The sequence below is a fragment of the Anaerococcus sp. AGMB09787 genome (genome assembly GCF_022808955.1).
Lineage (GTDB): Bacteria > Bacillota > Clostridia > Tissierellales > Peptoniphilaceae > Anaerococcus.
Map to the genome: position 1 here is coordinate 1 of NZ_JAKZEY010000006.1, position 46,564 is coordinate 46,564.

At 34.5% G+C, this 46,564-nt stretch carries 41 protein-coding genes, 2 pseudogenes and 1 other annotated feature; of the genes and pseudogenes, 41 read left to right on the plus strand and 2 right to left on the minus strand.

Annotation, left to right across the window (positions count from 1 at the left end):
• The first annotated feature begins 148 nt into the window (after positions 1 to 148).
• The 14 genes from MUN42_RS02270 to guaA are packed head-to-tail and all read left to right on the plus strand — an operon-like array spanning position 149 to position 13,918.
• On the plus strand, positions 149 to 1,609 hold the full coding sequence (locus tag MUN42_RS02270; RefSeq protein ID WP_243342667.1) for a hypothetical protein: 1,461 nt from the start codon (positions 149 to 151) through the stop codon (positions 1,607 to 1,609).
• 10 nt (positions 1,610 to 1,619) lie between these two features.
• Positions 1,620 to 2,099, plus strand: coding sequence for a hypothetical protein (locus tag MUN42_RS02275; protein WP_243342668.1), 480 nt, complete (start codon positions 1,620 to 1,622; stop codon positions 2,097 to 2,099).
• A 42-nt stretch (positions 2,100 to 2,141) separates the two neighbouring features.
• The gene (locus tag MUN42_RS02280; RefSeq protein WP_243342669.1) at positions 2,142 to 2,834 is read left to right on the plus strand and encodes an NfeD family protein; all 693 of its coding nucleotides are present in this window, start codon (positions 2,142 to 2,144) and stop codon (positions 2,832 to 2,834) included.
• Complete coding sequence (floA, locus tag MUN42_RS02285) at positions 2,835 to 3,782, plus strand: flotillin-like protein FloA (RefSeq protein WP_243342670.1); 948 nt, start codon at positions 2,835 to 2,837, stop codon at positions 3,780 to 3,782. It begins immediately after the preceding gene.
• The gene (locus MUN42_RS02290) at positions 3,775 to 4,215 is read left to right on the plus strand and encodes a hypothetical protein (protein WP_243342671.1); all 441 of its coding nucleotides are present in this window, start codon (positions 3,775 to 3,777) and stop codon (positions 4,213 to 4,215) included. Before floA ends, MUN42_RS02290 begins: the two co-directional genes overlap by 8 nt.
• 58 nt (positions 4,216 to 4,273) lie before the next feature.
• Positions 4,274 to 5,248, plus strand: coding sequence for a PhoH family protein (locus tag MUN42_RS02295; RefSeq protein WP_243342672.1), 975 nt, complete (start codon positions 4,274 to 4,276; stop codon positions 5,246 to 5,248).
• Entirely contained in the window at positions 5,199 to 6,593 is a 1,395-nt protein-coding gene (ybeY, locus tag MUN42_RS02300) for an rRNA maturation RNase YbeY (protein WP_243342673.1), read from the plus strand. Before MUN42_RS02295 ends, ybeY begins: the two co-directional genes overlap by 50 nt.
• Entirely contained in the window at positions 6,590 to 6,988 is a 399-nt protein-coding gene (cdd, locus tag MUN42_RS02305) for a cytidine deaminase (RefSeq protein ID WP_243342675.1), read from the plus strand. The genes ybeY and cdd overlap by 4 nt, the downstream gene beginning before the upstream one ends.
• Positions 6,981 to 7,862 (plus strand): GTPase Era, encoded by an 882-nt coding sequence (gene era, locus MUN42_RS02310; RefSeq protein WP_243342677.1) that lies wholly within the window; start codon positions 6,981 to 6,983, stop codon positions 7,860 to 7,862. Before cdd ends, era begins: the two co-directional genes overlap by 8 nt.
• Positions 7,849 to 8,622, plus strand: coding sequence for a DNA repair protein RecO (gene recO / locus MUN42_RS02315; RefSeq protein ID WP_243342678.1), 774 nt, complete (start codon positions 7,849 to 7,851; stop codon positions 8,620 to 8,622). Before era ends, recO begins: the two co-directional genes overlap by 14 nt.
• The gene (gene glyQ, locus MUN42_RS02320) at positions 8,612 to 9,493 is read left to right on the plus strand and encodes a glycine--tRNA ligase subunit alpha (RefSeq protein WP_243342679.1); all 882 of its coding nucleotides are present in this window, start codon (positions 8,612 to 8,614) and stop codon (positions 9,491 to 9,493) included. The genes recO and glyQ overlap by 11 nt, the downstream gene beginning before the upstream one ends.
• A complete protein-coding gene (glyS, locus tag MUN42_RS02325; RefSeq protein WP_243342680.1) occupies positions 9,486 to 11,543 on the plus strand; it encodes a glycine--tRNA ligase subunit beta in 2,058 nt (685 codons plus the stop codon). Before glyQ ends, glyS begins: the two co-directional genes overlap by 8 nt.
• 2 nt (positions 11,544 to 11,545) lie before the next feature.
• Entirely contained in the window at positions 11,546 to 12,376 is an 831-nt protein-coding gene (locus MUN42_RS02330) for a pyruvate, water dikinase regulatory protein (protein WP_243342681.1), read from the plus strand.
• A 9-nt stretch (positions 12,377 to 12,385) separates the two neighbouring features.
• Positions 12,386 to 13,918: a glutamine-hydrolyzing GMP synthase gene (gene guaA, locus MUN42_RS02335; RefSeq protein ID WP_243342682.1), complete on the plus strand. Its 1,533-nt coding sequence runs from the start codon at positions 12,386 to 12,388 to the stop codon at positions 13,916 to 13,918.
• A gap of 341 nt (positions 13,919 to 14,259) precedes the next feature.
• On the opposite strand, the gene MUN42_RS02340 is transcribed toward guaA, so the two are convergent.
• Entirely contained in the window at positions 14,260 to 14,667 is a 408-nt protein-coding gene (locus MUN42_RS02340; protein ID WP_347708751.1) for a DUF3800 domain-containing protein, read from the minus strand.
• A gap of 120 nt (positions 14,668 to 14,787) precedes the next feature.
• Between MUN42_RS02340 and MUN42_RS02345 the strand changes: the two are divergent.
• From MUN42_RS02345 to ilvN, 16 genes and pseudogenes are all read left to right on the plus strand, one after another.
• A pseudogene (locus MUN42_RS02345) lies at positions 14,788 to 15,709 on the plus strand (IS30 family transposase).
• Positions 15,710 to 15,907: 198 nt separating this feature from the next.
• Positions 15,908 to 16,327, plus strand: coding sequence for a dUTP diphosphatase (dut, locus tag MUN42_RS02350; RefSeq protein ID WP_347708750.1), 420 nt, complete (start codon positions 15,908 to 15,910; stop codon positions 16,325 to 16,327).
• 111 nt (positions 16,328 to 16,438) lie between these two features.
• Positions 16,439 to 17,542 (plus strand): SLC13 family permease, encoded by a 1,104-nt coding sequence (locus tag MUN42_RS02355; RefSeq protein ID WP_243342685.1) that lies wholly within the window; start codon positions 16,439 to 16,441, stop codon positions 17,540 to 17,542.
• A gap of 26 nt (positions 17,543 to 17,568) precedes the next feature.
• Positions 17,569 to 18,375 carry a glycoside hydrolase domain-containing protein gene (locus MUN42_RS02360; RefSeq protein WP_243342687.1) on the plus strand — a complete coding sequence of 269 codons (807 nt, stop codon included), beginning with the start codon at positions 17,569 to 17,571 and terminating at the stop codon, positions 18,373 to 18,375.
• Positions 18,376 to 18,832: 457 nt separating this feature from the next.
• Positions 18,833 to 19,096: a plasmid mobilization relaxosome protein MobC gene (gene mobC / locus MUN42_RS02365; protein WP_243342688.1), complete on the plus strand. Its 264-nt coding sequence runs from the start codon at positions 18,833 to 18,835 to the stop codon at positions 19,094 to 19,096.
• A 104-nt stretch (positions 19,097 to 19,200) separates the two neighbouring features.
• Complete coding sequence (locus tag MUN42_RS02370) at positions 19,201 to 19,416, plus strand: helix-turn-helix transcriptional regulator (protein WP_243342689.1); 216 nt, start codon at positions 19,201 to 19,203, stop codon at positions 19,414 to 19,416.
• 6 nt (positions 19,417 to 19,422) lie between these two features.
• Positions 19,423 to 20,466, plus strand: coding sequence for a DNA cytosine methyltransferase (locus tag MUN42_RS02375; protein ID WP_243342691.1), 1,044 nt, complete (start codon positions 19,423 to 19,425; stop codon positions 20,464 to 20,466).
• Between the two features lie 3 nt (positions 20,467 to 20,469).
• Positions 20,470 to 21,552, plus strand: a complete 1,083-nt coding sequence (locus MUN42_RS02380; protein ID WP_243342692.1) for an HpaII family restriction endonuclease — start codon at positions 20,470 to 20,472, stop codon at positions 21,550 to 21,552.
• 29 nt (positions 21,553 to 21,581) lie between these two features.
• A complete protein-coding gene (locus tag MUN42_RS02385) occupies positions 21,582 to 22,610 on the plus strand; it encodes an SIR2 family protein (RefSeq protein ID WP_243342693.1) in 1,029 nt (342 codons plus the stop codon).
• On the plus strand, positions 22,611 to 24,455 hold the full coding sequence (locus MUN42_RS02390; RefSeq protein WP_243342694.1) for an ATP-binding protein: 1,845 nt from the start codon (positions 22,611 to 22,613) through the stop codon (positions 24,453 to 24,455).
• A 503-nt stretch (positions 24,456 to 24,958) separates the two neighbouring features.
• A complete protein-coding gene (locus MUN42_RS02395) occupies positions 24,959 to 26,308 on the plus strand; it encodes an SIR2 family protein (protein WP_243342714.1) in 1,350 nt (449 codons plus the stop codon).
• A gap of 521 nt (positions 26,309 to 26,829) precedes the next feature.
• Positions 26,830 to 27,870, plus strand: coding sequence for a ketol-acid reductoisomerase (gene ilvC / locus MUN42_RS02400; protein ID WP_347708752.1), 1,041 nt, complete (start codon positions 26,830 to 26,832; stop codon positions 27,868 to 27,870).
• A gap of 10 nt (positions 27,871 to 27,880) precedes the next feature.
• Positions 27,881 to 29,536 carry a dihydroxy-acid dehydratase gene (gene ilvD, locus MUN42_RS02405; protein WP_243342696.1) on the plus strand — a complete coding sequence of 552 codons (1,656 nt, stop codon included), beginning with the start codon at positions 27,881 to 27,883 and terminating at the stop codon, positions 29,534 to 29,536.
• Between the two features lies 1 nt (position 29,537).
• Entirely contained in the window at positions 29,538 to 30,704 is a 1,167-nt protein-coding gene (locus MUN42_RS02410) for an ATP-binding protein (protein WP_243342697.1), read from the plus strand.
• A 96-nt stretch (positions 30,705 to 30,800) separates the two neighbouring features.
• Positions 30,801 to 31,023, plus strand: a binding site (T-box leader).
• Between the two features lie 101 nt (positions 31,024 to 31,124).
• A complete protein-coding gene (gene ilvB / locus MUN42_RS02415) occupies positions 31,125 to 32,786 on the plus strand; it encodes a biosynthetic-type acetolactate synthase large subunit (protein WP_243342698.1) in 1,662 nt (553 codons plus the stop codon).
• Positions 32,787 to 32,789: 3 nt separating this feature from the next.
• On the plus strand, positions 32,790 to 33,269 hold the full coding sequence (gene ilvN, locus MUN42_RS02420) for an acetolactate synthase small subunit (RefSeq protein WP_243342700.1): 480 nt from the start codon (positions 32,790 to 32,792) through the stop codon (positions 33,267 to 33,269).
• Between the two features lie 870 nt (positions 33,270 to 34,139).
• Here the strand turns inward: ilvN and msrB are convergent.
• Positions 34,140 to 34,532, minus strand: a pseudogene (gene msrB / locus MUN42_RS02425) (peptide-methionine (R)-S-oxide reductase MsrB); the annotation flags it as partial.
• 432 nt (positions 34,533 to 34,964) lie between these two features.
• Here msrB and aroF point away from each other — a divergent pair.
• The 11 genes from aroF to groL all read left to right on the plus strand — a co-directional run bounded on the left by aroF (position 34,965) and on the right by groL (position 46,330).
• Positions 34,965 to 35,975, plus strand: coding sequence for a 3-deoxy-7-phosphoheptulonate synthase (aroF, locus tag MUN42_RS02430; RefSeq protein ID WP_243342702.1), 1,011 nt, complete (start codon positions 34,965 to 34,967; stop codon positions 35,973 to 35,975).
• Positions 35,976 to 36,797 (plus strand): prephenate dehydrogenase/arogenate dehydrogenase family protein, encoded by an 822-nt coding sequence (locus MUN42_RS02435; protein ID WP_243342703.1) that lies wholly within the window; start codon positions 35,976 to 35,978, stop codon positions 36,795 to 36,797.
• Between the two features lies 1 nt (position 36,798).
• Positions 36,799 to 37,860: a 3-dehydroquinate synthase gene (gene aroB / locus MUN42_RS02440; RefSeq protein WP_243342704.1), complete on the plus strand. Its 1,062-nt coding sequence runs from the start codon at positions 36,799 to 36,801 to the stop codon at positions 37,858 to 37,860.
• Positions 37,853 to 39,100: a 3-phosphoshikimate 1-carboxyvinyltransferase gene (aroA, locus tag MUN42_RS02445; protein ID WP_243342705.1), complete on the plus strand. Its 1,248-nt coding sequence runs from the start codon at positions 37,853 to 37,855 to the stop codon at positions 39,098 to 39,100. The genes aroB and aroA overlap by 8 nt, the downstream gene beginning before the upstream one ends.
• Positions 39,090 to 40,181, plus strand: coding sequence for a chorismate synthase (gene aroC / locus MUN42_RS02450; protein WP_243342706.1), 1,092 nt, complete (start codon positions 39,090 to 39,092; stop codon positions 40,179 to 40,181). Before aroA ends, aroC begins: the two co-directional genes overlap by 11 nt.
• Positions 40,168 to 41,295 (plus strand): bifunctional chorismate mutase/prephenate dehydratase, encoded by a 1,128-nt coding sequence (locus tag MUN42_RS02455; protein WP_243342707.1) that lies wholly within the window; start codon positions 40,168 to 40,170, stop codon positions 41,293 to 41,295. Before aroC ends, MUN42_RS02455 begins: the two co-directional genes overlap by 14 nt.
• A complete protein-coding gene (locus MUN42_RS02460) occupies positions 41,296 to 42,513 on the plus strand; it encodes a shikimate kinase (RefSeq protein ID WP_243342708.1) in 1,218 nt (405 codons plus the stop codon).
• Complete coding sequence (gene aroQ, locus MUN42_RS02465; RefSeq protein WP_243342709.1) at positions 42,494 to 42,925, plus strand: type II 3-dehydroquinate dehydratase; 432 nt, start codon at positions 42,494 to 42,496, stop codon at positions 42,923 to 42,925. The genes MUN42_RS02460 and aroQ overlap by 20 nt, the downstream gene beginning before the upstream one ends.
• A gap of 68 nt (positions 42,926 to 42,993) precedes the next feature.
• Positions 42,994 to 44,217: an aminotransferase class I/II-fold pyridoxal phosphate-dependent enzyme gene (locus MUN42_RS02470; protein WP_243342711.1), complete on the plus strand. Its 1,224-nt coding sequence runs from the start codon at positions 42,994 to 42,996 to the stop codon at positions 44,215 to 44,217.
• Between the two features lie 204 nt (positions 44,218 to 44,421).
• Positions 44,422 to 44,703 carry a co-chaperone GroES gene (locus MUN42_RS02475; protein ID WP_243342712.1) on the plus strand — a complete coding sequence of 94 codons (282 nt, stop codon included), beginning with the start codon at positions 44,422 to 44,424 and terminating at the stop codon, positions 44,701 to 44,703.
• A 10-nt stretch (positions 44,704 to 44,713) separates the two neighbouring features.
• The gene (gene groL, locus MUN42_RS02480; RefSeq protein ID WP_243342713.1) at positions 44,714 to 46,330 is read left to right on the plus strand and encodes a chaperonin GroEL; all 1,617 of its coding nucleotides are present in this window, start codon (positions 44,714 to 44,716) and stop codon (positions 46,328 to 46,330) included.
• The last annotated feature ends 234 nt before the right edge of the window (positions 46,331 to 46,564 follow it).

The window sequence follows — 46,564 nt, forward strand, 5'->3', positions numbered from 1 at the left end:
TATTTTCCTATAAATATTTATATATTATTTAATTTATTTTGTAGGTGTCAATGTAAGGATTATTCATCTCTTTTTTGATTCAGGTAAATTTTTGACATATAATTTCCTATGCAATATAATTAAATTAAATATAAGTTAGGAGATTGTAATGAAAAAAAGTAAAAAATTAATATTTATTTTAGCCCTATTTATGACTATAACAGGTCCATTAGCTACAAGGGTTTTGGCTGAGGAGGAAGGCACAGATACTGGTGTAAATCAAGAATTAAATATAGACGAAGATAAGAAAGATACTAATGAAGAAGTTAAGAAGAGCGAGTTAACCCTTGAAGAGCTTGATAGTATGGATAAGAAGTTAAGGGAGAATAGGGTATATCTTATAGCTACAGATAGCGAGATAAAGACCTATGAGGATGCCTTGGCTGCCTTAAAATCAGCTCTAGACCAAGGGAGAGAAGCTAACACAGAAGAGCTAAGGGCAAATCTTGAGAAGGCTAAGGGAGATCTAGGCTATACTACCTACAAGGGTCTACACCTTAGAAGCAAGATAAGGGAAGATCTTGTTCATCTTTCTAAGATAGATACAAATGAAGACTATACTAGCTTAAAGGATGAAGCAGATAAGGCTGTGGCTAACCACAATACTAGTATAGATGTTTTAAGGAGTCTATCAGATAGGCTAGATGCTATACTCACAAATGAGGACCTAGGAGAGCTTACTGATGAAGATTTAAGAGATTTAGAAGTTAAGAGGGGCTATCCTGATGATTTGTTGAATTTTAATAATGGTAATATGGACAAGGAAGAATCCTTCCTCATAGCTAGGGTTTTCTTGGAGGAAGTGCCTAGTATAAAGGAATCTGAAAGATATGCTGCCTTGTCTGCTAAGGATAAGCAAGCCCTTGATCTAAAGATTGGTGAAGTTAAGGATGCCTATGATGCTAAGAGCGATTATGTGATGGATGTTTTAAATGAAGCATATAAATTAAGCGATAGTATTCTTAAGAAGAATAAAGCTAATGAAAAGGCAACCGCAGATCCATCAAAAGATGACCAAAAGGAAGATCCTAGTAAGGAAGAAGACCAAACCAAGGAAGACGAAGAATTTGACAAGGCATCTAAGGAGCTTGCTAAGAAGATAGATGAGGCTACAAGTGATAAGATATCTACGGATAGTCTTGATAAGTTGAAGCTAGACTACAAGGCTAAGTTAAGCGATCTTCTAGTAGCTGAAGGTGTGAAGCTTGAGGACTTAAAGAATTTAGAGAAGGAATTTGACTTAAAGCTTAATCCTAGGGTTAATGTAAATATGTCTCAAACAGAGGTGAGTGATTCCAAGGAAGATGGCAAAGACCAAGCTGAGAAAAAAGAAGATAAGCAACAAGAGTCTAATAAAGAAAATAAAAATAAGACTATTCAAAAGAAAAAACTAGTCAAAGTTGACAAGAAGAAGGATAATAATACAAAAGACACTAAATTAAAAAAGGGTAAGGGTCAATCTAAGGATGTCAAGACAGGTGTAAGAAGAATCCTACCTGTAGTAGGAACTGTAGCTGTAGTGGCTGTTGTAGTTTTGATTTTCTTATCTAGGAAGAATAAAAATAAGTAGGGGGATATAGATGAAGTTAAATAGAAAATTCGTGCCTGTACTTCTTATGGCATTAACACTTACAGCTTGTAATAATATGCCTGGCAATACTAACAATGAAGAGGCTGCTCCTAACTCTACAGAGGTCACAGAATCTGTAGAAAAAGAAGAAGGCAAGGATGCTAATAAAGCTTCAAGTGAAAAAGCTAAGGACCAAGCATCTACTGAATCATCAACAGAGGATCAAGCAGAAGAAGCTTCTAGTCAAGCAGACACTACATCAAGTGAAGAAGAAGCTACATCTGATGAGGATCTAGATAGTCAAAGTGACAAGGAAGCCTTAGAACAAGCTATCTTTGATAATAGGGTTCAAGCTAGGGCAGCAGAGATCTTGTTAGAAGAATCTCCATCTACTATAGAAGCTATAGCTAGTGACCTAGAGGAATTGGTTAGTGAATCTCAAACTTTAGTAGAAGAAGGAAGGGTTTTATTAGATTCACTAGAAAATTAGTTGAGGATTAGGACAGGCAGGGCTTATGGCTTTGCCTGTTTTATGATACAATCTTTTAGTCTTATTGATTTTTTAGAGATTTTATATGATAATTATAGTAAAGGAGAGATTATGATAGGCTATGAATTTTTGCTAAGTATAGTGTTTATCCTGGCACTTGTGTCTCTTATATCAGTCCTTTTTTCTGAAAAGAAGTTGATCTTTGGAATCCTTGCCATAGGTCTAATGGCTGGCTTTTATTTCTTAAGTCAAAGGTTTGATACGGTAGAGGCCATCCCTCTTTTAGCCTTTATTATGGGGATTACCCTAATAAGCCTCGAGGTCTATATACCATCCTTTGGTCTTATAGGGATTAGTGGATTTATTATAGGTGGCTATGGACTATTTAAGATACTTGATGCAGGTGGGGATACTATTAGCTTGATGGTGCTAGCTGGTATAACTATTGTGGCAACGGAAATTGTTTATGTAAGGAGTGGTTTTAGGATGAATATTTTTGATAAGCAAATTCTTAATGATCCTAATTCTTCTGAGAGAGGGTTTAATTCTAAGGAGGACTTTTCTTCCTTGGTAGGCAAGGTTGGGGTAGCGAATACTGCCCTCAGACCATCAGGTCGTGTCGAGATAGAGGAAGATTATTATGATGCCCTAAGCCGAAGTGAATTTATCAAGAAGGGCTCAAGTATCGAAGTTGTTGGAGTCAAGGATAGAAATATTATTGTAAAGGAGATATAAATGGGAAAATATTTTGTTGCTGGACTAGTTGTTGTTTTTTTGATAGTGTTTTTTACTATGGTGCCTATAGGCCTTTGGGTTACTGCAAAGTTTTCTGGGGTCAATATATCTATGGCATCCTTGGTTGCGATGAGGTTTAGGAGACTTTCTCCATCAAAGATTGTAAATGCCATGATTAAGTCCCACCAGGCTGGTCTTGATATTTCAAATAATAACCTAGAGTCTCACTACCTATCAGGTGGAGATATCAACCAAGTGGTAGATGCTCTTATAGCAGCTGAGAGGGCAAATATTGACTTATCTTTTGAACAAGCTGCAGCCATTGACCTTGCTGGTCGTAATGTATTTGAGGCTGTCCAAGTTTCTGTAACCCCTAAGGTTATCAATACCCCAGTTATAGCTGCCGTTGCCAAGAATGGTATCGAGGTCAAGGTAATAGCCAAGGTAACAGTAAGGGCCAACATCGAAAGACTTGTCGGTGGTGCAGGAGAAGAAACCATCATAGCTAGGGTCGGAGAGGGTATCGTAACTACTGTTGGTTCATCAGAATCTCATTCAGAAGTCTTGGAAAATCCAGATAATATCTCAGAAACTGTTCTTAGCAAGGGACTTGATTCTGGAACAGCCTTCGAGATCCTATCTATAGATATAGCTGATGTCGACGTAGGTAGAAATGTCGGGGCAGAACTACAAAGAGATCAAGCAGAAGCTGACAAGAACATAGCTCAAGCCAAGGCAGAAGAGAGGAGGGCTCAAGCCATAGCCTTAGAACAAGAAAATAGAGCAAAGGTAGTAGAGGCAGAATCAAGAATCCCTATAGCCATAGCCAAGGCCTTCGAAGAGGGCAATCTCGGTATTATGGACTACTATAATATGGAAAACATTAAGAGTGATACCAAGATGCGTGAGTCTATATCAGGAGATATAGGGGATGATATAGATGGCTAAGAAAAAGTATAAGGATAAGAAGGTTCCCAAATTTGACCAGTGGATCAAGACAGCCTATGAAAAGCTAGAAGAATTTGCAGCAGAATTAGAAGAAGAGGAAGAAGGTCAAAAGTCAAAGAAAGTAGAAGCCAAGTACCTAGAAAAACTTCCCAAATACGGCAAAAAGCTAAAGAAAGCCAAGGATATTGGCCAAGACAAGAAGGTAGAAGATAGAAAGAAAGTAGCTCAGGAGAGAGCCTTTGATTTTAACAAAAATGGAGATTTTGAGGGAGATCTCACTAGAAGTATCGAGCACAAGGTAAAGGATGAGGCTGAGCGTAATATAAGGAAACTTAACAAGCAGGGCAGGGCTTTGAAGAAAATTGGACTTAAACGTGCCTTTGTGTATGCAGAGATTTTGGATAAGCCCCTTGCTTTGAGGAAGAGAAAATAGAAGCCATAGGAGGGTTTGTATTAGAGATTTAATAGAGATAGAAAATCAAGACACCATCATGACCTTGTTTGGTAGTTTTGATAAGAATAGGAAGTATATAGAAGATAGGTTCGGGGTCAAGATTAACCTCCTAGATGAAAATATTGAGGTCAGGGGAGAAAAGGCCAACCAGACTCTAGCCACCAAGCTTATTAAGGAGCTTGTTATAGAGATTGAGAAGAATAAGGACCTAGATTTTCAGAAGATAAAATACTTTGCTGATATGCTAGAGAGGGAAAATAAGGAAGTGGTCAAGGCCATGATAGGTGAGAGCATAGTAACCAGGGCTGATGGTAAGCCAATCAAGGCCAAAACTCTGGGTCAAAGGGCCTACATTGACAAGATTCTTGCTAATGACATAGTCTTTGGTATAGGACCTGCCGGTACTGGTAAGACCTATCTAGCAGTAGCCATGGCAGTCAGGGCCTTCAAGAACAACGAAGTAGATAGGATTATCCTAACAAGACCTGCAGTAGAGGCTGGAGAGAGCCTGGGATTTTTGCCAGGAGACCTCCAAGACAAGGTAGATCCCTACCTAAGGCCCCTCTATGATGGACTTTTTGAAATCCTGGGAGTGGATACCTACCAAAACCTCCTAGAAAAGGGTCTAATTGAAGTAGCACCCCTTGCCTATATGAGGGGTAGGACACTCGACTCATCCTTTGTAATCCTAGATGAGGCTCAAAACACAACCCATGAGCAGATGAAGATGTTTTTGACCAGGATAGGCTTTGGCTCCAAGGCCATTATTACAGGAGATAAGACCCAAATCGACCTACCTAGGGGCAAGAATTCTGGTATCAAGTCTGCTGAATATATACTTAGAGATGTAGAGGGCATAGCATTCCAAGACTTCTCATCCATAGATGTAGTAAGACACCCCTTAGTCCAAAGGATTATCGATGCCTACGACAAGGAAGATGAGAAAAGGACTAAGCTAAGAGATGAAAAGTCCAAGAAGGAAAACGACCATGAATCTGTTGATAAGGAATGAAACAAGCGAAGAAATAAATTTTGATGAGGACTTAGAAGCCGTAGTGAGGGAAGTCCTCCTTAGCGAGGGGTTAGACCTTGACTATGAGATATCTATTAGCTTTGTAGGTAGGGATAAAATCCATGAACTAAATAGAAACTATAGGGGAGTAGATAGGCCAACTGATGTCCTATCTTTTCCTTTAGATGATGAATTTATTTTAGAAGGTCAAAATCCTATGCTAGGGGATATTGTAATCTGCATGGATGTGGCAAGAGACCAGGCGAAAGAATATGGCCATTCTCTAAGGAGAGAGGTCATGTATCTCACCTGCCATTCTACCCTCCACCTACTAGGCTATGACCACATAGAAGAAGATGAAAAGAAAGAAATGCGTGCCAGGGAAAAGGAAGTAATGAAGAGGCTTGGAGTTTTCAAAAATGACTCAGACTATGATGACTTCCCTAGTGGGTATGGCCATGATGTGGATAAGGATGAGCTAGGTATCGAGGATGAAACTTCCTTTGATGAAGAGAAGAAAAATTTTGATATAGAACAAATTAGGGCAGACCTTAAGGAAGAAATCAAGGAAGAGCTAAGGAAAGAGTACAAGAGGGAAGATAAGTCCTATGATAAGATTTACAACAAGGAGGAGCTTTCCAGTGGACAGAAATTCCTCAAGGGCTTTGACTATGCCTACGAGGGTCTAGTTTATGCTATAAACCACGAAAAGAATATGAAGTTTCACTTCTTGGCAGCAGCCCTAGTTATCCTCGCGAGTCTATTTTTTAATATATCTAGGCTAGAGATGATGTTTTTGGTCTTTTCCATATCGGCAGTTATTGCCTTCGAGCTAATTAATACTGCCATAGAATATGCAGTTGACCTAGCAAGTGGGGGCAGGTGGCTTAGCCTTGCCAAGGCAGCCAAGGATGTATCGGCAGCTGCGACCTTTATCACAGCCCTCAATGCAGTTTTTGTGGCCTACCTGGTATTTTTTGACAAATTTTCAAACTTCTACAATTCTGTTATTATAAGGATAGGCAAGAGGCCTTCCCACCTGGCCCTCATTACCATTTCATTAATCATTATTATAACTATCTTAATCAAGGGGATTTTTTATGAAGGCCATGGGACAGCCTTTAGGGGTGGATTTGTGAGTGGACATACCTCTGTAGCATCAGGCCTTGCCACTATTGGGATACTACTCACTGACAATAACCTTATAGTGGGTGTTATGATATTACTAGCCCTTATTGTGGCAGAATCAAGATATGAGGCAAATATACATTCAGTTAAGGAGATAATTAGGGGAGCTATCCTGGGAATTGGTATGGCTCTTGCAATATTTGGGATATTTTCATGATAGATTTAAAAGAATTAATAAGACAAACAATAGCAAACAAGGAAAATGCTTATGCACCTTATTCACACTTTAGGGTTAGCGTAAGCCTAGTTACAAAATCAGGCAAGGTTTACAAGGGGGTCAATATCGAAAATGCCTCCTTCTCACCAACTATTTGTGGGGAAAGATCTGCCATAGCATCAGCAGTTTCTGATGGAGAAAAGGACTTTGATATCATAATTATAGCTGGCGATAGCGACTACACCTATCCATGTGGAGTATGTAGGCAGGTAATGGCAGAGTTTTTTGATGAGGATACTAAGATTATTATTGCCAAGAGTGAAGACGACTACAAGTTCTATAGCCTAGCTGACCTCTTGCCATATGGATTTGGAAAGGATGACCTTCATGTTTAAGTCAGGTTTTGTATCAGTAGTAGGAAGGGCCAATGTCGGTAAGTCTACCCTAATGGAAAAGATTATAGGGGAGAAGGTCTCTATCATATCCAACAAGGCCCAAACAACTAGGGATAAGATTCAGATTATCTACAATGACGAAGAAAGTCAGATAATCTTTATCGATACACCTGGAATACAGACCCCAAGAAACAAGCTCCAAGAACAACTCCTCACTTTCTCAGAAGAATCTCTAGGAGAAAGCGACATAGTTACCTTTGTGGTTGATAATTCCTTGGAGATAGGAAGGATTGATAAGGAAATCCTAGCCATGCTAGAAAATGTAAGAAGGCCCAAAATTTTACTCATCAATAAGTCCGACCTTATGACAGATGAAGAGCTAAGCGAGATAAGGGCTAAGTTTAGGGAATATGATTTTGAGAGGATTATTCCAATATCTGCCTTAGAGGGGAGAAATATTGATATATATATAGAAAGTATAAAGGACCTCTTGGAAGAAGGGCCAGCCTTCTATGATAGGGATATGATAACTGATAAGACCGAGAGGTTTGTAGTAGGGGAGATAGTAAGAGAGAAGGCCCTCCGTAACCTATCCGAAGAAGTCCCTCATGGCATAGCTGTAAGGATTGATGACTTCAAGGAAAGGACCAACAAGGATTTGATAGACATAAGGGCTACCATCATAGTCGAGAGAGAATCCCACAAGGAGATAGTCATAGGGAAAAAAGGCTCTATGATAAAGAAAATCGGCATGGAAGCCAGAGCTGATATAGAAAACTTCCTAGGGACTAAGGTCAATCTTAAACTCTGGGTTAAGGTCGAAAAGAACTGGAGGAAGAAGGAAAAATTGGTGAAACGCTTTGGTTACAAATGAGCTAAATGATATAACGGGATTTGTCCTAAGGGAATTTGCCTATAAGGAAACCAGCAAGATTATAGAAGTCTTTACTGATAAGATTGGTAGGATCTCTATAATTGCCAAGGGTGTCCTAAAGAAAAATTCTCAGAACCTAGCCATTACCAATAGGTTTATGAAGGTCAATTACTCCCTCTATAAGTCTGGTAAGGACTTCTATGGGATAAGGGAAGGTAGTGTCATCGAATCTTACAAACAATCCCAGCGAAAATTTGATATAATATTATATAAATCGGCAATCTGTGATTTACTCCTAAAAACTATAGATGAGGACCAAGTTGATGAAGTCTATAACTTGCTTGATAAGGCTTTTGACGCCTTTGAAGAGGCAGATGATGGGCAGATAAATATCTATCTTGGATTTTTGATAAAATATTTATCCTTCTCTGGCTTTAAGCCAAACTTTTATCCAAGGGCTATAAGAGGTAAAATCATAGGAGATGGAAGATTTTATTTTTCAATAGAGGAAGCCTCACTCGTGAGGTCAGATGACAAGGTAGAAGACAAGGTCTACCTAAGTCATGAAGATCTTAATTATTTTTTGGGCCTTTTGTATACGCCATCAGATAAGCTAGCTGATCTAAGACAATCACCAGGCTATCAGAAGGTGGGGAGGCTTATAATAGATTATTGCTTAAGTAAGCTTGACCTAAAGAAGTTTTCTTCTATGGATTGGGTTTACAAACAATTAAGCGAAAGGAATACAAATGTACTTTGAAGATTTAATTTTTAAATTAGAAGATTTTTGGAAGAGTAAGGGATGTTCAGTACTCCTACCCTATGATATAGAAAAGGGAGCAGGAACTATGAACCCTCATACCTTTCTAAGAGCCCTAGGCCCAGAGCCTTGGAGAGTTTGCTATGTAGAACCATCTAGACGTCCTGCTGATGGTAGGTATGGAGATAACCCAAATAGGCTCTACCAACACCACCAAATGCAAATTCTTCTAAAACCAACTCCAGATAATATCCAAGAGTTATACCTAGAATGTCTAGAAACTATTGGTATCAATCCACGTGAACATGACATAAGGTTTGTAGAAGACAACTGGGAATCACCAACTATGGGTGCTTGGGGATTAGGCTGGGAAGTCTGGCTTGATGGAATGGAAATTACTCAGTTTACATATTTCCAACAAGTAGGAGGTATAAACTGTGAGATCGAATCTGGTGAGATTACCATAGGTCTTGAGAGAATATTTATGTATATCGAAGATGTTGACAATGTCTACGATATAAGGTGGAGTGAGGACCTAATGTATAGGGACCTCTTCTTGAGGGCTGAGTACGAAAACTCCAAGTATTCTTTTGAGGATGCAGACAACGACCTATTATTTAAATTATTTGATATTTATGAAAGTGAGGCCAATAGGCTAATAGACCTAGACTTGATATTGCCAGCCTATGATAATGTCCTCAAGTCATCCCATACCTTCAACCTCTTAGATGCCAAGGGAGCTATATCAGTTTCCGAGAGAGCCCACTTCATAAGAAGGGTTAGAGAAGTGTCATCTAAAGTTGCAGCAAAATTTATTGAGCAAAGAAAAGAGCTTGACTACCCTCTTTTAAGAAAGGATCAAGATGAGTAATTACTTGTTAGAAATTGGCGTAGAGGAGATACCTGCAGCCTATGTCAAGGGAACCAAAATACAATTAGAAGATAAATTTAGAAAATTAGTTAAAGAAAACAACCTAGAAGTGGGAGCTATAGAGGTAGAATCTACTCCTAGGAGATATGCAATCTTGCTAAGGGATATAGTAGCTGATACTAGCGAAAAAACTGTATCAGTCAAGGGACCTTCTGTAAAAATCGCCTACGATGCAGATGGCAATGCCCAAAAACCCCTCCTTGGATTCTTGAAGGGTCAAGGGGCAAGCATTGATGATGTTATCATCCGTGAAGTCAAGGGAGTTGACTATATCTTTGTAGAAAAGAAGGAAGTTTCTAAACCTCTTAGCGAAATCCTTAGGGAAAATGTCTACGATATAGTCAAATCTATCACCTTCCCAAGGTCTATGAGATGGGCAGGTAAGTCCATTAGATGGGCTAGACCTATAAGATGGTTTGTCTCCCTCCTAGACGATGAAGTCCTAGAATTTGATGCTGAAGGAATAGAAGTATCCAATGTGACCAAGGGTCACAGGGTTCTAGGATCAAGCCACCTAGTGATTGACAAAATCGAAAATTATGAAAAGCTCCTCAAGGAAAATTATGTAATCCTAAGATATAAGGATAGGAAGGACATCATTGTTAAGGGCCTCAATAGACTATCTAGCGAAGTTGGTGGAGAGTATCTCGAAGATGAGGACCTCCTTGATGAAGTTATAAATATAGTAGAATACCCTACAGTCCTCCTAGGTGATATTAACAAGGACTATTTGTCTTTACCTAAGGAAGTAATCACAACTCCAATGAAGGACCACCAAAGGTATTTCCCTATTATAGATGAGAACAAGAACCTTATGCCTTACTTCCTCTTGGTAAGAAATGGAGACTTGGAATTTGGAGATGTGGTTGTAACTGGTAACAAGAAGGTCTTGGTAGCAAGACTAGAAGATGCCAAGTTCTTCTACGAAAAAGACCTCCAAAAGCCTCTAGAAGCTTATGTAGATGACCTCGACAAACTAACTTTCTTCGAAGGTCTTGGCACTATGAAGCAAAAAACTGAGAGACTAGTTGAGTTAGCTCAAAGATATATGGAAAGTCTATCAGCTGCAGATGATATGAAGGAGCCAGTTAAACGAGCTGCCTACCTAGCTAAGGCTGACCTAGTTACCAATATGGTAGTAGAATTTACAGAACTCCAAGGAATTATGGGTTCGATTTATGCCCTAGAATCAGGGGAAGAGCAAAGGGTGGCTACAGCTATTAGGGAATCCTATATGCCAAGATCTGCCAATGACGAACTTCCTTCAACTATGACAGGCATTATCCTATCCATAGCTGACAAGATGGACACCATAGCAGGCCTATATGCTATCGAAAAATATGTAACAGGAAGTCAAGACCCTAACGGTTTGAGGAGGGCTTGCTTGGGTATAATAAATATCTTTATAGAAAATTCTATAGATGCGGACCTCAAGAAACTTGCTAATGACGCCCTCTTGGCCTATACAGAAAAGAACGAACTATCCTTTGACTACGAAGTCACCATGGATAAGATCCTAGGCTTCTTCGAAGACAGACTAAAGCATAAGCTAATTGATGATGGCTATAGGTATGATGTGGTAAATGCAGTTCTAAAACTTGATAGCACCAATATCCTAAGAGCCTACAAGAAGGTCAAGGCCCTAGATAAGTTCCTAGAAGAAGATGAAGACCTAATCTCCTACTTCATAAGGATAGTAAACCTAGCCTATGACTCGGCAGATGCAATTGACGAAGACCTCTTCGAGACAGACCTAGAGAAAGACTTCTATGAGACTATCAAAAATCTAGTAGAATTTAGTAAGTCAAATACCGACTATGCTAATGAACTATTAAGCCTAAAAGCAACAGCAGAGCTTGGTAACAAGTACCTAGATGAAACTATGATCAATGTAGAAGATAGTAGACTAAGAAACAACAGGACTACCATGCTAAACATCCTAGCCCAAAGGATAAATAACATCTTCGATGTGAAAGAGATAGTAAGATAGATATGAATGATTTAACAATAGCTATAATAAGCGATTCAACTGGAGAAACAGCCCTCAACTACATGAAGTCAGTCGTAAGCCAATTCCCTGACCTAGAGATTAATGTCATAAGAAAGTCTGACATTAAGGAAAATAAGGAAATTGACGAATTGATAGAGACCCTACCAGCTGGATCCCTTATTATAGAAACCATAGCAGACAAAAAATTTTCCGATTATCTAGAAGCTAGGGCCAGCGAAAACCAAATCGAAGTTTTGGACATTCTAAACATAGGCATCAAAAAGATCGAAGAGATTACTGGCCACAAGGCCCTAAGGGAAGTAGGCCTTATTAGGACCCTATCAGAAGACTACTTCCATATGATCGAGGCCATAGAATTTGCTATCAAATACGATGATGGCAAGGATCCTAGGGGATTTCCTCTATCAGATATAGTCCTAGTTGGAGTATCTAGGACTTCCAAAACCCCTACTACCATGAACCTAGCTACCAAGAACTTCAAGGTATCCAACCTACCCCTAGTCCCAGAGATTAGACTTCCCCAAGAGATCTTCGAAGTCGATCCTAGGAGGATAATAGGACTTGTAATAGATCCGGACAAACTATCATCTATCAGAGAAGTAAGGTCCAAGGTCCTAGGATTGGGAGATGACTCAGCATATTTTGATGATGAGAGAATAAAACAAGAACTCGAATATGCCAAGGAAGTCTTCAAGGACCTTGACTGCAAGGTAATAGACGTAACCGAGAATACAATCGATCAAACTGCAACAGAGATAGTCCAATACTACTTTGAAAACTTCCCCGATGAAAGATCATCACACCTATCATAAGGAGGGACAATGAAAAAAAATAAAATTATAGTACTGAACTTCGGTGGTCAATACGACCAACTTATAGTAAGAAGAGTCAGAGAAATGGGTGTATACGCAGAACTACTGGACTGCACTACACCAGTTGGAGAAATGGAGCTAGAAAACACAGCAGGCCTTATCCTAACAGGAGGTCCACAAAGCGTAAATGACGAAAACAGCCTAAGCGCAGACGATGCCATCTTTGACCTAGGACTACCTATACTAGGAATTTGCTATGGACTCCAATACATAAACCATAGATTTGGTGGAAGTATCGAAACACCAGATAAGGGAGAATATGGAAAAACTCCCCTTAATGTAGATAGCTCATCTGAGCTCTTCCAAGGCATCCCAGAAGAATCAATCATCTGGATGAACCACAGGGACAGGATCAAAGACCTAGCTGATGGTTTTAGTACCATAGCCCACACAGCCAATGCGCCAGTAGCGGCCATTGAAAACCCAGACAAAGAAATCTATGCAGTCCAATTCCACCCAGAAGTAGTCCACAGCCAATATGGCCAACAAATCCTAGAAAACTTCGTCCTAAAGATTACCAAGGCAGAAAAAGACTGGTCTATGGAAGACTTTGCCCAAGAAAAAATTAGCCAAATCAAAGAAAAATATGAGGGCGAAAAAATGATTTGTGGCCTATCAGGAGGAGTTGACTCAACGGTTGCAGCAACCCTAGTATCAAGAGCCATAGGAGACAAACTCCAATGCATCTTCGTTGACCATGGCCTCCTTAGAAAAGACGAAGCAAACTCAGTAATGGAAACCTACAAACAACTAGGACTAAATGTCAAACTAGTTGACAAATCAGAAGAATTCCTTGACTTACTAAAGGGAGTAACAGACCCAGAAGAAAAAAGAAAAATCATAGGCAACCACTTCGTAGAAGTCTTCGAAGAAGAAGCCAAAAAAATCGGTGGCGCCAAATACCTAGTCCAAGGTACCATCTACCCTGACGTAATAGAATCAGGCAAGGACAAGGCATCAGTCATCAAGTCCCACCACAACGTAGGGGGACTACCAGAAAACATGGACTTCGTTGGCCTAGTAGAACCCCTTAGAGAACTATTCAAAGACGAAGTAAGAAAAGTAGGAAGCTCACTAGGAATCCCTGAAGACATGGTCCAAAGACAACCCTTCCCAGGACCAGGACTTGGTATCAGAGTTATAGGAGAAGTCACAGAAGACAAACTAAGAATAGTAAGAGAAACTGACGCTATCCTAAGAGAAGAAATTAAAAACTACGGCCTAAACAGAGACATCTGGCAATACTTCACAGTATGGACTCCAATCAAAACAGTAGGAGTCAAGGGAGATAAAAGATCCTACGACAACGTAATAGCCATCCGTGCAGTAACCTCAATAGACGCCATGACAGTAGAAGCAGCTGAACTCCCATACGACCTCCTCCAAACCCTCTCATCCAGAATGATAAACGAAGTAGAAGGAGTAGGAAGAGTAGTATACGACATAACCAGCAAACCACCAGGAACTATTGAGTGGGAATAATCGCAAAATTTTCTAAAATGGTTTAATTACAAGCTATAGAGAGGATAAAAAATGGCTACTGCTACTCAAATGGTACTGGAAGTAAAAAAGAATAAATTGAATAATAGTTCCAAATGGTTTGCATGAGGACAAAAATTAGACCGTAGTTTGAAGCTGCGGCCTTATTTTTTAGAATTACAATAATAATAAATAAAGAAAATCCAGCCCTAGCGGCTGGATTTTAAAATGCTTATTTACCAATTGCTTATTAGTGACGCCAACACATGACGCTTACCTAGATAACGGCACATATATAAGACTTACTGTTGGTACTATTATGATATCACTAATTCTATCTATTGTCAATACTCAGGAGGAAATACAAAAATAAATTTTAATATATCGTTATCTTTTAATAATTGAATTTCATCATTATAAGCACCTGTAAGTAAGTGTGAATAGAATAGGTTAGAAAAAACATCAGCCACTTGTATAAATTTATTGTTAGAGGAATCGAAATAATTAACAGTAAATTTACCTCTTGTGGTACCACCTAAAGCTAATTCTGTGTTGAGATAATTTTCTAAAAAGTGCTTGGTTTCAGTTTTTTCATTTCTTTCATCGAGTTGGAGATAGAAATCCTCTTGTTCAAGAAAATTGTTCTTTATAAGATATTGTAATGCCAAGCACATCACGTAGTTAAATACTCTTGCAGTATTTTTACAAAAATCATCTGATAATTTGCAGTTTTTAATTCGAATGTAATAAATTTCAAAATGTTTTTTCTTAGATAAGTTGTAAAATTAAATGCGACACTATAATCGAATATAAAACTCATACTAACTTCGTGTAAAATGTTAATAACGACAAAAACACACACGGAGGTTAATATGAGTTTTAAACATCTTACCATAAATGAGAGAAATAAGATAGAGGTACTAAGTAAAGAGGGCTATTCTTCTATAAGAATAGCAAAAATTTTAGGTTTTCATCACTCCACAATATCTAGAGAATTAAAAAGGTGTGATAATGATTATGAAGCTGTCTATGCCCAAAAAGATAAGATTGAAAAATCATCATCTAAAGGCAGAAAGGCAAAAGCTGATAACAATATCATAAAATCCATATCTGAAAAACTCCATAAGAAGTGCTCTCCTGAGCAAATAGAAAACACTATATGTAAAGATGTAGTCTGTTTTAAAACAATATATAATTGGATTTACTCAGCAATTATAGACTTTGATATTTCTAAGCTAAGAAGAAAAGGAAAATCAAGGAAAGTCAAAGAAACAAGAGGTAAGTTTAATATTGGTAAATCAATAAACAAAAGAGCTAAAGAAGTTAATAAAAGGAATACTTTTGATCATTGGGAATTAGATACAGTTGTGTCATCCAGCGCTAAAAGTAAAGCTTGCCTAGCAACGTTTGTAGAAAGAAAAACTAGATTTTACCTAGCCTTACCTATGTAAAAATTCTATGCTAAAAGCAATTGATAAACTAATTAAATCTTTAACATTAGAAGCTTTAAAGACTTTCACATCTGATAGAGGTAAAGAATTTGCTTGTTATGAAGATGTTGAAAAACAAGGGATAAATTTTTATTTTGCTGATGCATATTCAGCATGGCAAAGAGGCAGTAATGAAAATTCTAATGGTTTGTTAAGAGAATATTATCCTAAGAAGACAGATTTATCTAAAATATCTATTAATGAGTTGATTAAAAACTTAATGGAGCTTAATACCAGACCTAGAAAATGTCTAGAATATAAAACTCCATTTGATTTATTTATGCACGAACTTAGTTTGGTTTAGGTGTCGTAATATTATTTGCAATTCATCATTTACATAAAATTTATAATATAAGAAAAAATAATAATTCTCCATGTATTATAAAAATAACGCAAAATTTCAAAGTATGTTATACTATATAGTAAATAAAAATATGCAGATTAAAAGATTTTTATAAATCGTCTGCAATAAAAATTTTAAAATTATGGGGTTATTATGAAAATGAAAATGATGACGGAAAAATTCAAGCCAACTTATGCAACTGAAGGCAGTGCAGGTTTTGATTTATATTGCAATAATCCAGAGCCAGTAACTGTTGGTCCAAATGAAGTTGTAAAAATTCCTACAGGTATAAGAGTTTCAATTCCTAAAGGATATTTTGGGGCAGTATATCCTAGGTCTTCTACGGGAATTAAGCATAGAATTACACTTGCAAATACTACTGGTATAATAGACTCTGATTATAGGGGAGATATACAAATCTTTTTTGTAAACAATTCTAACAAAGACTATACAATACATAATGGCGATAGACTTGCTCAAATGGTTATTCAATCATATGTTAGAGTTGATATTGAAATCGTAGATAGACTTGATGAAACCGAAATAGGAGAAGGTGGTATAGGTTCTACGGGAAGATAAATATTATAGAATATTTTAGATAAAGATAACACTAGAAAATATTAATAAATATCTAGTAAATTTTTTAATAAAATAGTATAATATATTTTATTAAATTTACTGGAGTTTTGTATGAAGAATATAACAAACATATTTAAGAATAATCCCGTTTTTACTACCAGCTTTATTTTAGCTGGTATTTCAATTTTATTTGGAAATTTAAATTTAGAATTTATAAAATTTAACATAATATTCACACTTTTTGGAATGATGCTAGTTTTAATTTATTTTGAAAATTCTATGATATTAAATAAGTTAGCTACATTATTTATAGTAAAATCAAAAAATACAAGGAATATGGTTCAAAAAGTTTTGATATTTTCATTTATAAGTTCATTTTTCTTATCAAATGATGTGACAGTACTTACCATACTTCCTATTTACCTTAAAATGATATCAATGATTGACAATTTTAAAGGTAGAATTGTAGGAGCTGCACTTATACCCGTAGCTTCAAATATGGGAGGAATATTTTTTCCATTTAGTAATCCACAAAATTTGATTATATTTGACTCATTTGAAATAGGATTATTAGATTTTATTTCTGTAACTGGTCCAATAATGGTACTAGGTTTTGTTTTGATAATTTTAATGACATTTGCATTTGTTGAAAAAAAGAAAACAAAATTGAAAGAAAAACATTATGAAATAGATAAGAGTTTAGTACTACAAGGTTCAATAGGACTTACACTTATGATACTTTGTGTATTTTCTATACTTCCCGTATATTCTGTAGTTGTAATAATCTCAATATATACACTACTTAGATATAGTAAATTCTTCAAATCAGTTGATTATACATTGTTACTCACATTTGTATTTTTCTTTATTATTGTAAATAACATAAGTAGCATAAAAATAGTTAAAGATTTTATAGAAAATAATCTTTCCACTGCAAAAAGTACTATGATTGGGTCAATTACATTAAGTCAAGTAATGTCTAATGTACCAACTACTATACTGATGATACCATATATAAGTTCACCAAAAGCACTACTTTTTGGTGTGAATATAGGTGGACTTGGAACAATACTTGCATCACTAACTAACTTAATTGGTTTTGATTTATTTGCTCAAAAAATGCCATATTCAAAAAATAAATTTTTATTATTTTTTACAATAGCTAATTTTGCTATGATATTGATATTTGTATTTGTCTTTATATGGTTTGTGTGATACAACAAAATAAAAAGGAGTTTATAATGAGTTTTAAATATAAATTGGTAGATTCTAATTTGTTATATACAGATATAACAGATGAAAAATTTAAAAATATAAAAGAAAAAAATGATTATCAGATGTGGAAAAATGATTTTACACTTATTCAAATACTTGTAATAAGTGAAGAAGATGATGTGTTTGAACTTGAAGTTGAACAAATAAAAGACTTTGAATTTGAAATATATAATTTTAAGAAAAATTTAGCATATATTGGAAAAACTTTTGAACCGATTGAACTTTATACAAAAGAAAATAGAACAATTGCTACAGATTTATTATTAAAAGAAAATAAAATTAAACTATCAAGAGGAGAAACTAATTCATTTATTATTTCAGTAAAAACTAACAAGGAAATATCTCCTACAAAACATCAAATACATTTCAAATTAAATTCTCTGAATAATAGAAATGAAAAATTTGAAAATAAATTTACGATAGAAGTTAAAGATAAAAAAGTAGAGAAGTTGCAAAGTTTTGATTTACAACTATGGCAATATCCATATTCGGTTTCAGAATATTATGGATTAAAACCTTTTTCAGAAGAACATATTGATATATTAAAAAATCATCTATCTATTTATAAAAAACTAGGCGCAGATGCTATAGTTGCATCTATATGTGAAGATGCTTGGGATGGTCAAACTTATAGTAAAAATGAAATCCATTATCCATCAATGATTAAATGGTCAATGAATAATGGAAAAATGAACTATTCATACGAAGATTTTGATAAGTGGATAAAATTAAATGAAGAAATAAGTTTCAATTCCAGTAAAACTATATTATGAAAAGAAAACAGAAAACGAAACTGACTTTATAGAAGTTGACAAGAATTTATTGCCAGAAGAATGGAAAAAAGAAAATCAATTAGAAATAGATACTGCAAATCAAGTAAAGATACAAATGTAACTTTGTAACCTATAACCTACCGTTATAAATCTTCTTAAATTAGGATTACATAAATTAATGGCTTGATAATATGGGGTTGTCACAGACTCTTAAAACAAGCTCGCCTAATTTTGGAAGTTTTTATTTTATAAGTTACAGTTACACTTATTAATTCCTATTTATAAAATTATGGGAAATTAAATTAAAGACTTGTTAGTAGTAGCAAGCACAGTAAGTGAGTACCCACTTACGAAAAAATCAAAAAATCAATAGCTTATAAGGCTATATAATTTTACTATTTTTACCTTGTTAGGGAGAACACTAAGACCCCAAAAGATAATTGCTAAGGAGAAATATATGGATAATAGAACAAGAAAAAATCAACTTAAAATATATTTAACAGATGAAGAAAAAGAAATTTATATTGTAGACCTAGAACCATTTAGAGATCTCCAATGGCTACTTTCAAATGCAACAAATAACATAAACCAGATTGCAAAAGCAACTAATACAACGGGTGTTATTTATAAGAAAGACATTGATTATATTAGAGAAAAAATAGAAAAATTGGCAAAAGAAATATGGCAGATCCACTCCCTGTTATTAAACAGAACTAAATAGAATTACTTCCTTAAAATATCTTAGACCTGTAAGAAGTTTTAAAAACATGATATAATATATTCAAATGAAATACCGATTTTTAAAATAATAAGGGAGAGAAATCTATGCAAAACTTTGGAAAGATTATTTTTAAGATAGACCAAGTTTTAGAAGAAAAAAATATAAGTAAAAATAAATTAGAAAAAGAAGCAAACCTACAAAGGACACAACTTAATTCTTATTGTAATAATAAAGTTAAAAGGATAGATTTAGAAACTATAGCAAAGATTTGCTATGTGCTAGAATGTGATATTAATGACATAGTTGAATATTGTAGGTGATTAATTATGTATAAATCAATAGACTTATTCGCTGGAATAGGTGGAATTAGGCTTGGTTTTGATCAAGCGTTTGGTAATGATATAGAAACAGTTTTTGTATCTGAATGGGATAAGAAAGCTCAAGAAACATATATAGCTAATTTTGGAGAAAAACCTAAAATTTATGGAGATATAACAAAAATCAATGAAATTGACATACCTATCCATGATATTTTATTAGCTGGATTTCCTTGTCAAGCATTTTCCCTAGCTGGTCAAAAAAAAGGTTTTGAAGATACCAGAGGTACTTTATTTTTTGATGTCGCTAGAATAGTGGAATTTCATAAACCTAAAGTTCTTTTTTGTGAAAATGTAAAAAATTTGGTTAATCATGACAGAGGTAAAACATTTAAAATTATTAAAAAAACATTAAATGATTTGGGTTACAGAGTTTTTTATAAAGTTATTAATAGCAAAGATTTTGGAGTTCCACAAAATAGAGAAAGAATATATATAGTTGCATTTAGGGAAGATATATCCCCTAATAAATTTATATTCCCAGAAAAAACTGACGATACTAAAGTTATAGCTGATATTATGGAAGAAAAAGAGACTTCTCCTAAATATTATTTATCTGATGTTTATCTGGAATCTTTAAGGAAACATAAGCAAAGACACCAAGCAAAGGGAAATGGTTTTGGATATGAAATCAGAGATGTAAATTCTATTGCTGGAGCTATTGTATGTGGAGGAATGGGAAGAGAAAGAAATTTAATAATCGATAGAAGATTAACTGATTTTACTCCTGTAACTCATATAAAAGGAAAAATAAATAGAGAATATATTAGGAAAATGACACCAAGGGAGTGGGCAAGACTACAAGGTTTCCCAGATGATTTTAAATTAGTTGTTGCTGATACTCACCTTTATAAACAATTCGGAAATTCTGTAACTGTTCCAGTTATAAAGGCAATAGCAGAAAATATTAAAAAACAATTAGAAGGCGATGTAATTGAAGATGTATTTCAAGATAAAGAATATTATGAGCAATTAGAGTTTGCTTGGAGGTAGAAAGTGATAAGTGGAAACAAGGGAGAATGGTCTGAAATATATGTTTTATTTAAGCTATTAGCTGATGGAAAAATATATGCCGCTGATAGTGAGTTAAATAAACTACATGATATTTATTTTCCTATAATAAAGATTATTAGAGAAGAAATATCTGGAGAATTAAAAGAATATACAACAGGCAAACTAATAGATATTTATATTAATGGTAAAAAAATAAAATCAGTTGATAAAAGTGAGTTTGAAAAGGAATCAGCACAACTACTAGAAGAAATTTGTAATGCAAAGGGATCTTCATTTCAAATAGAAAAAACTGAAAACTTTATGAAAGGAATATCCTGTTATAAATTATCTGCACCTGCAAGAGATAAAAGTGATATTACTATGAAAATAGTTGATATAAATACAGGATATTCTCCAATAGTTGGATTTTCAATTAAATCAGAATTAGGTTCTTCGCCCACTTTATTAAATGCAGGAAAAACAACAAATTTTATTTATAAAATTATTCATAATAATCCCTTATTGGTGAAAGAAACTAATGAAATATACAAAGTATCAAAAAGAAAAAAACATACTGATGTTAGGGGAAGAATTAAAAGAATAATTGAAGAGAACGGACAACTCGAATATATCGGTATGCAAAATCAAACTTTTTCAGATAATTTAGTGCTGATTGATAGCTCAATGGATAATATTATTGCAGAAACTATTTTATATTTTTATAGGGATGGGGTTAGTAATTGCATAGATATGGTAAAGAAGCTGGAAGTTGAAAATCCAATGAATTATGGAAATGTTAATGCCTATAGGTATAAATTTAAAAAGTTTTTAACAGCAGTGGCGCTAGGTATGAAACCAGCAACAATTTGGGATGGTATTGATGAAGCTAATGGTGGATATATAATTGTGACAAAACAAGGGGATGTATTAGCATATCATATTTATAATCGAAATTATTTTGAAGAATATCTGCTTAAAAATACAAAATATGAAACAGCATCTACATCAAGACATGATTTTGGAAAAGTTTATAGTGAGGGTGGTGGAGATTTTATTAAGTTAAATCTTCAAATTAGGTTTAGATAGCAGTTGATTTTATTTTAGAGGATGAATATATGATTAAGATAACAAAATATAATACTGATGTAGTAAAAGAAATAAGAATGTGTGCGTTAGAAAAACGACTCAATATATTAATAGGATCAGGCTGCTCTTCGGAAGCGATGCCACTTATGTCAAAATATAGTGATATTGATTTGAAAGATAGAAATGAAAAGATGATTAAAGATATTATCCATCTTAGCAAAATATCAATTTTTAAATCTAAATTTTTAACGAAACATAAGAGCCTGGATATAGTAGAAAAAATAATTTATACACAAAATTCATATAAAAATTTTATTTACTCTATAATAAATATACTTAATCTTTCTAACTCTAGACAAGTTCCAAGGACAACTAATATTTTTACAACTAATTATGATTTGTTTATAGAAAATGCTGTTAATAATTTACAGAGTCACAGTAGATTCGTTTTTAATGATGGTGCTAGTGGTTATTTCGAAAGAATTCTTAATTCAAGTAATTATAATCAAGTAGTTGCATATAAAGGAATAAACGATAATTATATCATGGAGATACCGTCAATAAATTTGATAAAATCTCATGGATCAGTTAATTGGAAACGTGAAGGTGATAAGGTCATAGTATCTAATATGGTTTATGATAATCCCATGATTGTTCCTCCAACTGGATATGAAGAACAAGAAACTTTTATTAATAACTACTTTCATGATATGCTTAGAATATTTCAAATAGAACTAGATAAACCACAAAGTGTTTTAATAATTGTTGGATTTTCTTTTCAAGATAAACATATAGCCAAAATGGTTAAAAGAGCCCTACGAAATAGAGAGCTGATAGTTTATATATTTGTTTACGAAGGTGATGGAAAAAATATAATTGATAATTTAGAAGTAACAGATATACCACCAAATTTAAAATTAATACTGACAGATAATATATTTTCTACGGAATATATTAAATCAGAAAATGATATTAAATTAACTTTAGATAATCTGTCAGAATTATTATCTAATCCCGATATTCAAATAAATATTGAAGATGAAAAGGATGAGAATTAAATGGAAAGTAGTAAGGGAAAATTATTAGGTGTAATAGTTGGAGTAGAAGGTGATGAGGCAGAAGTAGCTATGTATAGCATGTCTAATGATACTACTTTCTTATGGGATGGAGATATTTTAATAGGTCCCAAAATAGGTGCTCTTTTAACTATATATCAAGATGATATAAAAATAATTGCAAGTGTATCGAAAGAAAAAGTAATGGACAATAAAAATACTGTTAATAGCATAGAGTTTGACAATAGATATAGTAAAGATTCTATTAATAGAATTCTTTTACTAAAAGTAAAAGGTATAATTGAAAATAAACAATTCTTAGTGACCAGCAAATATGTTCCTATGATAGGAAACGAGGTATCAATAACGAGTAAATATGATTTAAATACTGTGTATGGATTAAGTATCGAAGAACCTTACATAAATATAGGAAGATCAATTTTAGAAGACATGCCTATAAAATTATCAATAAATAAATTTTTTGCATCTCATATTGGTATATTCGGTAATACAGGAAGTGGAAAATCTAATACATTACATAAGCTTTATCTTGAATTATTTAGGACTGATTATATGAATTTTATTTCAAGAAAATCAAAGTTTTTTGTAATAGATTTTAATGGTGAGTATTCATCAGAGAATATGTTTGGTGTTGATGAAGAAAATAGGAGGATTTTTGATATAAATACAAGGATTGGGATGGATAAGAAGTTCCCAGTTACTAAAGAGTATTTATTTGACCCAGATGTATTAGCACTTTTATTTGATGCGCGTCCTGCAACACAAGTACCTTTCTTAAGAACTTCAATTAATATTTATAAAAAAGATATAAAAGATGAATCGGATTTTGCGAAAATGGAAATTGGGTTATTAATAAAAATATTGGAGACTTTTAGAACGAGTGGCATAGAAGCTGTTAATAATTGGGTAGATGCATGTGAGAAGACTACTGTTGATAAAAATTTATTGAGTGGATTAAAAAGTTTTCAAAGTAGGTTAGACTATGGAAATGCTAAATTTGAGAGTGAGAATGGGCGAATATTAATTTCAAATAATAAATTAACTGAGTTTGGAAAAGAGTATTTTAAGATAGAAGAGTTGGAAGAAGGATTACAACAATTTTATGGAAATTCAAACTTTTTAACGAGATTAAGGTCATTTTTAGAATTTCAAAAAGTTTATGTAACCTCATGGAAGTCGACTAATATTGAATATATTAATCCTCTATTCAAAAGAATAGAGTCTGCATTTAACGCTTTGGATAAGGTGATTATAGTAAAAGATAATATAAATGATGAGTTTAAAACTTTAAATATTATTTCTCTATTAAATGCAAATGTAGAAATAACTAGATTAATACCAATGCTATTATCAAAAATGATTTATGATCAGCATAAGTACATCCAAAATAATAAAAAAAGAGAAAATACAGTACATTTAATAATTGATGAAGCACATAATATATTAAATGATTCTATAAAAAACTTGGGTGATGATTGGCAAGACTATCGACTATCCATTTTTGAAGAAATAATAAAAGAGGGACGAAAATTTGGATTTTTCGTAACTATAGCTAGTCAAAGACCTGCTGATATATCACAAACCATCACTTCTCAATTGCATAATTTTTTTATTCATAGGTTAGTAAACGAAAAAGACTTAAGGATGCTAGAAAATACTATGCCTACTCTTGATAAAAGTTCTTATAAAAAGATTCCTATGTTAGGAAAAGGAGAAGCTGTAATAACGGGAAATGCACTAAGTATACCATTGTTTATAAAAGTTGATAAAGAGGAGACTATAAGACCCAATAGTGATGACATAATACTTACAGACATATGGAAATAAATAATTATAATTTTTTCTGCACTCGGACTTGGGTTGGACTAAGAATCTGATAATTTCCTATAACTAGGTGGATTTAGTGATTCAAGAAAAATTATAATGTAGTATTTTGAATGGTTTTGTAAAAATCGGAAATTTGAAAAGTAAGAACTGCAAAAGATATACTTTGCTTTATGTATTTACTTAATGACATGCATGTAATCGCACATCTTGGTAATATTAGAGAAGAATTGAACAAATGGTGTGATGAAATAAAGAATGAGTATTTTTTATAAAATTCTGGAACTGGAACTGGGAAAATTTTTCAAAAATACACTTAAATGGAATGAATTTTCTATCACGAGATAAACTGAAAACCTGTATTTTGGATGTTTTTGAATACAGCGAACATTATAAAAAGAAAGAGGGAGTAGGACTAGTAAATAGAAGAAAGTTAGTAAAAAATTATTACTAGTATTTTTATAAAATTGATGTAAATGAAGAGAATAGGAGGATAAAGTTTGAATGTGTATGAACCTTGTGAATGTATGATTTGTAAAAATAATAAAAATTTTGATATGCCTGAAGAGATTATTGAGTCCGTTTTGAAAAACAATTTAGTTCTTTTTTGTGGTACAGGTATAAGCACAGAGTCAAAATCTGTTTTCCCTGAATCATTTTACACAAGTGTTTTACGTGAAATAGAAGAAAAGACAAATAATAAAGTTGATTTAGAAACCAGTTTTTCTATGCTAATGAGTTTATATATTGATACATTTCCCAATGGTCGTAGGAAATTGCTAAATAAAATCAAAGAAAAATTTGATTTCATAGATTCTTTTCCTCAATTATTAAAAGCAGCTACTAGTTTTCATAGAGAAGTTGCTGCAAATCCTTTCATTGAAACGATAATTACAACAAATTGGGATACATATTTTGAAGATTATTGTGATTGTACTCCCGTAATTAATGATACTGATGTTACTTTGTGGAATGTATTTAAAAAAAGAGTATTTAAAATACATGGATCAATTAATAATGTTGGGTCAATAGTAGCTACCGAAAAGGATTATGAGGAATCGTATAGTAGACTCTCTAGCGAATTAATAGGAGATAGGCTAAAAACTATTCTGGCAAGTAGTACTGTTGTCTTTATTGGTTTTTCCTTTGGAGATGAGGATCTTAATAGGTTGTTAGATATATTATCCGAAAAGATGGGGGATTTTAGCAATCAATTTTATTTAGTCACAATTGATGAAAAATGGAAAGTAAATGTAGACTCAAGAGTAATCCCAATTATTACTGATGGAACATATTTTATTCACCAATTAAACAATATATTAATAGCAGAAGGGCGACTTGTTTCAAGTGATATTTATGATTATGCAGAAGAGCTTTTGTATTTCATTAAAAAAGAGCATGTAAAGCTTTTTGAATCAAATACTTATCGAGACGAGATTAAAGATTTTCCTGAATTACTATTATCAATAGCTTATCAAGATGCATTTATTCATGCTTTAGAGAGATGTGTTGCGCATAGAAGTGATGGAGAATATTTGATTCCTGGTTACTTTCAGCCTAAAATTCAATCATACGAGAGTTATTATGAAAAGCGTATATCAGAAGAAAATTACGATCAAGCGTTCTATAATATGGGATATTGTGATGGTTTGCTATCGCTATTATTATTTGTTAACAATCCAGAAGAAGCAAAGATACCTCCATTATTTATATATGAAGAGAACTACTTTGAAACAAAAGATGATCTTTTTAAATATATATCAGAGAATAGAAATAAAAAACACTTTGAATATTGTTCAGAAAAAGTACAAAACATGAATGATTTAGTTCCTCATTTTATGCCTTGGTTTATTTAACTGAAGATCATTTCAGTCATTCCATTCACATCTAAAGGGTATTGTTGGCATATTAGTGGGGTAAGAATTTTCCCTGGTACTGGGACTGGGACGGGACTAAAAATCTGAAAACGTCCTATAATTATATGGATTTGGTGATACTCTAAAAAATAGAGCCTAGTATTTTGAATGGTTTGGGATATATCGGACGTTTGGAAAAGAAGAATGGGAGTAGTTAAGTAGGCTTTAAAGTCTTATAAATATCCATTTTACAACTTCTATGCTTCTAAATTTAATTATTGTATATTAAAAACGCTAATCGGTTTATAGACTGGCTAGCGTTTTAATTTGTCCACTTTATGGAGTTGGGCTAATGAAAGAGAACGAAACATTAAATCATTTACTATTAACTGACAGTTTTAGTCAGATTTTTAGTTTAACTTTTTGGACTCAGTTCATTTGTATATAGAGGATTTTTTATTACAAAGAAAGTTATATATTTTTTTGAAAATTATTTATTGTAAAGTATAATTATAAAAAACATAAACAAAGAGGCGTTTAAAATGACAAATAGAATTTTTTATCAACAAGATTGTGATTTACAAAAACTTAGCGAGAAAAAGGTTGCTATAATAGGATACGGTTCTCAAGGACATGCTCATGCACTTAATTTAAGAGATAGTGGAGTTGATGTTGTAATAGGACTATATGAAGGTTCTAAAAGTTGGCAAAAAGCTGAGAAACAAGGCTTCAAAGTTATGACTTCAGATGAAGCTGCAAAAATTGCTGATATAATAATGATTCTTATAAATGATGAAAAACAAGCAAAACTTTATAAAGAATCCATAGAGCCTAATTTAAGTGAAGGAAAGACTTTAGCCTTTGCACATGGATTTAATATTCACTATGGTTGTATTAAACCACCTAAAGATGTAAATGTTATAATGATTGCTCCAAAAGGCCCAGGTCATACAGTTAGAAGTGAATATGAAGCAGGAAAGGGAGTGCCTTGTCTTATAGCGGTGGAACAAGATGCGACAGGGGATGCTTTAGATATAGGTCTTGCTTATTCTCTAGCGATAGGTGGAGCGAGAGCAGGAGTTCTTGAGACAAGCTTTAGAACAGAAACAGAAACAGATCTTTTCGGAGAACAAGCAGTTCTTTGTGGTGGAATATGTGCATTAATGCAAGCAGGATATGAAACTTTAGTAGAGGCAGGTTATGATTCTAGAAATGCATATTTTGAATGTATTCATGAGATGAAGCTTATAGTCGATCTTATATATCAAAGTGGCTTCTCTGGAATGAGATATTCTATATCTAATACTGCTGAATATGGAGATTATATTACAGGACCTAAATTAATAACCGAAGATACAAAAAAGACAATGAAAGAAATATTAAAGAATATTCAAGATGGTAGTTTTGCAAAAGACTTCTTATTAGATATGTCTGATTCGGGATCTCAAGTACACTTCAACGCTATGAGAAAAAAAGCACTTGAACACCCAAGCGAAATTGTAGGAGAAGAAATCAGAAAACTTTATAGTTGGAGTGATGAAGATAAACTTATAAATAACTAGAGAGGATATTATGAAAAAAGAAAATGTAGTAGAAGGAGTTAAAAACGCTCCTCATCGTAGCTTATTTCACGCTTTAGGTCTTACAGAAGAAGAACAAAATAGACCTCTTATAGGAATAGTAAGTTCCTACAATGAAATTGTTCCTGGGCATATGAATATAGATAAAATAGTAGAAGCAGTTAAATTAGGAGTAGCTATGGCCGGAGGAACACCAATAGTTTTTCCAGCCATAGCGGTTTGCGATGGAATTGCTATGGGACATATAGGTATGAAATATTCCTTGGTTACTCGTGATTTAATAGCTGATTCTACTGAAGCTATGGCCTTGGCACATGGTTTCGATGGACTTGTTATGGTTCCTAATTGTGATAAAAATGTACCTGGTCTCTTGATGGCAGCGGCTAGAGTTAATATACCTAGTGTATTTGTAAGTGGTGGACCTATGCTTGCTGGAAGGGTTGATGGAAAGAAAACAAGTCTATCAAGTATGTTTGAAGCAGTAGGATCCTATAATGCTGGTAAAATTACTTACGAAAAACTAGATGAATTTGAAAAAAAAGCATGCCCAACTTGTGGATCTTGTAGTGGAATGTATACAGCAAACTCTATGAATTGTTTAACAGAAGTTCTAGGTATGGGTTTAAAGGGTAATGGTACAATTCCTGCTGTATATTCTAGAAGGATAGAGCTTGCTAAACATGCTGGTATGGCCGTTATGGATATGGTCGAAAAAAATATTTGTCCTAGAGATATCATAACAAAAGAATCTTTGATCAATGCCCTAACTGTCGATATGGCTTTGGGATGCTCTACAAATACTATGTTACATCTGCCAGCTATTGCACATGAATGTGGTATAGATTTGAACTTAGATATAGCAAATGAAATAAGCAAAAAAACACCTAACCTTTGTCACTTAGCACCTTCTGGACATGCATATATGGAAGATCTTGAAGAAGCTGGTGGAATATATGCTGTTATGAATGAACTTTCAAAAAAGGATTTAATAAATAAATCTTGTATTACAGTAACTGGAAAAACAGTAGGGGAAAATATTGCATCTTGTAAAAATCTTAACACTAATATAATAAGACCTATTGACAATCCTTATAGTCAAACAGGTGGCATAGCAGTACTAAAAGGAAACTTAGCTAGTGAAGGTTCGGTTGTTAAACGTGCAGCAGTTGATGAAAAAATGCTTGTTCACCAAGGACCTGCTCGTGTCTTTGACTGCGAAGAGGATGCCCAAGAAGCTATTAATGCTGGAAAGATAAATAAAGGTGATGTTGTTGTAATAAGATATGAGGGCCCAAAGGGTGGTCCTGGTATGCGTGAGATGCTAAATCCTACATCTTCCATAATGGGAATGGGATTAGGAGATAGTGTAGCTCTTATAACAGACGGAAGATTTAGTGGAGCTACTCGTGGAGCTTGCGTGGGACATATAACACCAGAAGCTGCAGCAGGTGGTTTGATAGGACTTGTAGAAGAGGGCGACATAATTAGTATAAATATTAAAGAGAACAAAATTGAACTTAAAGTAGATGAAGAAATAATTAATGAAAGAAAGAAGAATTTTGTTCCAAAAGAAAAGGAACTTAGTGGTTATCTAAAAAGATATGCTAAATTGGTATCTGGTGGTGCATCAGGGGCAATCTTGAATTAAAATGAATGATTTAAAAATAAAATTAGAAAATATTTGTATATTCAGAGATATATTAAATGATGACGTTATAAAAAGTCTTATAAAATATTTAGAAGCACCAAGTACAAGCTCATATACAGAATTTGTAAGCAAATTATATAATACTTCATTGGGAGACTTGGGTAAACATATAGAAAATATTTGTAATAAGAGCGAAAATATATATGTAAAATCTTTAGCCTCAGGTGAAAGCATACCTATATTTATGAAAGACTGCTTATGTTGGGAATTAGATCTTTTAAAAGAATTAGCAGACCTAAATAAAAAAGAACTTTTGAAATTAATTGATTTCGAGGGCTTTCTCCCTGACTTCCAAAGTAAAAAGACTAATATAAAAGATAATTATATAGATAGATGTAAAAATATAAGTAAATATGGATATGGCATATATGCTAATAATAGAATGTTTTGTATAGATGAAAACAACAAGATAGTTCCAGTATTAAATCCAGATAAAATAGAACTTACAGATCTTATCGGATATGAAAGAGAAAGAAATATTATAATAAATAATACAAAGGCTTTACTGAAAAACAAACCAGCATCCAATATTCTTCTTACAGGAGATTCTGGAACAGGTAAATCTTCTACTGTAAAGGCTGTGGCAAACTTCCTATGGGAAGATGGATTAAGAATAATAGAAGTTAGAAAAGATCAACTTAATTCTATACCTAAAATTTTAGGAGATTTATCAAACAATCCTCTTAAATTTATATTGTTTATTGATGATTTGTCATTTTTTAAAGATGATGATAGCTTTAATATTCTTAAAGCTGTGCTTGAAGGATCTCTTAATGGAAAATCTAAAAATGTAGTAATCTATGCTACAAGTAATAGAAGGCACATTATAAAAGAAAACTTTTCAGATAGGCAAGGGGATGATATTCATATAAATGATACTATCGAGGAGCTTGTTTCACTTTCACAAAGATTTGGAATACAAGTGAATTTTTCAAAACCTAATAAAAAAACATATATAGATATAGTTAATTATTTAGTCGAAAAATCTAAGATTGATATGCCTAAGGATGAACTCAATCTTTTAGCAGAAAGATTTGCTTTGGAAAGAGGGTCAAGATCTCCTAGAATAGCAAGACAATTTGTTGATACATTACTTGCAAGTCAATGATTAATACCATTAGAATTTAAATGTAAGTATAATAAAAAATAGCTTGACATTTATTTTCAAATGTATTATTATGTATATAAAATTATAAATTATAAAATAATAGAAAAAACTAGTAGGACTTATTAGGATTTAAGAGAGTAGACGATTGGTGAAAGTCTATATCCTATATGTGTTGAATATCATTTTTCTCATGTAAATCTGAAATAATAGTAAGATTTGCCGCTATGGTAGGCGTTATCTAGAACCGGCATTTAATTGATGCTTGAGAGCTTATTATAATAAGAAAAAAAGGTGGTAACGCGGTAAATTCGTCCTTTGTCGAAAGACAAAGGATTTTTTAATATAAAAATGCAAAAATTTATGGAAATAAAAAAGAATTATATTATCAATGTATAGTATTAAATTATAGGAGAATAATTTATGAAGATGAAGGGTGCAGAAATAATAATAAATACACTTATAGATGAAGGAGTTGATACAATATTTGGATATCCTGGAGGATCAGTAATTCAACTTTTTGATTGTTTGTATGACTACAAGGATAAAATCAGATTAATAAGAACAAGTCACGAGCAAGGAGCAACCCATGCTGCAGATGGATATGCAAGATCAAGCGGAAAAGCAGGAGTAGTTGTAGCTACATCTGGTCCTGGAGCTACAAATACCGTTACAGGACTTGCTACAGCATTTATGGATTCAATTCCTTTAGTATGTATAACTGGAAATGCAAGTAGAAAATTAATTGGCAAAGACTCTTTTCAAGAAATTGATGTAATGGATTTAACTATGCCTATAACTAAACATAATTTTATGGTTAGAGATGTAAATGATCTACAAGATACCGTAAGACGTGCTTTTATGATTGCAAATACTGGAAGAAAAGGGCCAGTATTAATAGATATACCATCTGATCTTATGGGAGATTTTGCAGAATACTATAAAAAAGAAAACTTAGAAGAAGACAAAGATTTATCTATTAATGAAGAAGAAATTAAGAAAATTGCAAAATGTATAAATTCTTCAAAAAGACCTATTATATATTCTGGAGGTGGAGTAACTGCTTCGGATAGCTTTATGGAACTAAGAAAACTTATTAATATATCTAACATACCTGCTTGTAACACTATTATGGGAATCGGTGTATTAGGTTATGAAGATGATTTAAATTTAGGTATGCTTGGTATGCATGGTAAATATTCTACTAACAGTGCAATTAAAGAGTGTGATTTACTTATAGCTTGTGGAGTTAGATTTTCTGATAGGGTAGCTCTAAATACAAAAAAATTCGCACCAAATGCAAAAATAATCCACATAGATATAGATAAATCTGAGATTGATAAAAATATACACGCTAATTATAAGCTAGTAGGAGATATAAAAATCGTATTAAATAAACTTCTTCCATATATAAAGAAAAGAGATAGAAAAGACTGGATAAGTAGAATAAATGAATTAAGAAAAGGAGATTACCTACCAGAAGATTCCAAAGACAAATTAAATCCTAATCAAGTCATTAAATACATATCAAAAAAGTTGGGTGAAAATTTAATATTTGTAACCGATGTTGGACAACATCAAATGTGGACAGCTCAGTATTGTGGAAGAACAAAACCAAGATCATTTCTTACAAGCGGAGGTTTAGGAACTATGGGATTTGGTTATGGTGCTGCCATAGGAGCTAAAATAGCAAACCCAAATCGAAATGTAGTTTTAATAACTGGAGATGGTTCCTTCAATATGAACTTTAATGAAATAATCACAGCAGTAAATAACAATATAAAAATAATAACAGTTGTTATGAATAATTCTAGCCTTGGAATGGTTAGACAATGGCAACATTTGCTTTACAATGATAGATTTTCTGCAACTAAAATTAAAAGCAGTCTAAACTACGTTAAACTTGCAGAAGCAATGGGAGCAAATGGATTTTCCTGTAAAACCTATGATGAATTTAAAAATTCATTTGAAAAATCATTAACTATGGAAGGACCATCAGTAATAGAAGTAAAAATAGATGAAAATGAACTAGTTCTACCTATGATACCAGCGGGTGGAACAGTAGATGATGTAATAATGGAGTAAAATATGAAAAAAATTAGTACAATTAATATATTAGTTGAAAATAATGCAGGAATATTAACTAGAATTTCTTCTATATTCTCAAGAAGAGGCTTTAATATTGAAAGCATAAATGCAGCTGTGAGTGGAGGAGGAAACAAAACAAGAATAATAGCTACAATTTCAGAAGAAGAGGATGTTATTAGGCAAGTAGTAAATCAGATAGAAAAACTTGAAGATGTAATAAATCTTGAAATTATGGGAAATGAGAATTTCATATCACGAGAAATGCTAATAGTAAGACTAGAAGTTAGAAATGAAGACTATTTAGAGCTAAATGCCCTTACTAATTTATATAATGCAAATATTATAGACTATTCATCTGAAGACTTGTACTTAGAACTTACAGGAGATAGAAAAAAACTAAATGACTTCCTAAAAATAATTTCAAAATATAAAATAAAAGATTTTACAAGAACAGGAATAACAGGAATAAAGAAAAAATAAACCTAGATAAGTTCTATAATTTTCAATTCTCTTATAAAGAGAAGATATAATAAATAGGAAAAATAAAAACTAAATAGATAAAAAGAAATTTGTATAAGAGCAGTCAAATAAAGTCAAAGATCCTGTTAATATGTATTAAGAATAGTAGAAACAACCAAACAATAAGGAATTATTGAGTGAGAATAATCGCAAAATTTTGTGAAATGTCTCAGTATTAATCTAGAAAATATATACAAGTTACTTTTACTCAAATGGTTCTCATAGAAAAATATAATAAACTAAATAATAGTTCCAGGTGGTTTACATTTGGACAAAAAATTAGACCGTAGTCTTAGCCTGCGGTCTTTTCGAGTTTAGATAAAAAAATTTGCGGAACTATTAATTTTTCTTGCAAAATAAGTTAGCTATAAATTGAGCTATTATTGAATTTATTCCGTACAATAATCTATAAATAGATGCACTCTCGTTGTAATAGATAAATATGGTAGGAACAAAAATATCAATATAATGAAAATTGAAAAGAACCAATTAAATGAATTCTTGATTCAATAAGCAATTGATATTATAAGACAAATTATTGGAATCACAATAAATAGAATCAATATAGCACTGCCAGTATCTTGAATAAGTAAAGGCAACATATAAAATTCAAAAAATATTATAAGCCAATAAAGTAATATTTTTATGATTTTTCTATATCTAATATCTCCCTAACTCAAACTTTCCTAGTAATAAGCATACAATTATTTCCTTTTTATGTGCAGTAATCTTTCTTTATGTGTTCTATTATAAATCTTGATTTTTTTAGGAAAGAGGAACTTCTAACATTATAACTTTTTGTTAATTATTTCATTTTTATAAAGTTTTTTATTACTCAAACATCTCCAGGTAGTCCCCATACCCTTCTTCTTCCATTTTATCCTTTGGGACAAATCTTAGGCTAGCGCCGTTTATGCAGTATCTTAGGCCGCCTTTTTCTTTTGGACCGTCTGTGAAGACGTGGCCTAGGTGGCTGTCGGCTTGTTTGCTTCTTACTTCCATTCTGATCATGCCGTGGGACTTGTCTAGTTTTTCTTCTAGGACATCTCCTATTGGCCTTGTGAATGATGGCCAGCCACAGCCTGCATCGTACTTGTCCCTTGATGAGAAGAGAGCTTCTCCACTTACTATGTCAACATATATTCCTTCTTCATAGAAGTTATCGTATTCGGAAGAAAATGGCCTCTCGGTTGCGTTTTCTTGGGTAACACGATAGGATATATCGCTTAATTTTTTTTAATTTTTCTTCTTTATTCATAATTCACCTCATTTTATTTATAACCATTTTTACTTTATTAAAACTTAGTTAAGGATATCTTTGATTTTTGGAGAAGAGGTATGACAGTTAATGATTAAAAATTCAGGTTTTTAATTATTTTTCAAGAGTTTTTTTATTATCAAAGTAAAATTGGCATTGAAATCACAAAAATTTGTGATATAATTACAAGCAAAGGAGATAAAGATGTTCTTAAGTATTAATTTTAAAAATGCATACTTTTATTATTACTTTACTAGCATATTTAGTAAGGCTATTTCTGGTGTGCAAAATACTTAAAGAATTTATCTTTTAGTTTTAGCTTCCTGGATTAGCCAGGGAGCTTTTTTATTACCATTGAACTTTAGCGGTTAAAAGCGATAAATTATTTAGGAGGATTTATGATTGTTAAGTTAAGAAAAGATGTAAGTGAAGAAAGTTTATCTAAGTTTATTAAGACTATCAAGGATTTGGGGCTTAGCCCATCTGATTTGTCTTCTGGCAATAGTGAGAAGTTGATAGGTCTAATAGGGGATACTGCCAAGTTAGATATTAATAATTTTAGGAAGATTGATATTGTAGAGGATGTTATTAGGATTCAAGAGCCATACAAGAAGGCTAATAGGAAGTTCCATCCAGAGGACACTGTGGTTGAGCTTGCTAATGGTGTAAAGATTGGTGGGGGTAATTTTCAAATTATGGCAGGACCATGTTCTGTCGAGAATGAAGAGCAGATAATAGAAGTTGCGAAAGCTGTAAAGGAGGCAGGAGCTACAATCCTAAGGGGAGGAGCCTTCAAGCCAAGGACTTCGCCATATTCTTTCCAAGGTCTTGGTAAAGAGGGAATAGATTTGTTGTTGAAAGCAAAGAAAGCCACAGGCCTACCTATAGTAACTGAGATTATGGAGATTAGCCAACTTAAATATTTTGAAGATGTTGATATGCTCCAAGTCGGCGCAAGGAATATGCAAAATTTTGACTTGCTAAAGGCAGTAGGTGCTACGGACAAGCCAGTTCTTCTTAAGAGGGGACTTTCTGCAACTTATGAAGAATTGCTCATGAGTGCCGAGTACATTATGGCAAGTGGCAATTCCAATGTAGTTTTATGTGAGAGAGGGATAAGAACTTTTGAAACAGAAACAAGGAATACCTTGGATATTACTGCTATACCTTACCTCAAGGAAAAAACCCACTTGCCAGTTATAATCGACCCTTCCCATGCTGCAGGAGCTGCCAAGTTTGTTAGACCACTTTCCCTAGCAGGAGTAGGGGCAGGGGCAGATGGCCTCATGATTGAAGTCCACAATGACCCATCCAAGGCCCTAAGTGATGGCCCTCAAGCTTTAAGACCTCAAGAATTTGATGAGGTAGCCAGAAAGGTATTTTCCCTAAGAAAGGCTATGGAGGCTTAGGTGAAAATCGGGATTATTGGCCTGGGCCTTATGGGTGGATCCTTTGCCAAGGCTATCAAGAAATACACATCCCATGAAGTCTATGGCTACGACATTATGGAAAGGTCTCTAGGTCAAGCTGTAAGGCAAAAGGCCATAGATGGGGTCCTAGATCTAGACGACCTTGCTAAGATGGACCTTACAATCCTTGCCATGACTCCTACTAAGGTCCTTAACTTTGTAGAAGATAATAGGCAATTAAGTAATTATGTTATGGACCTATGTGGTATAAAAAGAGTCATCTCTCCTAGGCTATGTGATTTGGCCAGGGAAAATAATTTTACCTACATAGGAGCCCACCCCATGGCAGGGAGGGAAGTTGGTGGATTTGAAAATAGCTGTGAGGACTTGTATAGGGGGAGATATATTATCATTATAAGGCATGGGGACCTTCCTAAGTGGATTATAGGCATGCTTAATGGTATAGGACTAAAGATACAGTATTCTACTGATGATACCCAAGATAGGATCATAGCCTACACTTCCCAGCTCTGCCACATAGCATCCAATGCCCTAGTGAAAACTCCCACCAGCCTAGACCATGAGGGTTATTCAGCTGATAGCCTATTAGATTTAACCAGGGTTGCCACCATAAATGAAGAGATGTGGACAGAATTATTCTTTGCCAACAAGGACTACCTCCTAGAGGAACTTACAAATTATATTATCCAACTCAAAAAATACCAAGATGTCCTAGTAAGGGATGATGAGGAAGGGATGAGAGAGTTACTTAAGGAAGGTAAGGATATTAAGGCAAAGATGTATCCTAGAAAGAGTAAATAAAATGAAAGAAATATTAGTAAAGGTATCTAAGCCATACAAGATTTATATAGACCATGGTGTAATTGACAAAATATCAGACCTTGTCGGAGTAGATAGGTCAAGGCGATTTGTAGTTTTGACCGATAAGAATGTAGATAGCTTATACTTTGAGACTTTAGCAAAAGCTTTATCAAAAACAAAATCAGATATTTTTAAATTTGTCATCGAGCCAGGAGAAGATTCTAAGTCTTTTGACAACTTGATTAGCCTCTTAGAATTTATGGCAGATAAGGATATTAATTCCAAGGATGTACTCATAGCCTTTGGGGGAGGAGTTGTTGGAGATTTGGGAGGCTTTGCTGCAGCTATCTACAGGCGAGGGATAGACTATATCCAAGTCCCTACCACTCTCCTTGCCCAAGTCGACTCATCAGTAGGGGGTAAAACTGCTATCAACTTAAGTAGGGCGAAAAACATGGTAGGCTCCTTTAACCAACCGAGGGCAGTATTTTGTGATAGGCAATTTCTCCATACCCTAGCAGATGATGAATTTGCTTGTGGGATGGGGGAAGTTATCAAGTATGGGATTTTGTTTGATAGGGACTTATTCCTTAAGCTTATGGATAGGGGAAGGCTAGACGAGAACTTGGAGCCTATCATTGCTAGGTGTATAAGTTTAAAGAGAGATATAGTCGAAGAAGACGAGTTTGACACTGGCAAGCGTCAACTACTAAACCTAGGTCATAGCCTAGCCCATTCTATCGAGGTCATCTCAAATCACACCATAAAGCATGGAAAAGCCGTAGCAATAGGAATCTATACAGTAGCTTTGGGATGTGCTAAGAGTGGCTTACTTCCTAGTGGGGACCTAGAATTAATAAAAGAAGTTATCCAAACCCATAACCTACCCTTTAAGCTTCCTTACAAGCTATCAGATATGATGGAGATTATAAGAAAAGATAAGAAAAGAAGGGGAGATTATATAAATGAGATTCTCATTAGAAAGATAGGAGATACTTACTTAGAACAATTTGACTTTGATGGGTTAGAAGAATTTTTTAAAAATGGAGTAAGTCATGCTTAAAGTTAGACCATCGACTATAAAAGGAGAAGTTCAGTCTATATCCTCCAAATCATACGTCCATAGGGCATTAATTTGTGCAAGTCTTGCAGAAGGTAAGTCAAAGATTTTCTTTAACAAATCATCGCTTGATATAGAGGCAACCATATCCTGCCTGAGAGAGCTTGGAGCAGATATTATAGCTGGAGAAGATTTTCTTGAAGTAAGTCCCATCAAAAACCGTCATGCTATACCAAGGCTTGATTGTAAGGAATCTGGATCTACCCTTAGATTTCTCCTGCCACTCGCTTCTTCCTTATATAACAAGTGCTATTTTATGGGAGAAGGGAGACTTCCTGATAGGCCTATCAAGGACTTGGTGGATATAATGAAGGCAAACAAGGTTATATTTTCGGCTAGTAAACTCCCCTTCATGACAGAAAATAAATTTGACTTTTCATATGCCAAGATTAGGGCTGATATTAGCTCCCAATATATAAGTGGGCTACTCTTTGCAGGTCTAAGTCTTGATCACCTAAGTGAGATAGTACCTACTGGCAAGCTTGTTTCTAAGTCCTACCTTGAGCTTACTATGGATATGATAAAGAAGTTTTCGGGCGATGTAGTCTATGAAGATGATAGATTTAAGGTCTATCCGACTATACTCCAAGGTCTAGACTATAGAGCTGAGGGAGATTGGTCCAATGCTAGCTTCTTCTTGGTGGCTGGAGCCTTAAATAAGGAAGTCCTTGTCAAGGGATTAAATCCTAAGAGCCTCCAAGGGGATAGGGCAATAATTGATATCCTCAAGGACTATGGGGCAAGGCTAGAGATAAGGGACGAATACATAAGGGTAGGGGCAGGAGAGAGAAATAATCTCATCATAGATATTAACGAGATACCAGATATGTTGCCAGCCCTATCTATTCTAGCTTCGGGAGCTGACGGTGGCAAGTCTACATTCTACAATGCAAAAAGGCTTAGGATCAAGGAAAGTGACAGGCTATTCGCCACCTGTCAACTAATTAATAACCTAGGGGGCAGGGCTATAGAAAAAGAAGATTCCCTAGAAGTTTATGGGACAGGTGGCCTTAGGGGAGGAAGGGTTGATTCCCACAATGACCACAGAATAGCCATGGCTGCTGTTATTGGTTCACTTATAGCTAAAAAGCCAATCGAGATAAAAAATCATAGGGCAGTTAACAAATCTTACCCAGATTTTTATGAGGACTTTGTAAGAATAGGAGGACAAATTGACATCTAGTTTCGGTCAAAAACTAAAAATTACCATATTTGGACACTCCCATGGCAATGCTATCGGTCTTGTAGCTGATGGCTTTCCGTTGGGAACAAAGATCGATATGGACAAATTAAATGAATTTATGAAGAGAAGGGCGCCAGGATCAAGTAAATATACTACAAGGAGAAGGGAAGACGACCAGGTAGAATTTATAGCAGGAGTAGAAGGAGACAGAATAGTGGCAAATACAATATGTGCCATTATCAAAAATAAAGACACTATATCAAGCGACTATGAATCCTTTAGGGACATCCCTAGGCCATCCCACGCAGACTATGTATCCAATATCAAATACCAGGGCCTTCTCGATATGAGGGGGTCTGGTCCCTTTTCTGCCCGTCTTACAGCACCTTTGTGCATAGGTGGGGCCATAGCCCTACAGATCCTAGAAGAAAGAGGAATAGAAGTCAGATCTCATTTAAAGCAAGTCGGGGGAATACATGATGTAGGAATCGACTATGTAAATCCAGACATGGAAGGACTAAGCTCTTGTAGGCAAAAGGCCATACCTGTGATAGACCCTGATGCAGAAGAGAAAATCAAAAGCTTGTTGGAAGAAGTAAAAGCTAACCAAGACTCTGTAGGTGGGGAGGTAGAATGCGTAGTAACTGGCCTTCCTGTAGGTCTAGGCGAGCCCAACTACAAGTCTTTCGAATCCCAAATAGCCTCCCTTGTCTATGCAGTGCCTGGTAGTAGAGCTATCTCCTTTGGTAGGGGGTTCGAAGCAGCGACTATGCTAGGCTCAGACCACAACGATGAATTCCAAATCCTTGATGGGAAGGTTGTAACCAAGACTAACAATGCAGGAGGACTTGTAGGAGGGATAACAAATGGCATGCCCCTTATCTTTAGTGTAGTTATGAAGCCTACTGCATCTATTTCTAAGGAACAATCTTCTATTTCCATGAGGGATATGAAGGAAGCAAAGCTTAGGATAAGGGGTAGGCACGATCCCTGCATAGCTCTAAGGGCCCTACCTATAATGGAAGCCCTAGCAGCCCTAGTAATTTTAGATTTTATGGAGATAAGTAATGGAAAGTTTTAGAAGAAAAATAGATGCCATTGACGATAAAATAGCTGATCTTTTTGCCAAAAGATTAGAACTTTCTAGACAAATTGGTAAAGAAAAACAAAAAAACGCCCAAAATATTAACGATTATAATAGAGAAAAAGCTATAATAGCAAGGCTTGCCAAGGAATTTCCAGAGGATAAGGATATACTAAACAGACTCTATCAAACTATATTTTCCATATCAAAGAGCCTCCAAAGAGATTTAACTAGGACTTGTGATTATGAAGATTTCTTATTGCAATCATTGTCAAATACCGACTTCACCTCTGCTACCAAGGCAAAGGTTGGAGTCCAAGGCAGCGAGGGGTCCTATGGCTATCTTGCTGCCAAAGAAATTTTTGCAAATCCATCTATCAATTATTATGAGTCCTTTGAAGATATTTTTGCAAGTGTAAATAAGGGAGAGTGTGAATTTGGGGTCTTGCCCATAGAAAATTCCATCTATGGAGAAGTAAATGAAGTCTATGATTTGCTAGATAAAAATAATTCCTATATAGTAGCTGATTTTAAACTTGAAATAAACCACTACCTCCTAGGTAAAGAATCTTCCAACATCTCTGAAATAAAAGAAGTCTTATCCCACTACCAGGCCCTAGGTCAATGTAGGGATTATTTGTCAAAAATTCCTAATATCAAAATCACAAGCTCCCAAAACACAGCCTTAGCTGCCAAATACTTAGCTCTTAGCGAGAGGGATGACCTAGCCTGTATAGGGTCTAAGGAATGTGCTGACCTCTATGGGCTAAAGATCTTAGATGAAAATATCCAAAATAACCAGGCCAACTATACAAGGTTTATAGTCATTAAAAAAGACATGGAAGTCTACAAGGATGCGAGGATTATATCAATTATAATAGAAGTTGCCAACAAGCCAGGAGCTTTATTTGACCTTATAGGTAAATTTGCAGCTCTAGGGCTAAACCTAATTAGAATCGAATCAAGACCAATAGCTGGTAGCAAGTTTGACTTTAGATTTTACTTGAACTTTGAGGGGAATATCAAGGATAACAAGACTAGAAAGCTCCTAAGCGAGCTTCATAATTCTAATGAATACTTTTCCTTCTTGGGAAATTATGTGGAGGTATAAATGAAATTTGGTTTATTGGGCAAGGACCTACCCCATTCTTTTTCAAAAACAATTCATGAGCAAATAGCAGATTATGCCTACGACCTTTACGAAAAAAACATCGAGGACCTAGAAGACTTTATAAAATCAGATATAAGTGGCTTTAATGTAACAATTCCCTATAAGGAAGAAGTTATTAAATATCTTGATTATCTAAGTCCTAGGGCAAAAAGAATAGGGGCAGTCAATACTATAATCAAGAGAGACGGGAAGATATTGGGCTACAATACTGACTATTTTGGCTTTGATTACCTCCTACAGTCCCTAGGTGAAAATTTTACAAGAGCCATAATTCTAGGTGATGGAGCAACCTCAAAGACAATAGGTATAGTATTAGCTGATAAAAAAATATCCTATGTCAAATTATCAAGGAAAAAATCTCCATACTATGCCGACCTGGACAAATTCAATGATGCAGACCTTCTCATAAATGCGACCCCTGTGGGTATGTATCCAAATAATGGTAAGTCTTTAATTGATTTAGACAAACTCCCTAAACTAAAAGCAGTAGTAGATGTAATCTACAATCCCTATATAACAGAAATCTTATTTGAAGCGAGAGATAGGAAAATTAAATATGCAAATGGTCTAAAAATGCTAATTGGCCAGGCCCTAGAAGCTTCATCAATCTTTCAAAATAAGGACTTAGATTATAAAATGATTGAAGAAATCGAGGCCAATATTCTAAAAAATCGCAACATAGTCCTAATCGGCATGCCAGGATCTGGCAAAAGCTCTATAGGTAGCAAGCTTTCTGAAAAAACTGGTAAAAATTTTGTCGACACTGATGCTGAGATAGAAAAAATTGCTAATATGCCTATAAGTGAAATCTTTGAAAAATGTGGTGAGGAGAAATTTAGAGACCTTGAGAAGTCTATAATAAATAAAGTAGGCAAGGAGACCAACCAAATCATAGCCACTGGTGGTGGAGTAGTAAAGGATCCTGCAAATTTTAGACCTCTCAAGCAAAATTCTTTAATATATTTCATCAAAAGAAACTTGTCTGATCTTGACCGTGAGGGTAGACCCTTATCCACAAATTATAGAGCAATCGAGGGTATTTGGCAAGAAAGAAAAGACTTCTACCAACTATTTTCAGATAAGAAAATACCAAATATCAGCATTGATCAAAGCGTAGAATTGATAATAGGAGATTTTTATGAAAATACTTTTAATTAATGGACCAAATATAAATATGCTCGGTATCAGAGAAAAAGATTTATATGGCAAAAAAGACTACAAGCACCTCTTGGAAACAGTAGAATCTTATTGCAAAAAATTAGATATAGACCTAGAGACCTTCCAGTCCAACCACGAGGGAGCTATAGTGGATAAGATTCAAGAAGCTTACCAGAAATTTGACGGCATAATAATAAATCCAGCAGCCTATACTCACACATCTATTGCAATATTAGATGCTTTGAAAGCAGTAGACCTACCTACTGTCGAAGTTCATATCACAGATATAGACCAAAGAGAAGACTTTAGAAAAATATCCTATGTGTCCTTATTTGCTGAAAAAACTATCAAGGACAATGGTATAGAGGGATACTTGGAAGCTATTGACTATCTTTTAGCTAAGAATATATAATAACTATAAAAGTACTAATCTATTACATATCTATAAATACCAAATAATATTTAGAAAAGGAGTTAATCATGACAATGACAATAAAATCAGCTACTTGGTCCAACGAGCCTGACCTTGCTTTTGATATGAAGAGAAAGGCAGAAGAAGCCTGCAAAATTTATGGTGATGATCAGGTGATTAATTCAGTTCTAGGAACCTTGGCTGATGATGAGGGAAGAATAATAGCCTTTCCTTCAGTATATAAGGCCTTAGACGAACTTAGTAAGGGGGAGATAGCAAGTTATGCTCCCATAGAAGGAGATAGAGAATACTTAGATAAGCTTATTGATATACTCTTTGATGACTATAAACCAGATGCCTATATAAGAGCAGTATCAAGTCCTGGGGGAACTGGAGCAATAAGGTCTGCCTTGTGGAGCTATGTAGATAAGGGTGATCCTGTCCTATGTCACAACTATTGTTGGGGAGTATATAAAACCATGTGTCAAGAATTCTGCAGGGACTTTAGAACCTATGAATTTTTTAATGAGGACTTTTCCTTCAATATAGATGACTTGGCAGCAAGGCTTGATGAGGCATTAAGTGATAGGGATAGGACTGCCATAATAATCAATTCCCCTGCCAACAATCCAACGGGCTATTCCCTTAGTGATAGGGAGTGGGACCTAGTAATCGACCTCCTAAAGGATAGGGCAAGGGATAAGGACAAAAAACTAACCCTCCTGGTAGATGTGGCCTACCTAGAGTATGCTGGCGATGGAAAAAGCCAAAGGGAATTTTTCACAAAATTTACTAATCTTCCAGAAAATATTATGGTTGTAGTGTGCTTTTCTATGTCCAAGGCCTACACTGCCTATGGGATGAGGTGTGGGGCAGCTGTTGGAATTTCATCAAGCCAAAAGGCAATCGAGGACTTTGAGAATTCCTTTACCCACACAGCTAGGGCAAATTGGTCAAATGTAAACCACGCCCCACAAAAAATCTTGGTAAAGCTTAGCCAAGGACAGGATTTAGAGGCATACAAAAAAGACCTGGAAGAAGCCAAGGATCTACTAACTAAAAGGGCAGAGGTCTTCATAAGGGAAGCTAGGCAAAATAATATCAGAACTATTCCCTACTTCGGAGGTTTCTTCGCCTTTATACCTACAGATAGGGCCTTTGAAATATCTGATAAATTAGAAAAAGACCACATCTTTGTCTTGCCTCAATCCAAGGGACTAAGAATCGCCCTATGTAGGACTCCAGCGAGACTTATACCAGACCTCGTCCAAGGCATAAAAAAATACCTCTAAAAATTTCGGAAACTAAGGACTAGTTAATAATCCTGGTTTCCTTTTTAATTGCAAATCCTCCAAGCCTTATAAAAATATTATTTCTATGACCTAGCAAAACTTTCTTTAATATAAGACTTGAAATATTTTTTGACCTTGGTATATTATAAATGTGGTTAGCACTTAGATGTGATGAGTGCTAAGAAAAATATAAAGGAGATAAATATGAAACTTAAACCAATCGGTGATAGAGTAGTTATACAAAAGGCAGAAGCTGAAAAAACAACTGCTTCAGGAATCGTTCTTCCTGAAAGTGCTCAAGAAAAACCTCAATATGCTGAGATAGTAGCCATCTCATCAGACATCGAAAACGATGAAAAAAAGGCTGGATCACTTCATGTAGGTGATAAGGTAATATATAGCCAATATTCAGGCACAGAAGTTAAACTAGAAGACAAAGAATACATCGTAGTAAAATATATAGATATACTAGCAGTAGTAGACTAGGAGGATATTAATGGCAAAAGACATCAAATTTAGCGCAGATGCAAGAGAAGGACTCGAAAGAGGAATAGATAAACTAGCAAACGCAGTCAAAGTAACACTTGGACCTAAGGGACGTAACGTAGTCCTAGACAAACCATACGGTGCTCCAACCATCACCAACGATGGAGTAACCATTGCTCAAGATATCGAACTAGAAGATAGGTTTGAAAACATGGGAGCTCAACTAGTAAAAGAAGTAGCCACCAAGACCAATGACGTAGCAGGAGATGGTACAACAACAGCTACAGTTCTAGCTCACGCTATCATCAAAGAAGGACTCAAAAACCTAGCGGCTGGTGCCAATCCAGTAGTTCTACAAAAAGGCCTCAAAAAAGCAACAGAAACAGTAGTAGACTTCATCAAAGACAACTCACGTGAAGTAGAAGACAAACAAGCTATTGAAAATGTAGGAACAATATCATCAGCAGATGAAGAAATAGGTAAACTAATAGCAGATGCTATGGAAAAAGTAGGTAATGATGGAGTAATCACAGTAGAAGAATCAAAAACTACATCTACCTACCTAGACGTAGTAGAAGGAATGCAATTCGATAAGGGCTACCTATCCCCATATATGGCAACAGACAACGAAAAAATGGTAGCAGAACTAACAGATCCACTAATCCTAATCACAGATAAAAAAATATCAAACATCCAAGAAGTCCTACCATTACTAGAACAAATAGTTCAATCAAGCAAGCCACTACTTATCATAGCAGATGATGTAGACGGAGAAGCATTAACAACCCTAATCCTCAACAAACTAAGAGGAACATTCAACGTAGTAGCAGTCAAAGCACCTGGTTATGGAGACAGAAGAAAAGCCATGCTAGAAGACATAGCAATCCTAACAGGAGCTACAGTTGTAAGTGACGAATTAGGCATGGACCTAAAAGACACAGCTATCGATATGTTAGGATCAGCTAAAAAAGTTAAAGTTGACAAAGATAACACTACCATAGTAGAAGGCAAAGGGGACAAGGCTGCCCTAGAAGAAAGAGTATCAGTAATCAGAAAACAACTTAGCGAAGAAGAAAGCGAATACGAAAGAGAAAAACTCCAAGAAAGGGTAGCTAAACTTGCAGGAGGAGTAGCAGTAATCAACGTAGGAGCTGCCACAGAAACAGAAATGCAAGAGAAAAAATACAGAATCGAAGATGCCCTATCAGCAACTCGTGCAGCAGTAGAAGAAGGAATAGTAGCTGGTGGTGGAGTAGTTCTAATAGGCGCTATAGAAAAAGTAAAAGCACTTGCAGAAACACTTGCTGGTGATGAAATGACAGGAGCTACAATCATAGAAAAAGCCCTAGAAGCACCATTAAGACAAATAGCAGAAAACGCTGGAATGGATGGATCTGTAGTAGTAGAAAACGTCAAAAACTCTGCCACAGACGAAGGTTACGATGCCTACAACGACAAATACGTAAATATGTTCGAATCAGGCATAGTAGAACCAACCAAAGTAACAAGATCTGCCCTCCAAAACGCAGTATCAGTTGCAGGAATGATCCTCACAACAGAAGCGGCAGTAGCAGACATACCAAAAGAAGAACCAGCTATGAACCCACAAATGGGTGGAATGTATTAAAACAAAACACACAGCCTTCCCTAAACAATAGGGGAGGTTTTTTAATTGAAAATTTATCAAAAAAATACAAAATAACTAGATAAAAGAAAAAAACAAAATAAAGCTTAAAATTACTAAATAAGAAAAACAATGTTAAAATAAAAAATATATCAAATAGCTATAATAAAAAAAAACAAGAAAATATAGAAAAAACTTGACAAAAAAAACCAAAGGATGTATACTCTAAAAGTCAGC

What these genes read in the sequence shown, in the direction of transcription:
- MUN42_RS02270 (WP_243342667.1), top strand. Translation starts at nt 149, where the DNA reads ATGAAAAAAAGTAAAAAATTAATATTTATTTTAGCCCTATTTATGACT.
- MUN42_RS02275 (WP_243342668.1), top strand. Translation starts at nt 1,620, where the DNA reads ATGAAGTTAAATAGAAAATTCGTGCCTGTACTTCTTATGGCATTAACA.
- MUN42_RS02280 (WP_243342669.1), top strand. Translation starts at nt 2,142, where the DNA reads ATGATACAATCTTTTAGTCTTATTGATTTTTTAGAGATTTTATATGAT.
- floA (WP_243342670.1), top strand. Translation starts at nt 2,835, where the DNA reads ATGGGAAAATATTTTGTTGCTGGACTAGTTGTTGTTTTTTTGATAGTG.
- MUN42_RS02290 (WP_243342671.1), top strand. Translation starts at nt 3,775, where the DNA reads ATGGCTAAGAAAAAGTATAAGGATAAGAAGGTTCCCAAATTTGACCAG.
- MUN42_RS02295 (WP_243342672.1), top strand. Translation starts at nt 4,274, where the DNA reads ATGACCTTGTTTGGTAGTTTTGATAAGAATAGGAAGTATATAGAAGAT.
- ybeY (WP_243342673.1), top strand. Translation starts at nt 5,199, where the DNA reads ATGAAAAGTCCAAGAAGGAAAACGACCATGAATCTGTTGATAAGGAAT.
- cdd (WP_243342675.1), top strand. Translation starts at nt 6,590, where the DNA reads ATGATAGATTTAAAAGAATTAATAAGACAAACAATAGCAAACAAGGAA.
- era (WP_243342677.1), top strand. Translation starts at nt 6,981, where the DNA reads ATGTTTAAGTCAGGTTTTGTATCAGTAGTAGGAAGGGCCAATGTCGGT.
- glyQ (WP_243342679.1), top strand. Translation starts at nt 8,612, where the DNA reads ATGTACTTTGAAGATTTAATTTTTAAATTAGAAGATTTTTGGAAGAGT.
- glyS (WP_243342680.1), top strand. Translation starts at nt 9,486, where the DNA reads ATGAGTAATTACTTGTTAGAAATTGGCGTAGAGGAGATACCTGCAGCC.
- MUN42_RS02330 (WP_243342681.1), top strand. Translation starts at nt 11,546, where the DNA reads ATGAATGATTTAACAATAGCTATAATAAGCGATTCAACTGGAGAAACA.
- guaA (WP_243342682.1), top strand. Translation starts at nt 12,386, where the DNA reads ATGAAAAAAAATAAAATTATAGTACTGAACTTCGGTGGTCAATACGAC.
- dut (WP_347708750.1), top strand. Translation starts at nt 15,908, where the DNA reads ATGAAAATGATGACGGAAAAATTCAAGCCAACTTATGCAACTGAAGGC.
- MUN42_RS02355 (WP_243342685.1), top strand. Translation starts at nt 16,439, where the DNA reads ATGAAGAATATAACAAACATATTTAAGAATAATCCCGTTTTTACTACC.
- MUN42_RS02360 (WP_243342687.1), top strand. Translation starts at nt 17,569, where the DNA reads ATGAGTTTTAAATATAAATTGGTAGATTCTAATTTGTTATATACAGAT.
- mobC (WP_243342688.1), top strand. Translation starts at nt 18,833, where the DNA reads ATGGATAATAGAACAAGAAAAAATCAACTTAAAATATATTTAACAGAT.
- MUN42_RS02370 (WP_243342689.1), top strand. Translation starts at nt 19,201, where the DNA reads ATGCAAAACTTTGGAAAGATTATTTTTAAGATAGACCAAGTTTTAGAA.
- MUN42_RS02375 (WP_243342691.1), top strand. Translation starts at nt 19,423, where the DNA reads ATGTATAAATCAATAGACTTATTCGCTGGAATAGGTGGAATTAGGCTT.
- MUN42_RS02385 (WP_243342693.1), top strand. Translation starts at nt 21,582, where the DNA reads ATGATTAAGATAACAAAATATAATACTGATGTAGTAAAAGAAATAAGA.
- MUN42_RS02390 (WP_243342694.1), top strand. Translation starts at nt 22,611, where the DNA reads ATGGAAAGTAGTAAGGGAAAATTATTAGGTGTAATAGTTGGAGTAGAA.
- ilvD (WP_243342696.1), top strand. Translation starts at nt 27,881, where the DNA reads ATGAAAAAAGAAAATGTAGTAGAAGGAGTTAAAAACGCTCCTCATCGT.
- MUN42_RS02410 (WP_243342697.1), top strand. Translation starts at nt 29,538, where the DNA reads ATGAATGATTTAAAAATAAAATTAGAAAATATTTGTATATTCAGAGAT.
- ilvB (WP_243342698.1), top strand. Translation starts at nt 31,125, where the DNA reads ATGAAGATGAAGGGTGCAGAAATAATAATAAATACACTTATAGATGAA.
- ilvN (WP_243342700.1), top strand. Translation starts at nt 32,790, where the DNA reads ATGAAAAAAATTAGTACAATTAATATATTAGTTGAAAATAATGCAGGA.
- aroF (WP_243342702.1), top strand. Translation starts at nt 34,965, where the DNA reads ATGATTGTTAAGTTAAGAAAAGATGTAAGTGAAGAAAGTTTATCTAAG.
- aroB (WP_243342704.1), top strand. Translation starts at nt 36,799, where the DNA reads ATGAAAGAAATATTAGTAAAGGTATCTAAGCCATACAAGATTTATATA.
- aroA (WP_243342705.1), top strand. Translation starts at nt 37,853, where the DNA reads ATGCTTAAAGTTAGACCATCGACTATAAAAGGAGAAGTTCAGTCTATA.
- MUN42_RS02455 (WP_243342707.1), top strand. Translation starts at nt 40,168, where the DNA reads ATGGAAAGTTTTAGAAGAAAAATAGATGCCATTGACGATAAAATAGCT.
- MUN42_RS02460 (WP_243342708.1), top strand. Translation starts at nt 41,296, where the DNA reads ATGAAATTTGGTTTATTGGGCAAGGACCTACCCCATTCTTTTTCAAAA.
- aroQ (WP_243342709.1), top strand. Translation starts at nt 42,494, where the DNA reads ATGAAAATACTTTTAATTAATGGACCAAATATAAATATGCTCGGTATC.
- MUN42_RS02470 (WP_243342711.1), top strand. Translation starts at nt 42,994, where the DNA reads ATGACAATGACAATAAAATCAGCTACTTGGTCCAACGAGCCTGACCTT.
- MUN42_RS02475 (WP_243342712.1), top strand. Translation starts at nt 44,422, where the DNA reads ATGAAACTTAAACCAATCGGTGATAGAGTAGTTATACAAAAGGCAGAA.
- groL (WP_243342713.1), top strand. Translation starts at nt 44,714, where the DNA reads ATGGCAAAAGACATCAAATTTAGCGCAGATGCAAGAGAAGGACTCGAA.